50 protein-coding genes, 5 tRNA genes and 2 pseudogenes (2 of these 57 cut by a window edge) are annotated in these 56,638 nt (G+C 65.3%); 40 read left to right on the forward strand and 17 right to left on the reverse strand.

The features are described from left to right. Positions 1 to 1,021, reverse strand: partial view of an AAA family ATPase gene (locus AC56LK_RS16925; RefSeq protein WP_497185654.1) — the start only. 2,753 nt of this gene lie to the left of the window's left edge; the window shows 1,021 of its 3,774 coding nt (coding positions 1-1,021); its start codon is at positions 1,019 to 1,021; its stop codon lies beyond the left edge, outside the window. Then, positions 1,018 to 2,301, reverse strand: a complete 1,284-nt coding sequence (locus AC56LK_RS16930) for an exonuclease SbcCD subunit D C-terminal domain-containing protein (protein WP_497185655.1) — start codon at positions 2,299 to 2,301, stop codon at positions 1,018 to 1,020. Before AC56LK_RS16930 ends, AC56LK_RS16925 begins: the two co-directional genes overlap by 4 nt. A 111-nt stretch (positions 2,302 to 2,412) precedes the next feature. Between AC56LK_RS16930 and AC56LK_RS16935 the strand changes: the two genes are divergently transcribed. The 6 genes from AC56LK_RS16935 (at position 2,413) to clpB (ending at position 10,829) form a co-directional block, all read left to right on the forward strand. Continuing rightward, positions 2,413 to 3,675 carry a winged helix-turn-helix domain-containing protein gene (locus AC56LK_RS16935; RefSeq protein WP_497185656.1) on the forward strand — a complete coding sequence of 421 codons (1,263 nt, stop codon included), beginning with the start codon at positions 2,413 to 2,415 and terminating at the stop codon, positions 3,673 to 3,675. Positions 3,676 to 3,893: 218 nt separating this feature from the next. Beyond that, entirely contained in the window at positions 3,894 to 4,463 is a 570-nt protein-coding gene (locus tag AC56LK_RS16940) for a hypothetical protein (RefSeq protein ID WP_497185657.1), read from the forward strand. A 101-nt stretch (positions 4,464 to 4,564) separates the two neighbouring features. Continuing rightward, a complete protein-coding gene (locus tag AC56LK_RS16945; protein ID WP_497185658.1) occupies positions 4,565 to 7,219 on the forward strand; it encodes a DUF349 domain-containing protein in 2,655 nt (884 codons plus the stop codon). Next, positions 7,216 to 7,698: a molybdopterin synthase catalytic subunit MoaE gene (gene moaE, locus AC56LK_RS16950; protein ID WP_497185659.1), complete on the forward strand. Its 483-nt coding sequence runs from the start codon at positions 7,216 to 7,218 to the stop codon at positions 7,696 to 7,698. The genes AC56LK_RS16945 and moaE overlap by 4 nt, the downstream gene beginning before the upstream one ends. Then, a complete protein-coding gene (gene crcB, locus AC56LK_RS16955) occupies positions 7,695 to 8,069 on the forward strand; it encodes a fluoride efflux transporter CrcB (RefSeq protein WP_497185660.1) in 375 nt (124 codons plus the stop codon). The genes moaE and crcB overlap by 4 nt, the downstream gene beginning before the upstream one ends. 153 nt (positions 8,070 to 8,222) lie before the next feature. Beyond that, positions 8,223 to 10,829: an ATP-dependent chaperone ClpB gene (gene clpB, locus AC56LK_RS16960; protein WP_497185661.1), complete on the forward strand. Its 2,607-nt coding sequence runs from the start codon at positions 8,223 to 8,225 to the stop codon at positions 10,827 to 10,829. A 71-nt stretch (positions 10,830 to 10,900) separates the two neighbouring features. Here the strand turns inward: clpB and AC56LK_RS16965 are convergent, their stop codons facing one another. Then, complete coding sequence (locus tag AC56LK_RS16965) at positions 10,901 to 11,476, reverse strand: PEP-CTERM sorting domain-containing protein (protein WP_497185662.1); 576 nt, start codon at positions 11,474 to 11,476, stop codon at positions 10,901 to 10,903. Between the two features lie 174 nt (positions 11,477 to 11,650). Further along, entirely contained in the window at positions 11,651 to 12,298 is a 648-nt protein-coding gene (locus AC56LK_RS16970; protein WP_497185663.1) for a PEP-CTERM sorting domain-containing protein, read from the reverse strand. Positions 12,299 to 12,653: 355 nt separating this feature from the next. Here AC56LK_RS16970 and aceA point away from each other — a divergent pair, with 355 nt between their 5' ends. From aceA to AC56LK_RS16985, 3 genes are all read left to right on the forward strand, one after another. Continuing rightward, positions 12,654 to 13,952 carry an isocitrate lyase gene (gene aceA / locus AC56LK_RS16975; protein ID WP_497185664.1) on the forward strand — a complete coding sequence of 433 codons (1,299 nt, stop codon included), beginning with the start codon at positions 12,654 to 12,656 and terminating at the stop codon, positions 13,950 to 13,952. A 152-nt stretch (positions 13,953 to 14,104) separates the two neighbouring features. Further along, entirely contained in the window at positions 14,105 to 15,343 is a 1,239-nt protein-coding gene (locus tag AC56LK_RS16980; protein WP_497185665.1) for a 23S rRNA (adenine(2030)-N(6))-methyltransferase RlmJ, read from the forward strand. Between the two features lie 121 nt (positions 15,344 to 15,464). Continuing rightward, complete coding sequence (locus AC56LK_RS16985) at positions 15,465 to 16,730, forward strand: EAL and HDOD domain-containing protein (RefSeq protein ID WP_497185666.1); 1,266 nt, start codon at positions 15,465 to 15,467, stop codon at positions 16,728 to 16,730. Between the two features lie 13 nt (positions 16,731 to 16,743). Here the strand turns inward: AC56LK_RS16985 and AC56LK_RS16990 are convergent, their stop codons facing one another. Both AC56LK_RS16990 and AC56LK_RS16995 read right to left on the reverse strand, forming a co-directional pair. Further along, a complete protein-coding gene (locus AC56LK_RS16990; protein WP_497185667.1) occupies positions 16,744 to 17,493 on the reverse strand; it encodes an SAM-dependent methyltransferase in 750 nt (249 codons plus the stop codon). Between the two features lie 18 nt (positions 17,494 to 17,511). After that, the gene (locus tag AC56LK_RS16995) at positions 17,512 to 18,126 is read right to left on the reverse strand and encodes a Maf-like protein (protein WP_497185668.1); all 615 of its coding nucleotides are present in this window, start codon (positions 18,124 to 18,126) and stop codon (positions 17,512 to 17,514) included. Positions 18,127 to 18,312: 186 nt separating this feature from the next. Between AC56LK_RS16995 and AC56LK_RS17000 the strand changes: the two genes are divergently transcribed. The 30 genes and pseudogenes from AC56LK_RS17000 to AC56LK_RS17145 all read left to right on the forward strand — a co-directional run. Next, the gene (locus AC56LK_RS17000; protein ID WP_497185669.1) at positions 18,313 to 18,810 is read left to right on the forward strand and encodes a YceD family protein; all 498 of its coding nucleotides are present in this window, start codon (positions 18,313 to 18,315) and stop codon (positions 18,808 to 18,810) included. 218 nt (positions 18,811 to 19,028) lie between these two features. Beyond that, a complete protein-coding gene (rpmF, locus tag AC56LK_RS17005) occupies positions 19,029 to 19,211 on the forward strand; it encodes a 50S ribosomal protein L32 (RefSeq protein ID WP_005666806.1) in 183 nt (60 codons plus the stop codon). 215 nt (positions 19,212 to 19,426) lie between these two features. Beyond that, entirely contained in the window at positions 19,427 to 20,452 is a 1,026-nt protein-coding gene (gene plsX / locus AC56LK_RS17010; protein WP_497185670.1) for a phosphate acyltransferase PlsX, read from the forward strand. Between the two features lie 24 nt (positions 20,453 to 20,476). Beyond that, entirely contained in the window at positions 20,477 to 21,463 is a 987-nt protein-coding gene (locus AC56LK_RS17015; protein ID WP_497185671.1) for a beta-ketoacyl-ACP synthase III, read from the forward strand. Between the two features lie 91 nt (positions 21,464 to 21,554). Then, a complete protein-coding gene (fabD, locus tag AC56LK_RS17020) occupies positions 21,555 to 22,493 on the forward strand; it encodes an ACP S-malonyltransferase (protein WP_497185672.1) in 939 nt (312 codons plus the stop codon). A 27-nt stretch (positions 22,494 to 22,520) separates the two neighbouring features. Continuing rightward, positions 22,521 to 23,258, forward strand: coding sequence for a 3-oxoacyl-ACP reductase FabG (gene fabG / locus AC56LK_RS17025; protein WP_497185673.1), 738 nt, complete (start codon positions 22,521 to 22,523; stop codon positions 23,256 to 23,258). A gap of 127 nt (positions 23,259 to 23,385) precedes the next feature. Continuing rightward, positions 23,386 to 23,625 (forward strand): acyl carrier protein, encoded by a 240-nt coding sequence (acpP, locus tag AC56LK_RS17030; RefSeq protein WP_020653257.1) that lies wholly within the window; start codon positions 23,386 to 23,388, stop codon positions 23,623 to 23,625. Positions 23,626 to 23,663: 38 nt separating this feature from the next. Continuing rightward, entirely contained in the window at positions 23,664 to 24,914 is a 1,251-nt protein-coding gene (gene fabF, locus AC56LK_RS17035) for a beta-ketoacyl-ACP synthase II (RefSeq protein WP_497185674.1), read from the forward strand. A 155-nt stretch (positions 24,915 to 25,069) separates the two neighbouring features. Then, complete coding sequence (locus AC56LK_RS17040; RefSeq protein WP_497185675.1) at positions 25,070 to 25,603, forward strand: protein YgfX; 534 nt, start codon at positions 25,070 to 25,072, stop codon at positions 25,601 to 25,603. Between the two features lie 61 nt (positions 25,604 to 25,664). Further along, positions 25,665 to 26,267, forward strand: a complete 603-nt coding sequence (gene rpoE, locus AC56LK_RS17045; RefSeq protein WP_497185676.1) for an RNA polymerase sigma factor RpoE — start codon at positions 25,665 to 25,667, stop codon at positions 26,265 to 26,267. Positions 26,268 to 26,296: 29 nt separating this feature from the next. After that, positions 26,297 to 26,749, forward strand: a complete 453-nt coding sequence (locus AC56LK_RS17050; protein WP_497185677.1) for a sigma-E factor negative regulatory protein — start codon at positions 26,297 to 26,299, stop codon at positions 26,747 to 26,749. A gap of 89 nt (positions 26,750 to 26,838) precedes the next feature. Further along, a complete protein-coding gene (locus AC56LK_RS17055) occupies positions 26,839 to 28,311 on the forward strand; it encodes a Do family serine endopeptidase (RefSeq protein ID WP_497185678.1) in 1,473 nt (490 codons plus the stop codon). Continuing rightward, positions 28,311 to 28,577 carry a glutaredoxin family protein gene (locus tag AC56LK_RS17060; protein WP_497185679.1) on the forward strand — a complete coding sequence of 89 codons (267 nt, stop codon included), beginning with the start codon at positions 28,311 to 28,313 and terminating at the stop codon, positions 28,575 to 28,577. Before AC56LK_RS17055 ends, AC56LK_RS17060 begins: the two co-directional genes overlap by 1 nt. A gap of 293 nt (positions 28,578 to 28,870) precedes the next feature. Next, on the forward strand, positions 28,871 to 30,664 hold the full coding sequence (lepA, locus tag AC56LK_RS17065) for a translation elongation factor 4 (protein WP_497185680.1): 1,794 nt from the start codon (positions 28,871 to 28,873) through the stop codon (positions 30,662 to 30,664). Next, positions 30,665 to 31,582 (forward strand): signal peptidase I, encoded by a 918-nt coding sequence (gene lepB / locus AC56LK_RS17070; protein ID WP_497185681.1) that lies wholly within the window; start codon positions 30,665 to 30,667, stop codon positions 31,580 to 31,582. A 13-nt stretch (positions 31,583 to 31,595) separates the two neighbouring features. Then, positions 31,596 to 32,012: a DUF4845 domain-containing protein gene (locus AC56LK_RS17075; RefSeq protein WP_497185682.1), complete on the forward strand. Its 417-nt coding sequence runs from the start codon at positions 31,596 to 31,598 to the stop codon at positions 32,010 to 32,012. A 53-nt stretch (positions 32,013 to 32,065) separates the two neighbouring features. Next, complete coding sequence (gene rnc, locus AC56LK_RS17080; protein ID WP_497185683.1) at positions 32,066 to 32,848, forward strand: ribonuclease III; 783 nt, start codon at positions 32,066 to 32,068, stop codon at positions 32,846 to 32,848. Next, the gene (gene era, locus AC56LK_RS17085; protein ID WP_497185684.1) at positions 32,845 to 33,765 is read left to right on the forward strand and encodes a GTPase Era; all 921 of its coding nucleotides are present in this window, start codon (positions 32,845 to 32,847) and stop codon (positions 33,763 to 33,765) included. The genes rnc and era overlap by 4 nt, the downstream gene beginning before the upstream one ends. 24 nt (positions 33,766 to 33,789) lie before the next feature. Then, the gene (gene recO / locus AC56LK_RS17090; RefSeq protein WP_497185685.1) at positions 33,790 to 34,593 is read left to right on the forward strand and encodes a DNA repair protein RecO; all 804 of its coding nucleotides are present in this window, start codon (positions 33,790 to 33,792) and stop codon (positions 34,591 to 34,593) included. Between the two features lie 11 nt (positions 34,594 to 34,604). Then, complete coding sequence (locus tag AC56LK_RS17095; protein ID WP_497185686.1) at positions 34,605 to 35,372, forward strand: pyridoxine 5'-phosphate synthase; 768 nt, start codon at positions 34,605 to 34,607, stop codon at positions 35,370 to 35,372. Positions 35,373 to 35,388: 16 nt separating this feature from the next. Then, positions 35,389 to 35,802 carry a holo-ACP synthase gene (gene acpS / locus AC56LK_RS17100; RefSeq protein ID WP_497185687.1) on the forward strand — a complete coding sequence of 138 codons (414 nt, stop codon included), beginning with the start codon at positions 35,389 to 35,391 and terminating at the stop codon, positions 35,800 to 35,802. Between the two features lie 83 nt (positions 35,803 to 35,885). Further along, a complete protein-coding gene (gene uvrC / locus AC56LK_RS17105; RefSeq protein WP_497185737.1) occupies positions 35,886 to 37,877 on the forward strand; it encodes an excinuclease ABC subunit UvrC in 1,992 nt (663 codons plus the stop codon). Positions 37,878 to 38,009: 132 nt separating this feature from the next. Continuing rightward, positions 38,010 to 38,588: a CDP-diacylglycerol--glycerol-3-phosphate 3-phosphatidyltransferase gene (gene pgsA, locus AC56LK_RS17110; RefSeq protein WP_497185688.1), complete on the forward strand. Its 579-nt coding sequence runs from the start codon at positions 38,010 to 38,012 to the stop codon at positions 38,586 to 38,588. 89 nt (positions 38,589 to 38,677) lie between these two features. After that, a tRNA-Gly gene (locus tag AC56LK_RS17115) sits at positions 38,678 to 38,753 on the forward strand. Between the two features lie 71 nt (positions 38,754 to 38,824). After that, positions 38,825 to 38,900 (forward strand) — tRNA-Gly (locus AC56LK_RS17120). A 43-nt stretch (positions 38,901 to 38,943) separates the two neighbouring features. Further along, positions 38,944 to 39,019 (forward strand) — tRNA-Gly (locus tag AC56LK_RS17125). A 27-nt stretch (positions 39,020 to 39,046) separates the two neighbouring features. Continuing rightward, positions 39,047 to 39,122 (forward strand) — tRNA-Gly (locus AC56LK_RS17130). 75 nt (positions 39,123 to 39,197) lie between these two features. After that, positions 39,198 to 39,271, forward strand: a tRNA-Cys gene (locus AC56LK_RS17135). A 136-nt stretch (positions 39,272 to 39,407) separates the two neighbouring features. Then, positions 39,408 to 39,587, forward strand: a complete 180-nt coding sequence (locus tag AC56LK_RS17140; protein ID WP_497185689.1) for a hypothetical protein — start codon at positions 39,408 to 39,410, stop codon at positions 39,585 to 39,587. Positions 39,588 to 39,649: 62 nt separating this feature from the next. Next, a pseudogene (locus AC56LK_RS17145) lies at positions 39,650 to 40,116 on the forward strand (transposase); the annotation flags it as partial. 1 nt (position 40,117) lies between these two features. On the opposite strand, the pseudogene AC56LK_RS17150 reads toward AC56LK_RS17145, so the two are convergent. The 8 genes and pseudogenes from AC56LK_RS17150 to AC56LK_RS17185 all read right to left on the reverse strand — a co-directional run. After that, positions 40,118 to 40,822: pseudogene (locus tag AC56LK_RS17150) on the reverse strand (IS256 family transposase); the annotation flags it as partial. A gap of 97 nt (positions 40,823 to 40,919) precedes the next feature. Continuing rightward, complete coding sequence (locus AC56LK_RS17155) at positions 40,920 to 43,751, reverse strand: hybrid sensor histidine kinase/response regulator (protein WP_497185690.1); 2,832 nt, start codon at positions 43,749 to 43,751, stop codon at positions 40,920 to 40,922. Between the two features lie 12 nt (positions 43,752 to 43,763). Then, positions 43,764 to 46,337 (reverse strand): ATP-binding protein, encoded by a 2,574-nt coding sequence (locus AC56LK_RS17160; protein ID WP_497185691.1) that lies wholly within the window; start codon positions 46,335 to 46,337, stop codon positions 43,764 to 43,766. Further along, complete coding sequence (locus AC56LK_RS17165) at positions 46,334 to 47,596, reverse strand: hybrid sensor histidine kinase/response regulator (RefSeq protein ID WP_497185692.1); 1,263 nt, start codon at positions 47,594 to 47,596, stop codon at positions 46,334 to 46,336. The genes AC56LK_RS17160 and AC56LK_RS17165 overlap by 4 nt, the downstream gene beginning before the upstream one ends. Before the next feature lie 73 nt (positions 47,597 to 47,669). Beyond that, complete coding sequence (locus AC56LK_RS17170; RefSeq protein ID WP_497185693.1) at positions 47,670 to 49,274, reverse strand: methyl-accepting chemotaxis protein; 1,605 nt, start codon at positions 49,272 to 49,274, stop codon at positions 47,670 to 47,672. A 30-nt stretch (positions 49,275 to 49,304) separates the two neighbouring features. Continuing rightward, positions 49,305 to 49,679 (reverse strand): response regulator transcription factor, encoded by a 375-nt coding sequence (locus AC56LK_RS17175; RefSeq protein WP_497185694.1) that lies wholly within the window; start codon positions 49,677 to 49,679, stop codon positions 49,305 to 49,307. 101 nt (positions 49,680 to 49,780) lie between these two features. Beyond that, positions 49,781 to 50,419, reverse strand: a complete 639-nt coding sequence (locus tag AC56LK_RS17180) for a response regulator transcription factor (RefSeq protein WP_497185695.1) — start codon at positions 50,417 to 50,419, stop codon at positions 49,781 to 49,783. A gap of 21 nt (positions 50,420 to 50,440) precedes the next feature. Continuing rightward, positions 50,441 to 52,291, reverse strand: coding sequence for a putative bifunctional diguanylate cyclase/phosphodiesterase (locus AC56LK_RS17185; RefSeq protein ID WP_497185738.1), 1,851 nt, complete (start codon positions 52,289 to 52,291; stop codon positions 50,441 to 50,443). Between the two features lie 425 nt (positions 52,292 to 52,716). On the opposite strand from AC56LK_RS17185, the gene AC56LK_RS17190 reads away from it, so the two are divergent. Next, the gene (locus AC56LK_RS17190) at positions 52,717 to 54,153 is read left to right on the forward strand and encodes a DUF3370 family protein (RefSeq protein WP_497185696.1); all 1,437 of its coding nucleotides are present in this window, start codon (positions 52,717 to 52,719) and stop codon (positions 54,151 to 54,153) included. Here AC56LK_RS17190 and AC56LK_RS17195 read toward each other — a convergent pair. The 3 genes in view from AC56LK_RS17195 to AC56LK_RS17205 are tightly spaced (at most 10 nt apart) and all read right to left on the reverse strand, a layout consistent with a single transcriptional unit that may run on beyond the window. Further along, positions 54,150 to 55,022, reverse strand: coding sequence for an aldose 1-epimerase family protein (locus tag AC56LK_RS17195; RefSeq protein WP_497185697.1), 873 nt, complete (start codon positions 55,020 to 55,022; stop codon positions 54,150 to 54,152). The genes AC56LK_RS17190 and AC56LK_RS17195 overlap by 4 nt on opposite strands. Next, a complete protein-coding gene (locus AC56LK_RS17200; RefSeq protein ID WP_497185698.1) occupies positions 55,019 to 56,116 on the reverse strand; it encodes an ABC transporter ATP-binding protein in 1,098 nt (365 codons plus the stop codon). Before AC56LK_RS17200 ends, AC56LK_RS17195 begins: the two co-directional genes overlap by 4 nt. A 10-nt stretch (positions 56,117 to 56,126) precedes the next feature. After that, positions 56,127 to 56,638, reverse strand: partial view of an FAD-dependent oxidoreductase gene (locus AC56LK_RS17205; RefSeq protein ID WP_497185699.1) — the 3' end only. The gene runs 1,072 nt beyond the window's last position; 512 of the gene's 1,584 nt are visible here — the last part of the coding sequence; the start codon falls outside the window, past its right edge — the gene reads right to left on this strand; it ends in the stop codon at positions 56,127 to 56,129.

Raw genomic sequence — 56,638 nt, forward strand, 5'->3', positions numbered from 1 at the left:
CATCGAGCGCGGTAGTGAGCGCGGCTTCGAGCCTGGCGGTGGTGTCGACTGCCGCCTTGTGCTCTTCCTGCAGGCGCAGGACCTCGGTCGCCAGCGCGCGGGCCGGCTGCACGGCTTCGAGGGTGGCCAGGCGCTGGCGGCGGCCGGCCGCCTCCTGCTGCGCGGCCTCGGCCGCCGCCAGCGCATCGCGGGACTGGGCTTCGCTGCGCTCCAGCTTGGCGGCTTCCTGGTGCCAGCGCAGCTCGCCTTCGAGGGCGGCGCGGCGCGCGTCCACGGCTTCCAGCGCCAGCTCGGCATTCACGCGCCCGGCTTCCAGCTTTTCGCGTTCTTCTGCGGGCAGCGGCGTCTGGTTGGCCAGTTTCGCCGCCAGCGCCCGGGTGCGTTCCTGCTCGGCGCGGTAGCGCTCGAAGGCGCGCCGCGAGATGTCGCTGTAGATCGTGGTGCCGGTGAGGGTTTCCAGCAGCTCGCCGCGCTCGTTCTCGTCGGTCTTCAGGAAGGCCGAGAACTCGTTCTGGGCCAGCAGCACGGCGCGCGTGAACTGTTCGAACGACAGGCCGATGCGCTGCACGATCTCGAGCGCCACTTCGGTCTTGGTGCCGCCCAGTGGATCGAGCTCCGGCAGGCGGTGCAGGGTCATTTTCGAGGGCTGCAGGGCGCCGCCCGGCTTGCCGTAGGCACGGCGCACGCTCCAGCGGGCGCGGTAGCGGATGTCGTCGTTGCCGGCGAAGTCGACCTCGGCCCAGGCTTCGGCGGCGCCGCGCCGCAGCAGGGTGCGCGGGTCGAGCGCCGAGATGGTATCGCCGCCGACGTCCGGCAGCTGGCTGCCGGCGCGCTTGAGCAGGCGCGGGGTGGCGTCGTACAGGGCCAGGCAAAGGGCGTCGAGCAGGGTGCTCTTGCCGGCCCCGGTCGGTCCGCTGATGGCGAACAGGCCGCTCGAGGCGAGCGGTTCGGTTTCGAAGTCGACCAGGAATTCGCCGGCCAGCGAGGCCAGGTTCTTGCCGCTGATGCGCAGGATCTTCATGCCGCGTCTCCCCCCAGGGCCGTGCTGAGCTCGGCAAAGGCGGCGAGCTGGTCGGGCGGGGCCTCGTCGCCGTAGCGCTGCGCCCACAGGCGGCGGAAGATGTCGTCGGGCTGGAGCTGGGCCAGCTGGTCGAGGCTCAGCGCTTCTCCGGCGTTGTCGGGCGCCGCATGGCGGCGTGTCGGCTCGATCTTGGCGAGGCGTACCGGCTTGTCTCCCAGCGCCGCCTCGACGCGCGAGCGCAGGCCCGGCTCGGGACCTTCGAGCAGCACGCGCACCTCGAGGTAGGGCTGCTGCTGCGGCGGCGCGGCGGGCAGGTCCAGCGCGTCGAGCGCCGCCAGCACTTCTTCCAGTGGCGCCGGCTGGGCCGGCACGCGCAGCAGCTGCACGGCGCGCGGCACGTGCAGCGGCGTCACCGACGCCACCGCCGGGCCGTCGAGTTCAATGCGCAGCACCTGGTGCTGGTAGCCGACCTCGGAGAAGGACAGCGGCAGCGGACTGCCGCAGTAGCGCCGGTGCTCGTGGCCGCCGACGCGCTGGGCCAGGTGCAGGTGCCCCAGCGCGACATAGGCCACGGCGGGATCGAACATCGAGGCCGGCAGGGCCTCGGTGCCGCCGATGACGATGCGGCGCTCGGAATCCTGGGACGATTGGCCGTCCACCATGTGGCAATGTCCCATGGCGACGATGGCCTCGCCCCCCGTGCAGCGTGATTGCGCCAGCGCGAAGGCCTGCCGGTAGAGCAGGGCGGTGCCGTGCAAATAGGGATCGAGCCCCGGTGCCTCACCGGACCCGGCCGCGGCCGCTTCGGCAACTTGTTCGGCCACTGCGCGCGGCACGTCGCCCGGGCGCAGGAAGGGGACCGCCAGGCACCATGCGGCTACTTTGCCGTCGCGTCCGCGCAGGGGCACCAGCAGGCGCTCGAGGTCGACGCCGCCGTCCGCCATGCGCCCGACATTGCCGACCACGATGGTGCCGTGCGCTTCCAGCAGCGGGGTGGGCGCTTCCAGCCGCCCCGGCGAATCGTGGTTGCCGGCAATGACCACCACCTGCAGATGCGGCACCCTGGCCCGGGCCTGCTGCAGGAAGCGGTACAGCTGGCGGTGGGCGGCGGCCGACGGGTTGGCGTTGTCGAAGATGTCGCCGGCGATCAGGAGCACGTCGATCTCTTCCTGCACGAGCGTTTCCACGAGCCACTCGAGGAAACACGCGTGCTCGTAGGTCCGGTCGAAATTGTGCAGGGTCTGGCCCAGGTGCCAGTCGGAAGTATGGAGCAGCCGCATGGTTGGAATGGAAAGTCGGGTCGGCGCTCACTATAGCGCAGACTTGCCGTGTCGCCCAGAAAATGACTGTGTTTTTTTACAGTAGTATTGGTTTGCTATTAGAATAAAGACATGAGCCAGATCAATCGTGAACCAGACTTCGAACTGAGCCTGGGCGCCGCCCGGGCCCTGCACCTGGCCGCCCAGGACATGCTGGTGCCGCGCCGCCGGCGCGCCACCAAGGCCGATGTGCTGGCCGCGATCCGGCGCATGGGCATGTTGCAGATCGATACCATCAGCGTGGTCGCGCGCAGTCCCTACCTGGTGCTGTGGAGCCGCCTGGGCCATTACGAGCCGGGCTGGCTCGACGAGCTGCTGGCCGAGGGCGCCCTGTTCGAGTACTGGGCGCACGAGGCCTGCTTCCTGCCGATCGAGGACTACGGCCTGTACCGCCACCGCATGCTCGACCCGGAAGCCATGGGCTGGAAGTATTCGGCCAACTGGATGCGCGAACGCGCCGCCGAGGTGGCGGCCCTGCTCGCGCACGTGCGCGCCAAGGGGCCGGTGCGCTCGTCCGACTTCGAGCGCAGCGATGGCAAGGCCGGCGGCTGGTGGGAGTGGAAGCCCGAGAAGCGCTCGCTGGAAGTGCTGTTCACGGCGGGCGAGCTGATGATCGCCCGCCGTCACAATTTCCAGCGCATCTACGACCTGGCCGAGCGCGTGCATCCGGAATGGCACGACGGCCGCATGCCGCCGCTCGAGGAGGTGCGCCGCAGCTTCGTGCTGCACACGGTGCGCGCGCTCGGGCTGGCCAAGGCGGGGTGGATACCCGACTACCACCGCACCCGGCGCCCGCATCCCGATCCGGGGCGGATGGCCGACGAGGGCCTGCTGTTGCGTGGCCGGGTCGCCGGCTGGAGCGAGCCGGTCTACATCCACCCGGAGCACGCGGCGCTGGCGCGCCAGGCCATGGAAGGGAAGCTGGCGCCGCGCCTGACGACCCTGCTGTCGCCCTTCGATCCCATCGTCTGGGACCGGCGGCGCGCGCTCGAGCTGTTCGGCTTCGACTACCGGCTCGAATGCTATACCCCGGCGCAGAAGCGGCGCTACGGCTACTTCACGCTGCCGATCCTGCGCCGCGGCGCGCTGGTCGGGCGCGTCGACGCCAAGGCCCACCGCAAGGCCGGCGACTTCGAGTTGCGCAGCATCCACCTGGAGCCGGGTGTGCGCGCCAGCGAGCGCCTGGTGGACGACGTGGCGGTCGCCGTGCAGCGCTGCGCCGACTGGCACGGATGCCCCAGGGTAAGCCTGGCCCGGGCCGTGCCGGAGGACTTCGGCGGGCGGCTTGCGGCAGCGCTTGACGCGACCGGAGCGGCCGCGTCCGGACAATCGTGATTGGACATCGCGACCACTAAAAAGTCTCCAATGTCCACAGGGCGTGTTTGCGCCACCTCAAACCCGAGCGGGGGCATCTCTCTACACTACGAGTTCCCAACGGCTGGCTACAACAACAAAAGCTGCCCGCCCGACCCCGACAAAGAAGCTTCCCCAGCCAAGGACTCGCGGCCCGCGCCAGGCCGCGCCTTGGCGAAGCCATCCTGAGAGGAGACACGATGCTGACATCAACCTATACGCTGGTCACCCTATCCATCGAGCAGGCCAGCGCAAGGATCGGCCTGCAGTCCCTGCTGGAGCGCTGGCAGCCAGGTTCCTGGCGGCATGCCATGCCGACGCCGCGCGAGATCGGCCTCGCCTGCGACGCCTTGCGGGTTGCCTTCGACAACTGTTATTGGCGCAAACTCGACAAGTTCGTGGTGCCGGCCTTGCGCCGGGCCGGCGCGGGCACCGGACTGCTGGCCGAACTCGACGCGCTGACCATGGCGGCGATCGAGGCGCGCGCCGACGCCCATGCGGCGGCGGCCGTCTGCGACCCCGGTTTCGGCGCCGCGCTCGAACGCTGCTGCAACCTGCTGCTCGAGCGGCTGGAACGCGAAGAACGCGAGCTGTTCCCGCTGGCGCGCACCCATGTGCCGAGCGAAGTCTGGTTCGCGATCGCCAACCAGATGCTGGCCCACGACGCCTGGCAGAACGAGAACCGCAGCTATCCCGCGGCGGGCAGCGTGGCCAGGAATTCTTTCAGGCAAAGCGCGCCTTCGGACACGCCTCACTTTGCCACCCACTGAGCATACATTCAGCGCATACTGGACACACGCCGGGCATCGCAGCCGGCGGGCGCCGCCATGGTTCTTTGCTATGATGGGGGTTTTGGAAGTGCGATTTCATCATGTTCGAATTCCTTTTCAAGCGGCAGGGCGGCGACAAGCCGGCCGGCGCTCCGGGTGACCAGTCCGGAAGCCGGCCAGCCGGAGGCCAGCAGACAGGCGCGGACCAGTCCGCAGCCGGCGCGGCCGGCGCACCCAGCCCGCGCGAGCAGCAGGCCGAACAGCTCAAGCACCTGAACGGCGACGAAGACGCCGCCGTCGCCTTCATCCTTTCCTCCGAATTTTCCGAACTGCGCCTGGCCGCGGCCGAGCTGGTCCACAGCCGGCCCCAGCTCGAGCGCGTGCACGCGGCGATGCGCAACCTGGATCGCCGCGTCGCCAAGCTGATGCAGTCACGCCTGGACGCGATCCGCCACCATGAAGCCGAGTTGCGCCGTGGCCAGGACGCCCTGGCGCACGCGAAAGCCCTGCTCGGCGACGACTTGCTGACGCCGAACCACGTCGCCGAACTCGACCGCAAATGGTCGATCATCGCCGCGCCCGAGCTGGCGCCGGAATTCGATGCCGTCCGCGCCGAACTCGGCAAGCGCCTGGAAGACCAGGTGCAGCTGCAGCGCGCCATGATCGACCGCCTCGCGGCCCTGCGCCAGCTCGAATCCGCCAGGCTCGACGGCGCCGCCTTCGGCGAGCGCCTCGAGGCCCTGGCGCGCGAGCAGGCCGCCGCCCTGGTCGCGCCCGGCCATGCCTCGCTGCCGCGCGCGCTGGTAGCCGACTTCGCCACCGAACAGGCACGCCTTGGCGCCAGCCTGGCCACCATCGAGCAGGACCGGGCAGCCGTGGCTGCGCGCGAGGCTGCGCTCGCCCAGTGGCAGGCCCAGCCGGTAGCGGAACTGAAGGCGGAGCAGCTGCGCCAGGAATGGCGGCAACTGCCGGCATTGCCGTCCAACGGACCCGGCGCGCAACTGCAGCAGCGTTTCGACGAACTGCTGGCCAGCCTGCCGCAAGCGCCCCGTCCCGAGGCCCGCAAGCCGAAGCAGGAACAGCATGCAGCCGCAGCCGCGGCCCCGTCCGCCGAGACGCCGGCAGCCAGGCCGCAGAAGGGCCAGAACAAGGGTGCCGACCAGCACTTCCTCGACCGCCTCGACGCCATGGAAGCGGCGCTGCAGCAGGGGTCCCTCGGCACCGCCGCCGAGCTCGACAAGTCGCTGAAGGAAAGCAAGGACAAGGGCATGCGCCTGACGCCGGCCCAGGCCGACCGCCTCAACCACGTGCGCGCCGAACTCAAGCGCCTGTCCGACTGGGCGCGCTGGGGCGGCAACGTCTCGCGCGAAGAACTGATCAAGTCGGTGGAAGCGCTGCCGACCCAGAACCTGGCGATGGGCGAACTGGCCAAGAAGGTGGGCAGCATGCGCGAACGCTGGAAGGCGCTCGACAGCCTGTCCGGCGCCGCGCCGCGCTCGCTGTGGGAGCGTTTCGACGCCGCCTGCACCGCCGCCTACGCGCCGGCCGCCGCCCACTTCCGCCACCTGGCCGACGAGCGCCATGCCAATGCCGCGCGCGGCCAGGCCCTGGTCGAGGAAGCGCAGGCCGAGATCGCCCGCCTGGAATCGGGCGAGGCCGACTGGAAGCACGTGTCCGGCACGGTGCAGCGCCTGCGCACGGCCTGGAGCCACCTGGGCGCGATCGACCGCAAGGACAAGAAGCGCCTCGATCAATTGTTCACCGATGCGCTGAACACCCTCCAGCGTCCGCTGGAAGAACAGCGCAAGGGCGAAATGTCCGTGCGCGAGCAATTGATTGAAGAAGCGCTGGGGCTCGACCCGCACGACCGCCATGCCGTCGATGCCTTGCGCAACCTGCAGGCACGCTGGCAGGAACATGCGCGCGCGCTGCCGCTCGAACGCAAGGCCGAGCAGGCGCTGTGGCAGCGCTTCCGCGCCGCCTGCGATGCGCTGTTCGCCCGGCGCAAGGAACACGCCCACGCGGCGGACGCCGAGCGCCGCGCCCACGAAGCGGCCAAAGAGGCCGTGTCGGCCCGCCTGGAAGCGGCCGCCCCGGACGTCACGCCCGCCACCGTCGGCAAGCTGTTGCGCGAGGCCGCGGCCGAGTGGGCGGCGATCGGACCGGTGCCGCGCGCCCACGAGGCGCGCGTCGAGAAGCGCTACCACGCCGCGGTGGCGGCGGTGCAGCACCATGCCGACGTCGCGCGCCGCGCCGCCGGGCTGGCGCTGGCCGGCGCCGTGCGCGACAAGCTGCGCCTGATCCAGGCCCTCGAAAACGCCGTCGTCAATCCCGACGCCCACACCAATCCGTCCGACTGGCGCGGACGCTGGGACGCGCTGCTGCCGCTCGAGGGCGGCTACGAGCCGGTGCTGCATGCCCGCTTCGAGGCCGCGCTGCGGGCGCTGGAAGGCGAGCGCACAAGTTACGCGCGCCAGCTGGAAGCGAACCGGGAGCGCATGCTGCACGCGCTGCTGCGGCTCGAGATCGCGGCCGGCATCGACAGCGGTGCCGAGTTCGCGCGCGAGCGCCTCAAGCTGCAGGTCGAGGTGTTGCAAAGCTCGCTCAAGTCGGGCCAGAAGTCGGGCCAGAAAGGCGGCGGGCAGGGCAGCGCCAACGGCCTGCTCGACTTGCTGGCCCTGCCGGCGCTGGCCGATGCGCGCACCGAAACCCGCATCGAGCAACTGCTGGCCCGTTACGCCAAGGACGGCCGATGAATTTGCCGGCTGCTACCGAGCTCACGGACATCCGCGTCCAGCACGAGGACTTCGACCTGTCGCGCGACATCGCCCGCCTGCGCGACGGCGACGGCCGGGTCGGCGCCGTGGTCAGCTTCGTGGGCACCGTGCGTGACCTGAACGAGGGCGCCCAGGTGTCCGAGATGGAGCTGGAACACTATCCCGGCATGACGGAAAAAGCGCTCGAAGATATCGTGGCCCAGGCGCGGGCGCGCTGGGCGCTGTTCGGCGTGCTCGTCATCCACCGCGTCGGCCCCCTGAAGCCGCTCGACCAGATCGTGCTGGTGGCCTGCAGCTCGGCGCACCGCGGCGAGGCCTTCGCCGCCTGCGAATTCATCATGGACTACCTGAAGACCGACGCGCCGTTCTGGAAGAAGGAGCAGACGCCGGAAGGAGCGCGCTGGGTCGACGCTCGCGCCAGTGACGATTCCGCCAAGCGCAAGTGGCTCCAGTCTTGAGCTGGCTGGCAGTCGGTACCGGGGCGGCGATCGGCGCCTGGCTGCGCTGGGGCCTGGGTATCTGGCTGGGCAGCCTGCATGCCTACGTGCAGTTCGGCACGCTTGCGGCCAACCTCATCGGCGGCTACCTGGTCGGGCTGGCGATGGGATTCTTCAGCGCGCATCCCGAGCTGTCGCCCGAGTGGCGGCTGTTCGCCATCACCGGTTTCCTTGGCGGGCTGACTACCTTCTCGAGCTTTTCCGGCGAATCGGTCGTGCTGCTCCAGCGCGGCGAATACGGCTGGGCGCTGGCCCATACCCTGGTGCACCTGCTGGGTTCGATCCTGTTGTGCGTTGCCGGATTCGCCACATGGCGCGCCCTGCGCGGCTAGCGGTATTGCCGGCTGACGCCAATGCCTCGTTTTGCTGCCATACGCGACGGCGGCATCGTGTCGGTGTAAAGGACTGTTCATTGCACATCTTGAAAAGCAGACAGTCAGCCTTACTTTGCTCCTTAGTCAAGAACACCACTAGGGAGCAATACCATGCGGCAAGACAAACTGACGACCAAGCTCCAGGAAGCGCTGGCGGATGCCCAGAGCCTGGCGGTCGGAAACTATAACCAATACATCGATCCGGTCCACCTGCTCGTCGCCCTGCTGAACCAGGACGACGGCGGCGCCCGCTCGCTGCTGCAGCGCGCCGGCGTGAACGTCGGCGGCCTGTCCAACGCGCTGAAATCGGCGCTGGAGCGCCTGCCGAAGGTGTCGGGCACCGGCGGCGACGTGCAGGTCTCGCGCGAGCTGGTGGCGCTGCTGAACCTGGCCGACCGCGAATCGCAGAAGCGCGGCGACCAGTTCCTGGCCTCCGAGATGATCCTGCTGGCGCTCACCGAAGACAAGTCGGACGCCGGCCGCCTGGCGCGCGAGCACGGCCTGGCGAGGAAAGCCCTCGAATCGGCGATTCAAGCGGTACGCGGCGGCGAGTCGGTGAACTCGCAGGACGCCGAAGGCCAGCGCGAGGCCCTGAAAAAATACACCCTCGACCTCACCGAGCGCGCTCGCCAGGGCAAGCTCGATCCCGTGATCGGCCGCGACGACGAGATCCGCCGCGCGATCCAGGTGCTGCAGCGCCGTTCCAAGAACAACCCGGTGCTGATCGGCGAGCCGGGCGTGGGCAAGACCGCCATCGTCGAGGGCCTGGCGCAGCGCATCGTCAACGGCGAAGTGCCCGATTCGCTCAAGGGCAAGCGCGTGCTCTCGCTCGACATGGCGGCCCTGCTGGCGGGCGCCAAGTACCGCGGCGAGTTCGAGGAGCGCCTGAAAACCGTTCTGAAGGAGCTGGCCCAGGACGAAGGCCAGACCATCGTCTTCATCGACGAGATCCACACCATGGTCGGCGCCGGCAAGGCGGAAGGCGCGATGGACGCCGGTAACATGCTCAAGCCGGCGCTGGCGCGCGGCGAGTTGCACTGCGTCGGCGCGACCACCCTCGACGAGTACCGCAAGTACGTCGAGAAGGACGCCGCACTGGAGCGCCGCTTCCAGAAGATCATGGTCGACGAGCCGAGCGTGGAGGCGACCATCGCCATCCTGCGCGGCCTGCAGGAAAAGTACGAGCTGCACCACAAGGTCGAGATCACCGACCCGGCCATCATCGCCGCGGCCGAGCTGTCGCACCGCTACATCAGCGACCGCTTCCTGCCGGACAAGGCGATCGACCTGATCGACGAGGCGGCCTCGAAGATCAAGATCGAGATCGACTCCAAGCCGGAAGTGATGGACAAGCTCGAACGCCGCCTGATCCAGCTGAAGATCGAGCGCGAAGCCGTGCGCAAGGAAACCGACGAAGCCTCGATGCGCCGCATGGAACTGATCGGCGAAGAGATCGCGCGCCTGGAGCGCGAGTACAACGACTTTGAGGAGATCCTCAAGTCCGAGAAAGCGGCGGTGCAGGGCACGACCCACATCAAGGAAGAGATCGAGCGCATCCGCCACCAGATGGAGGAGGCCAAGCGCGAGAGCAACTGGCAGCGCGTCTCCGAGCTGCAGTACGGCCAGCTGCCCCAGCTTGAAGCCCAGCTCAAGAAGGCCGAGGAAGCGGCCGAAAGCGCCGACGGCGACATGGCGAAGCCGAAGCTGCTGCGCACCCAGGTCGGCGCCGAAGAGATCGCGGAAGTCGTTTCGCGCGCCACCGGCATTCCGGTGTCCCGCATGATGCAGGGCGAGCGCGACAAGCTGCTGCACATCGAGGAAAAGCTGCACGAGCGCGTGGTCGGGCAGGACGAGGCGATCGAGGCGGTGTCGGATGCGATCCGCCGCTCGCGCGCCGGCCTGTCGGACCCGAACAAGCCCTACGGCTCCTTCATGTTCCTGGGGCCGACCGGCGTCGGCAAAACCGAGTTGTGCAAGGCACTGGCCGGCTTCCTGTTCGACACCGAGGACTCGATGATCCGCATCGACATGAGCGAGTTCATGGAGAAGCATTCGGTCGCCCGCCTGATCGGCGCGCCGCCGGGCTACGTCGGCTACGAGGAAGGCGGTTATCTGACCGAAGCCGTGCGCCGCAAGCCCTACAGCGTGATCCTGCTGGACGAGATCGAGAAGGCCCATCCGGACGTGTTCAACGTGCTGCTGCAGGCGCTCGACGACGGCCGCATGACCGACGGCCAGGGCCGCACCGTGGATTTCAAGAACACGGTAATCGTGATGACCTCGAACCTAGGGTCGCACAAGATCCAGTCGATGGACACGGACGAACCGGGCGTGGTGAAGCTGGCTGTGATGGCCGAGGTGCGCGGTCATTTCCGCCCCGAGTTCATCAACCGCATCGACGAGATCGTGGTGTTCCATGCGCTCGACGAGAAGAACATCGGCGCGATCGCCCGGATCCAGCTGCAGCACCTGGAACAGCGCCTGGCCAAGATGGACATGGCGCTCGACATCGACGAGGAGGCGCTGCAGAAGATTGCCGAAGCGGGCTACGACCCGGTGTATGGCGCCCGCCCGCTCAAGCGCGCGATCCAGCAGCAGATCGAGAATCCGCTGTCGAAGGCTATCCTGGCCGGCAAGTTCGGACCGAAGGATACGATTCCGGTGCGGGTGCGCGGGGGCAATCTCGTGTTCGGCGAACAGGTGGAGCTGGCGAAGTAAGCCTGGTCTTCTCGACAAACGACAACGGCGCGTCCCGCAAGGGGCGCGCCGTGTTTACATGGGCTGCCTGCTCATCCCTGCTTGCGCTTCCTGCGCGCCGTGAAGCCCATCAGCCCCAGTCCGCCGAGCAGCAGCGCATAAGTCTGCGGTTCCGGCACCGGCGCGATGGTCTGCGACAGCAGGCTGCCCACCTTGCGTTCGCCGTCACCGAAGAAATTCACCTTCAGGTGGGGCGCCTCGAGGTCCGGCGCGCCGCCGCTGAAGCTGAACTGGAACACCATGTTGTCCGTCAGTGCCACGCGGTCGCCCGAGAAGCACAGGCTGCGGCCCGCATGCCCGCCGCCGGCACAGCCGTTCGCGTTCAGTTCGTTCGACGACAGCGTCCAGTTGGTCGCGACACCGGGCGCCGAGACCAGGGTGACGTCCGAGAAGCTGCCCAGGTCCTTGAGCTGGAGGGCGCCGATGCTGCTCGCCTCGAGCCAGTCGCCGGTCCGGTTGGCGGCGTCGATTTCCAGGGTCAGCAGATTGCCGCTCCAGGTCGAGGTGAAGGTCACGCCCTGGTAGGTGAGGGAACCGGCCTGGGCGGCGGCGGCGACGCCGGCGGCCAGCGCCAGGCCCAGGGCTGCTTTGCGTAGGGTGGTCTTCAATTCATGCTCCTCCGATGATATTGAATGACCGGGCATTCGCGTCGGCGAACGGCCCGGACCTGCGTACGGATGAGTACGCGGGCCCAGACTATTCCATACCTATAACACTTTCTGTTAGGCGACTAACCAATGGCTGAGGGAGAGTTTCGGTATGGCAAGGGCATTCTGCCTGGCTTATTTGCGGCGGCGCGCCATGGCCAGCATGACCAGGCCGGCGGTCAGCAGGGCCATGGTGCGCGGCTCCGGGATCGCTGCGTCCGTCTCCACGGACGGCGGAATCAGGCCGGTCGAGTCGCCGCTCGATCCACCGGAAGCGCCGGTGCTGCCCGGCGCCTGGTAAGGGAAGTCCATCGACAGCAGGCTGCCGGTCTTGCTGCCCCGGGCGTTGACGAAGTGGACCTTCAGGTGCGGCGCGCTCAGGTTCGGGCTGCCGTCGAAGGTGAAGGTGAACACCATGTTGTCGGTGAGCGCCACCGGGGTGCCGGCAAAGCACAGGCGGCTGAAGGAAGTGCCGGCCGCGGCAGTGGACGCAGCGCCGCAGCCGCTTGCCTTGAGTTCGGTATTCGAGAGCGACCAGTTGCCGCCGTTCGAACTGGTCATGGTGACGCCGGTGAAGCCGCCGATGGTCTTGATGGCGAGCGAGTCGATCGCGGTCGCGGCGGCCCATCCGCCGCTGCGCTTGGCCGCATCGATCTCGAGGGTCAGCACATTGCCGGTATAGGTCGAGCCGAACACGACGCCGTCCTGGGTGATGATGCTGGCGGAAGCCGGCATGGCAAGGGCGAGGAGGGCAGAGGAGAAGGCGGTGCGCAGCGTGGACATGGCGGGTCCCGTTTATTTGATGAAATCGATGATATGGCTAGGCTGTCAGCAATATTGATCGAAGTCAATCATTTTCGTTAATTTCCAACAACTCTCCACCGCGTATTTCACAATGCGGAACCAGACTTCCGCAATACGGGAAAACGCAGCAATTGCTGCCGCCACTAGATTCCCATCGTAAGAAATTTCATTCCGCATCATGGAAGTACATTAGCAAGCCATTGAATATAAAAGATTAAAAAATCTTTTGATGTCTTATATAAGAGTTGTTGTGCTCTGCAAAAACTGATCTATGATGTACCCAATGGATTCCTCTCGCTTTTGATCTCTCAACTTATCAATCAGGAGAAACAGCATGGCAACTCGTGAACAGCAGATCAGTGAACTCCAGCAAGACTGGGAAACCAACCCGCGTTGGAAGGGTGTGACGCGCAACTACACGGCGGCCGATGTGGTGCGCCTGCGCGGTTCGGTCCAGATCGAACACACCCTGGCCAAGCGTGGCGCCGAAAAGCTGTGGGATCTGGTCAACAACGAGCCCTATGTGAATGCTCTTGGCGCCCTGACCGGCAACCAGGCCATGCAGCAGGTGAAGGCGGGCCTGAAAGCCATCTACCTGTCGGGCTGGCAGGTGGCGGGCGACGCCAACGTTGCCGGCGAGATGTATCCGGACCAATCGCTGTACCCGGCCAACTCGGTGCCGCAGGTGGTGCGCCGCATTAATAACACCTTCCAGCGCGCCGACCAGATTCAGTGGTCCGAAGGCAAGGACGACATCGATTACTTCGCCCCGATCGTGGCCGATGCCGAAGCCGGCTTCGGCGGCGTGCTGAACGCCTTCGAGCTGATGAAGGCGATGATCGATGCCGGCGCCGCCGGCGTGCACTTCGAAGACCAGCTGGCCTCGGTCAAGAAATGCGGCCACATGGGCGGCAAGGTGCTGGTGCCGACCCGCGAAGCCGTCGAGAAACTGAACGCCGCGCGCCTGGCCGCCGACGTCATGGGCACCTCCACCCTGGTCATCGCCCGTACCGATGCCGAAGCGGCCGACCTGCTCACCTCGGACGTGGACGACAACGACAAGCCCTTCTGCAGCGGCGAACGCACCGTGGAAGGCTTCTTCAAGGTCAAGCCGGGCGTCGAGCAGGCCATTTCGCGCGGCCTGGCCTATGCGCCTTTCGCCGACCTGGTGTGGTGCGAGACCGGCAAGCCCGACCTGGCGTTCGCCAAGCGTTTCGCCGAAGCCATCCATGCGAAATTCCCGGGCAAGATGCTGGCCTATAACTGCTCGCCTTCGTTCAACTGGAAGAAGAACCTGGACGACGCCACCATCGCCAAGTTCCAGAAAGAACTGGGCGCGATGGGCTACAAATTCCAGTTCATTACCCTGGCCGGCTTCCACTCCCTGAACTACGGCATGTTCAATCTTGCCCACGGCTATGCGCGCCGCGGCATGTCGGCCTTCGTCGAGCTCCAGGAAGCGGAATTCGCCGCCGCCGAGAAGGGCTTCACCGCAGTCAAGCACCAGCGCGAAGTCGGCACCGGTTACTTCGACGCCGTGACCCAAACCATCCAGCAGAACCAGAGCTCGACCACCGCCCTGCACGGTTCGACCGAGGACGAGCAGTTCTTCGACGAGAAGAAGGTCGCGTAAGCCCGTCCAGCAGACCTCCAGGGATTTGCCGCAGCGCCCGCAGGGCCTGCGGCTTTTTATTTGTGGCGTGGGAATGAGCGATGTAGTGGATAATGGCGCCCATTGCGCCGTTGAAAACACGGCATTGAATCTTTTCTCAGGAATTCCAGCTTATGTTGAGCTACCGCCACGCCTTCCACGCGGGTAACCACGCCGATGTCCTCAAACACTTCGTCCAGGTGCAGCTGCACCTGTACATGAACCAGAAGGATGCCGCCTACACCTATATCGACACCCACTCGGGCGCCGGCGTCTATGCGCTGGACAGCTTCCAGGCGACCAAGACCGGAGAGTTCGACACGGGTATCGGTCCCCTGTGGAATGCGGCGAACGTGCCCGAGGCATTGAAGCCCTACCTCGACCTGGTCAAGGCGATGAACCCGAGCGGCAAGATGCGCTATTACCCAGGCTCGCCGTATGTGGCCGACCAGATGGCGCGCGCGGACGACCGCCTGCGCCTGTTCGAGCTGCATCCGGCCGACGTCAAGATCCTGCACGAGAACGTGCGCAAGGCCGAGGCGCACAAGGCCGAGCAGGGCGAGCGTTCGCGCGGCAAGCGCGTGCTCATCGAGCATGGCGACGGCTTCCAGAGCCTCAAGAAACTGCTGCCGCCGCCCTCGCGCCGCGCGCTGGTGCTGGTCGACCCGCCCTACGAGGTCAAGGACGATTACAAGAAGGTGCGCGATGCGCTGGAAGAAGCCCTGGGCCGCTTCCCGAGCGGCATGTACGCGGTCTGGTATCCGGTCCTGCAGCGCATGGAGTCACGCCAGTTCCCGGACAAGCTCAAGCGCCTGCCGGCCAAGGAATGGCTCAACGTGACCCTGACCGTGTCGACCCCGGGACCGGACGGTCTCGGCCTGCACAGCAGCGGCATGTTCATCCTGAACCCGCCCTATACGCTGGAGGCGATGCTGCGCGACACCATGCCCTGGCTGGTGCAGGTGCTGGGCAAGGATGCCGGCGCGCGCTTTACCATCGAAACCGGCACCCAGGTGACCGGTGCCGTCTCCGCGCGCCTGGCCGGAGAGGGGCCGCGCGTGCCTGTCGGCAATGCGCGCCGCGCCAGCCCGCTGTCGGGCAAGGGCAGCCTGCGCCTGCCGGGCCAGAGCATGGTGCGCGAAGGCGAGGAAGAGGCGCGCGGCGCCGCCAAGCCGGCGGCACCGGCAGCCAAGACCGGCGCGCGCCGCGTCTGGCGTCCGGATGGCAGTGCCCGGGCCAAGCCGCAGGCGCCGGCCGAGGGGCGCGCTCCGGGTAAGCGTCCGGCGGCTGCTACGGGCGCCGGTGGCGCCAGGCCGGCTGCGCCTCGCTCGGGCGGTCCACGCTCGGGCGGCAAGGGCGGCGGCAATCGCTGAGCACCCGGTTCGATATAAAAATGCTAATAGTGTCGGATTTGTAGTATAGTCACCGAGGCAGGTGCGTGCGCCTGCCCGGCTGGCTTGTCTACGCCGCAACAGTTTCCCAGGAGTTTTTTTGATGCATGCCGAAGCAACGGCAGCGGCATCCGTGCCGTCCAACGATTTTTTCCTCGCACGTCAGCCCATCCTCGGCCGTGACCAGCATCTCGTGGCATTCGAGCTGCTGTTCCGGGCCGCCGGTGAGGACGACGATGCGAAGCTGACCGACAACGCCGCAGCGACGGCGGCGGTGATTTCGCACGCGTCGCAGCTCGGCATGGAGCAGGTGGTCGGCGAGCAGCTCGCCTTCGTCAACGTCGATGAAGTCGTGCTGATGAGCGACTTCGTGCGTTTCCTGCCTCCGCATAAGGTTATCCTCGAAATCCTGGAAACCGTCAAGCCGACTCGGGCGTTGGTGGCGCGGGTCGCTGAACTGAAGGAACTCGGTTTCAAGTTCGCGGTCGACGACGTGACCGAACATTCTCCCGAGCTCGACCGGTTGATCGGCCTGGTGGATGTGATCAAGGTCGACGTCAAGCTGGTGCGCCCGGGCGAGCTGGCGAGCCTCGTGTCCTCATTGAAGTCTACCGGCAAGAAACTGCTGGCCGAAAAAGTCGAGACCCTCGACGAGTTCAGGCTGTGCATGGACCTCGGCTTCGAATACTTCCAGGGCTATTACTTTGCCCGTCCCGTGATTTTGTCGGGCAAGAAGATCACCCCGTCCGAGATGGCGATCCTGCATCTGCTGGAGCTGGTGAGTTCCGATGCCGACGCCCAGGTGATCGAAACCGCGGTCAAGCGCGACGCCTTGATCAGCCTGAACCTGCTGCGCCTGGTGAACAGCCGGGCTGCGCCGGGTCCGCAGATCGAATCGCTGTCGCAGGCCCTGAGCCAGCTCGGGCGGCGCCAGCTGCAGCGCTGGCTGCAGATCCTGCTGTACACCACGGCCGGCGGCGTGGAGCTGGCCTCGCCGCTGCTGCAGCTGGCCACCACGCGCGGCAAGCTGCTGGAGCTGATGACCCAGGCGCGCTACCCGAACGACGCCGGGCGCGCCGACCGTGCCTTCACGGTCGGGATCATGTCGCTGGCCGATGCGCTGTTCTCGATTCCGATGCGCGATATCCTCGACAATGTCGAAGTGGCGGACGACGTCCGTACCGCGCTGCTGGACCGCGAAGGCGATTTCGGGACCATGCTCAGGGTGGCCGAGCTGCTCGAAGCGGCCGAGGGCGGCTGCAAGCTGTACAACGCGCTGCGCAAGCTGGGTTTGTCGGTGGCGCAGATCCGCGAGATCGAACTGAAGGCTTTCGATTGGGTGAGGGAGTTGACGCACGAGGTGCATTGACTCCCCGGATGGCTTACTGCGCCAGGAACAGGAAGACGGTCGGCTTCTTGTGGAAATCCGGCGCCTTGCCGGCGGCCAGTGCCGCCTTCCACTTGGCCGCCGTCATCGTCCTGACCGACTCGCTCGCCAGCGACAGATCGGTCGCCACGCAAATCAGGGTCCCCGGCTGGCAGGCAGCCACCAGCGCCTCCAGCATCTGCCCGTTCCGGTAGGGCGTCTCGATCAGCAACTGGGTCTGCTTCTCGCTGCGCGAACGCTGTTCCAGCTGCTGGATGCGCTTGCCGCGCTGCGCCGCATCGGTCGGCAGGTAGCCGTTGAAGGCGAAGCTCTGTCCATTCAATCCGCTCGCCATCACGGCCAGCAGCAGCGAGGACGGCCCCACCAGCGGCCGCACCGCGATCCCGTGCTGGTGCGCCAGCCGGACCAGGTCGGCGCCCGGGTCGGCCACCGCCGGCACGCCGGCTTCCGACACCAGGCCCGCATCGCGCCCGGCCAGCAAGGGCGCCAGCAATTGCGCGAGGGCGGCCGGCGGCGTGTTCACGTTCAGTTCGGCAATCTCGATTTCCTGCAGGGGCTTGGCCAGCGGGTGGTCGATGGCGACCAGTTTCAGGAAGGCGCGCGCCGTCTTGGCGTTCTCGGCGACGAAATAGTCGAGCCTGGCGGTCAGCGCCTGCACCTGCGTCGGCAGCAGGGCGGACAGGGCGCCGGGAGCGGGATCGACAGGGCCAAGGGTGTTCGGAATCAGGTAAAGGGTGCCGGGCATCGTCAAGAAGTAAAAGGCTTACACGCCGAAGAAGGAAACGCCGGCGCGGCGCAGCATGCCGGTCAGGGCGATCAGGGGCAGGCCGGTGAGGGCGGTCGGGTCGCTCGATTCGATCCGATCGAGCAGGGCGATGCCCAGGCCCTCGTTCTTGGCGCTGCCGGCGCAGTCATAGGGTTGCTCGATGCGCAGGTAGGCGTCCAGCTCGGCATCCGGCAAGTCGCGGAAGTCGACGAAGACCTGCACGTTCTCGAGCTGCGCCGCACGGGAAGGATCGGCCACGCGGCTGTCCCACAGGCACAGGGCCGTATGGAAGACCACCCGGCGTCCCCGCATCAGCTGCAATTGCTCCAGCGCCCGGGCATGGTTGCCGGGTTTGCCGATCTGCATGCCGTCCAGGGTCGCCACCTGGTCCGAGCCGATCACCAGCGCGCCGGGGAAGCGGGCCGCCACTGCGGACGCCTTCTCGCGCGCCAGGCGCAGGGCGGTATCCTGCGGCGCTTCGCCTGCCTGCGGGCTCTCGTCGATGTCCGGGGCGATCGCTTCGAAAGGAAGGTGGAGGCGCGACAGCAGCTCCCGGCGATAGGCGGAACTGGAAGCGAGAATGAGGCGCGGCGGCGCGGAACTTGGTATCATTGCGGTCTGGCGAGTAAGTCAAACTATAAGCCGAGCTTATAGATCATATAGGTCTATCAAGCAAACGCGATAAATGCCACAGATTGGCAATCGCGTGCAACGCAGGCCGGTCAAAAACGGCGTAAGTCTTTGACTCTGCGGGGAGAAGCCTGTTATTATCGCAGGTTTTCCGGGGAAGTTTTCCAAATGAGCGCTTTTGTCATTGACGCTTTCGAGTTTTGCCGGAATGGCGGACACCGCGAAGGCGTGACCCCTGTGGCGGAGATGACCCGCCTGGCAGCCGATTGCGCCGATAAATCCGGCGAGCTGCACTGGTCCATCGACGGCAGCCTGACCAAGCAAGGCTATCCGGCAATGACCCTGGCGGTCGCCGGTCCCGTGAAGCTGGTTTGCCAGCGTTGCCTGACCGCGATGGACTACGAGATCGACTCGTCCACCATGCTGGTGCTCGGCAAGGACGACGAGGACGCCGACGGGATCGAGGAAGTCCTCGACGACGAGAGCATCGACGTGATCGTCGGCAGCCGCGAGTGCGACATCCGCCAGCTGCTGGAAGACGAAGCCCTGCTGGCCCTGCCGCAGGCACCGAAACACGAGGTATGTCCGGACACTAAGCTCCTGGGCGCCCTGAGGACCGAAAAGGTCTCGCCGTTCGCGGCACTGAAAAATCTCAAGTCCGAATAAGCATTACCGAATTAGTAGTACCGCAGCACCCCGCAGTACGACTGGAAGAACGTGTCAAACGCGTGCAGTAGTCGAGTATGGCAGTAGGCAGTTGATGTAGGCAGCGTTAAAACATGTCGGCAATGGATTAATAAGAAATTGCCGCTGGGATACTCGATCTGCAAGTATTTGCAAGTCGAATGTGTTAGAATTTTAGAACTTATGTATTAGGAGTCATCATGGCAGTTCAGCAGAATAAGAAGTCCCCGTCGAAGCGCGGCATGCACCGTTCGCACGATTTCCTGACCGCACCGAACCTGGCAGTCGAGCCGACCACCGGCGAAACCCACCTGCGTCACCACATCAGCCCGAACGGCTTCTACCGTGGTCGCAAAGTCCTGAAGACCAAGAACGACGAGTAATCGACGTCTTGTCCTTTAGTACCATGAAAGCGGTGCAACGTATGTTTTCTGCGTGGCACCGCTTTTTCTTTCGCATTTCCGTTTTCAGCGGCTGCAACAAGCTTGCACTCCGTCATTTTGAATTGCGCGGACCAAGGCTGGCCACGAGCCAGGCCCGATCCCAACTTGCCGCCCGCACGCCTCTTCGTCGTGCATGAGCCGGCATCACCTAACAAATGACAATCACAATTTCCATTGACTGCATGGGCGGCGATCACGGCCCCTCAGTTACTATTCCGGCAGCCATCTCGTTTCTAAAAAAGCAAGCTGACGTCCACCTCATCCTGGTTGGTATCGAGGACGTCGTGCGCGCCGAGCTCAGGAAGCATGGCGCCGACACGCATTCCCGCATCACCGTCAAGAACGCCACCGAGGTCGTCACCATGGACGACCCGCTCGAAATCGCCCTGCGCAAGAAGAAGGATTCGTCCATGCGCGTGGCGGTCGAGCTGGTCAAGGACGGCACGGCCAACGCCAGCGTCTCGGCCGGCAATACCGGCGCCCTGATGGCCGTCTCGCGCTACGTGCTCAAGACCATGGCCGGCGTCGACCGTCCGGCGATCTGCTCGATCATGCCGAACCAGAAAGGCGGCCCGACCTACATGCTCGACCTGGGCGCCAACGTGGACTGCGAACCGCACCACCTGCACCAGTTCGCGATCATGGGCTCGGTCCTGTGCTCGGCGATGGAGAATATCCCGCGCCCGACCATCGGCCTGCTGAACGTCGGCACCGAGGAAATCAAGGGCAACGAGGCGGTCAAGGCCACCGGCCAGCTGCTCAAGGCCGACCACGAGCGCGGCAAACTGAATTTCTTCGGCAACGTTGAAGGCAACGATATCTTCAAGGGCACGGTGGACGTGGTCGTGTGCGACGGTTTCGTCGGCAACGTCACGCTCAAGGCCGTCGAAGGCCTGTCGCGCTTCGTCAAGTCCGTGTTCACCGAAAATATCTTCTCGATGGCCGGCGCCTTGCTGGCCCGTAAGTCGCTGAAGAAGCTGAACCCGGAACGCTACAACGGCGCCAGCCTGCTCGGCCTGAAAGGCCTGGTCTTCAAGAGCCACGGCGGCGCCAATGCCTTCGCGTTCGAATGGGCGATCAAGCGCGCCTACGACGCGGCCAAATACGATGTACTCGAGCAGCTGTCGGCCCTGATCGCCGAACTGATGCCGACCTCGCCCGACGCCGAGCGCCAGGCGTAACCCAACCAGCAGGATGGTGGACAGATGACTGTTTACAGCAAGATCACCGGAACCGGCAGCTACCTGCCGGCCAAGCGCGTCACCAATGAGCAACTCGCGGCCCAGCTGGCCGAGCAGGGGATCGAAACCTCCGACGAATGGATCGTGACCCGCAGCGGCATCCAGAGCCGCCACTACGCGGCGGCGGATGAGAACGCCTCCGACCTGGCCGTGCAGGCCGCCAGCCGCGCGCTCGAAGCCGCCGGCAAGGCGCCCGGCGACATCGACCTGGTGATCGTCGCCAGCTCCACGCCCGACTTCCACGGCAGCTTCCCGAGCACCGCCTGCATCGTGCAGCAGAAGCTCGGCATGGCGAACAACAGCGCCGCCTTCGACGTGCAGGCCGTGTGCAGCGGCTTCGTGTACGCGGTCTCGACCGCCGACGCCTTCATCCGCGCCGGCGTCTACAAGCGCGTGCTGGTGATCGGCGCCGAAGTGTTCTCGCGCATCCTCGACTTCACCGACCGCACCACCTGCGTGCTGTTCGGGGACGGCGCCGGCGCCGTGGTGCTGGAAGCCTCCGACGAGCCGGGCGTGCTGGCCACCAAGCTGCACGCCGACGGCAGCCAGTCGCACATCCTGTCGATCCCGGGCAACCTGGCCGGCGGCGCGGTGGCCGGCAGCGGCTTCCTCTACATGGATGGCCCGGCGGTCTTCAAGCTGGCCGTCACGGTGCTGGAAGAAGTCGCGCGCGAGGCGCTCGAGCACGCCAAGATGCAGCCGTCCGACATCGACTGGCTGATCCCGCACCAGGCCAACCTGCGCATCATGAAGGGCACCGCCAAGAAGCTCGAGCTGCCGATGGACAAGATGGTCGTCACCGTCGACCAGCACGGCAACACCTCGGCCGCCTCGATCCCGCTGGCGCTCGACGCTGCCGTGCGCGATGGTCGCATCAAGAAGGGCGACAATGTGCTGATGGAAGGCGTCGGCGGCGGCTTCACCTGGGGCGCGATTCTCGCCCGCATGTAATCCATTGACGTAAACTGCTGTTCGCCGCCCGCGCGGCGAATGCGGGCCGCCCGCGCCCGTCCTCATTAAAAATAAGAGAAGAGAGAACACGATGAGCAAATTCGCATTCCTGTTTACGGGCCAGGGCGCCCAGGCCGTCGGCATGCTGAACGGCTTCGCCGGCAACCCGGTCGTCGACCAGACCGTCGCCGAAGCGTCCGAGGCACTCGGCTTCGACATCGGCAGGCTGATCGCCGAAGGTCCGAAGGAAGACCTCGACCTCACCACCAATACCCAACCGGTGATGCTGACCGCCGCGGTCGCCGTGTACCGCGCCTGGATCGCCGCCAGCGGTCCGGTGCCAAGCATGGTCGCCGGCCACAGCCTGGGCGAATACTCGGCCCTGGTGGCCGCGGGCGTGATCCAGTTCAAGGACGCGGTGCCGCTGGTGCGCTTCCGCGCCCAGTCGATGCAGGAAGCGGTGCCGGTCGGGCAGGGCGGCATGGCCGTCGTGCTGGGCCTGCAGGCCGACGACGTGCGCGCAGTCTGCGCCGAGGCCGCCCAGGGTGAAGTCGTGGAAGCCGTGAACTTCAACGAGCCGACCCAGATCGTCATCGCCGGCCACGCCGCCGCCATCGACCGCGCCTGCGAGATCGCCAAGGCCAAGGGCGCCAAGCGCGCCATGAAGCTGGCCGTGTCGGCCCCGTTCCACTCGTCGCTGCTCAAGCCGGCCTCGGACCGTTTGCGCGACTACATGGAAAACATCGCTTTCTCGGCGCCGCAGATCGACTTGATCAACAACGTGGACGTCGCTATCCTGCACGATCCGGCTGCCATCAAGGACGCCCTGGTACGCCAGGCCGCGGGTCCGGTGCGCTGGGTCGAGACCATGCAGAAGATGGCTGCGAGCGGCGTCACCCAGGTCATCGAATGCGCACCGAGCAAGACCCTGATCGGCATGGCCAAGCGCATCGATCCGGCCCTGGCCGGCGAAGCCCTGGTCGACCAGGCAGCGCTGGAGCGCGTGCTGGCGGCACTCAAGGCGGCTTGAAACAAACACGACAAGAAAAGGAATAGCATGAATCTGGAGAACCAAGTCGCGCTCGTCACCGGCGCATCGCGCGGCATCGGCAAGGCCATCGCGCTCGAACTGGCGCGCCAGGGCGCCAAGGTCGTCGGCACCGCCACCAGCGAGAGCGGCGCCCAGGCCATTACCGACTACCTGAAGGAATTCGGCGGCAAGGGCCTGGTGCTGAACGTGACCGACGCCGCCAACTGCGGCGCCGTCGTCGACGAGGTGCAGAAGAGCTTCGGCAGCCTGGCCATCCTGGTCAACAATGCCGGCATCACCCAGGACAACCTGGCCATGCGCATGAAGGACGAGGAGTGGGACAGCGTCATCGCGACCAACCTCACGGCCGTCGGCCGCCTGTCGCGCCTGGTACTGCGCGGCATGATGAAAGCCAAGCACGGCCGCATCATCAACATCACCTCGGTGGTGGGCGCCTCGGGCAACCCGGGCCAGATGAACTACGCCGCCGCCAAGGCCGGCGTGGCCGGCATGACCCGCGCCCTGGCGCGCGAGATCGGCAGCCGCAACATCACCGTCAACTGCGTCGCACCGGGCTTCATCGACACCGACATGACCAAGGCGCTGGGCGACGACCAGCACGCCGCGCTGCTGGGCCAGATCCCGCTGGGCCGCCTGGGCCAGCCGGAAGACATCGCCCATGCGGTGGCCTTCCTGGCCGGTCCGACCGCTGCCTATATCACGGGCACCGAGCTGCACGTGAATGGCGGCATGTATATGAATTAAGCGGATTCGCTTCTTTTAGCTGTAATTTCGGTGGAAATAGCGGTAATCGCCGAAAGTAGTTTTTCATCGCGCAAACCTGATAAAATGCGCGCACTTTCCGCAACACATACCTTAATGGAGCCATAACATGTCGGATATCGAACAACGCGTTAAAAAAATCGTCGCTGAGCAACTGGGCGTTGCAGAAGCAGACATCAAAATCGAATCCTCGTTCGTTGACGACCTCGGCGCTGACTCGCTGGACACCGTGGAACTGGTGATGGCACTGGAAGACGAGTTCGAAATGGAAATCCCTGACGAGCAGGCTGAGAAGATCACCACCGTCAAGCAAGCCATCGACTACGCAACCGCGCACGTCAAGGCCTAAGTAGTAGCTAGCGCTTTAAAAGTTTCTGGGAGAATCGCTTGAGCCGTTCACGCAACCGCCGTGTCGTCGTTACCGGCCTGGGCTGCATCTCACCAATCGGCAACACCATTGCCGAGGCGTGGGACGCGGCGCTGGCCGGTAAGTCGGGCATTGCCAACATTACCAAGTTCGACGCGACGCCGTTCACGACGCATTTCGCCGGTGAAGTGAAGAACTTCAAGGTGGAAGACTACCTGCCGGGCAAGGAAGGCCGTAACATGGATAGCTTTATCCATTACGGCATGGCCGCCGGCATCCAGGCCCTGCAGGATTCGGGCCTGGTCGTGACCGAGGAAAACGCGGACCGCATCGGTGTGACCATCGGTTCGGGCATCGGCGGCCTGCCGATGATCGAAGCCACCAAGGAAGAGTACATGAATCGCGGCCCGCGCCGCATCTCGCCCTTCTTCGTGCCGGCATCGATCATCAACATGATCTCGGGCGATCTCTCGATCAAATTCGGCCTGCGCGGCCCGAACCTGGCGATCGTCACCGCCTGCACCACCGGCCTGCACTGCATCGGCGCCGCCGCTCGCCTGATCGAGTACGGCGATGCCGACGTGATGGTCGCCGGCGGCGCGGAATCGACCGTGTCGCCACTGGGCCTGGGCGGCTTCGCCTCGGCGCGCGCGCTGTCCACCCGCAACGACGATCCGGCTACCGCCTCGCGTCCGTGGGACAAGGACCGCGACGGCTTCGTGCTGGGCGAGGGCGCCGGCGTGATGGTGCTCGAAGAGTACGAACACGCGGTCGCACGCGGCGCCAAGATCTACGCCGAAGTCATCGGCTTCGGCATGAGCGCGGACGCCAACCACATCACCTCGCCGGTCGAGGATGGCAGTGGCGCGGCACGCTGCATGGTCGCGGCGCTGAAGAACGCCGGCCTGAACGCCGGCGAAGTCCAGTACGTCAATGCGCACGGCACCTCGACGCCGCTGGGCGACGTGGCGGAAGTGCGCGGCATCAAGCGCGTCTTCGGCGACCACGCCAAGAGCGGCCTCGTCGTGAACTCGACCAAGTCGATGACCGGCCACCTGCTGGGTGGCGCGGGCGGCCTGGAATCGGTGTTCACCGTGCTGGCGATCCACAACCAGGTGTCGCCGCCGACGATCAACATCTTCAACCAGGATCCGGAATGCGACCTGGACTTCGTGGCCAACACGGCGCGGGACATGAAGATCGATTACGCGGTCAAGAACTCCTTCGGCTTCGGCGGTACCAACGGTACCCTCGTCTTCGCAAAAGTCTGACCGTCGGCCTGAACCAGACTACGCCCATCCTGGTCTAACCAGGATGGGCGCCTGACAGCCTGGACCGTTCGGTCCCGCGCATCAAGCCAATCCCTCCCTTGGCACCTCCGCGCGGCCCCGGCCTGCGGCGCCCCATTCTTTTCCCTGTCCGACCCATGTCGATCGCGATGAGCGTCCTCATTGCGCCGTCGCGCCGCCTGCGTGTTCTGCTCGGCGGCTTCGGCGCCTCCCTGTGCGCGGCCGCCTGCGCCGTGGGCCTGGACGCGTCTTCCCGCTTCGCTGCCGGGTCCGTTGTGGCGGCTGTGCTGCTGTTCGCGGGCGTATGCGTGATGCATGCGGCGCTGGCTTGCGCAACGGTGCAGCGCATTGATATTTCTGGACCCGGCCAGCTACGCCTGACGGTACAACAGGGTGTGCGGATGGACAAAAGCGGGGCGCTGCCGGCGCGGCTTTTGCCCGGTTCCACGCTGTGGCCGCGGCTGATGCTGCTGCGCCTGGAGACGGCGGACGATAGCGCCACGGGCACTGCGGCGGCGTGTGGCTGGCGCGCCTGCCGCGGGGGGGCCCGCCACAGCGTCGTGATCCTGCCCGACAGCCTGCCGCCGGAGGCCTTTCGCGCCCTGGCGGTGGCGCTCGGTGCCGGCAGTGGGGCGCCCTGCGGCGCAGGGACGGGGCACAAAATAGGTTGAACTTATTGCAGCGGGCCAACTCTTATGCAGGAGGGCCGTTGCAGCCGATGGGGCAAGGTCCGTGACGACAGAACGCGAGGGTGATCAGGTGTTGGTGGAGCGCGTCCAGGCCGGAGACCGGGGCGCGTTCGACCTGCTCGTGGCCAAATACCAGCGTCGCCTGATGCGCCTGGTGTCGCGCCTCGTGCATGATCCGGCCGAGGCCGAGGACGTGGTGCAGGAGACCTTCATCAAGGCCTTCCGCGCCCTGCGGCACTTCCGCGGCGATTCCGCCTTCTATACCTGGCTGTATCGCATCGGAATCAACACGGCAAAGAATTTTTTGGTCACACAGGGCCGCCGGGCGCCGACCTCCACCGAGACGGATGCCGAGCGGGCAGAAGGATTCGACGACGCGGACAGCTTGCGCGACATAAACACACCGGAATCGGTGTTGGCGAGCAAGCAGATTGCCCATACGGTCAATGCAGCGATGGAAGCATTGCCACTGGAATTGCGAACGGCAATTGTCCTGCGAGAAATAGAAGGATTGAGCTACGAAGAAATCTCCGAGGTGATGGCGTGTCCGATAGGAACCGTACGCAGCCGGATTTTCCGTGCACGCGAAGTCATCGCCGAGAAATTGCGCCCATTGCTCGATTTCCCGGTTGACAAACGTCGGTAGGTAGCAGGATCGTACACAGGCGGGATAATTTGAACATACCGACGGCGACGGGCAAGCAGATGGACACCAACAAGAAGATGCGCGAATACATATCGGCCTTTGCGGACGGCGAGTTGCCGGATGCCGACCTCGAGCTCGCGCTGGCTGCGCTGCGCGAAGCGGATGGACGGCAGGCATGGGCGCTTTACCACCGGATCGGCGACGTCCTGCGCGGCGAGCCGGGGCAGGCCGAGCTGACACCAGGCTTCGCGGCGCGCCTGGCGGACAAGCTCGCCGCCGAGCCGGCACCGCTGCGGCGCCCGCCGGCACGCCCGCCCACGCCGGCGGATGCGCTGGCGGCGATCGCCCCGGCCGTCGCCGCGGGTGCCGAGGCGCTCAAAGGAAGCAAGCTGGGCGGACCTCCGCTGGCGCCGCGCGAGGCGTCGGTGGCCGATCCCGCCCCCGCGGCCGATCCTGCGCCGGCCACCGTGAAGCGCCTGTAGCGCGGCTGGCGCGCCGTCCGCGCTGCGCGCGACAAAGCGCGTATTTTGGCTTACCATAAAGTCAATCTCAGCCTTCCCACGCCAAGCTTATGACCCGCAACTTTTCGCGTCCTTCCACCAGCCTGATCCTGTCGGCCCTGCTGCTCACCGGCGCCGGCGCCTTCCTTCCCGCCACCGCGACGGCCGCGGCGCCGGTGCAGACCCCGGTGGTCACCGGACTGCCCGATTTCTCCGACCTGATCGACAAGGTCGGGCCCGCCGTCGTCAACATCCGCACCACCGAGCGCGTCACCCGCGGCCAGGGCATGCCGGGTGAAGAGGAAATGCAGGAATTCCTGCGCCGCTTCTTCGGCGGCCAGATCCCGCGCGGCGGCGGCCGTGGACAGGGCCGGCCGGGCGGCCAGGGCGGTCCGGAAGAACAGGTCACGCGCGGCGTCGGTTCCGGCTTCATCATTTCGAACGACGGTTTCGTGCTGACCAATGCCCACGTGGTCGAGGGCGCCGACGAAGTCACCGTGACGCTCACCGACCGCCGCGAATTCAAGGCCAAGGTCCTGGGCGCCGACCGCCGTTCGGACGTTGCCCTGCTCAAGCTGTCGGCGAATAACCTGCCTTACCTGCGCACCGGCGACTCCAGCAAGATCCGGGTCGGCGAGTGGGTCGTGGCGATCGGCTCGCCCTTCAACCTCGACAACACCGTCACCGCCGGCATCATCTCGGCCAAGTCGCGCGACACCGGCGAATACCTGCCGCTGATCCAGTCCGACGTGGCGGTCAATCCGGGCAACTCGGGCGGTCCCCTGATCAATATGCGTGGCGAGGTCATCGGCATCAACTCGCAGATCGCCACCCTGTCCGGCGCCTACAACGGGATTTCCTTCGCGGTGCCGATCGACGAAGTGATGCGCGTCGCCGATCAGCTGAAAACCACCGGCAAGGTCACGCGCGGCCGCCTCGGCGTGCAGATCAGCGAGGTCACCCGCGACGTGGCCGAATCGCTCGGCCTGGGCAAGGCGCGCGGCGCCGAAGTCTCGATGGTGGAGGCCGGCGGCCCGGCGGAGAAGGGCGGCATCAAGGTCGGCGACATCATCCTCAAGTTCAACAACCAGCCGATCGAGACCACCCGCGACCTGCCGCGCCTGGTCGGCGCCACCAAGGTGGGCAGCCGCGCCGTCGTCACCGTCTGGCGCCGCGGCACCCAGATCGAGGTGCCGGTGACGGTCGTCGAGCTGCAGGAAGAGCGCTCGCCGACCGCCCGCCCGGCGCCGAAGAAACAGGCTCCGGGCGCCGCGCCGAACGCGCTCGGCCTGGTGGTGTCCGACGTCCCCGCGGCCCAGCGCGCCGAGGCGGGCGAGGGCGTGCTCGTCGAGAATGCCGAGGGCAGCGCCGCCACGGCCGGCATCCGCGCCGGCGACATGATTTCGCAGGTCGGCAACACGCCGGTGGCCACCGCGGCCCAGTTCAACGCGCTGGTCGCCAAGCTGGATCCGAAAAAGCCGGTGGCCCTGCTGGTGCGGCGCGAGAACGTCACCCAGTACGTCGTCGTCAAGCCGCGTCAGTGATGCGCGCGGTTCCGTTCACGCTGTACTCGCGCAGCTACTGCCACCTGTGCGAGGACATGCTGCAGGCCCTGCTGGCCCTGCAGCAGCCGGGCGAACGCTTCGAGGTCGCCGTGGTCGACGTCGATGCCGACCCGGCCCTGGTGGCGCGTTTCGACGAGCTGGTGCCGGTGCTGTTCGGCGATCCGGCTGCTGCCGAGCTCTGTCATTACTTCCTCGAGCCGGCCGCGGCGCGCGGCTGGGCCGACACCTTCGCCAAGGCCGCGTAAGCCCCCCATCGACCTCGCGTTAGCCGGAAATCGGGGTTTCTACCCTGCGGCCCTCCCAAAACCGGGCTTTCCGACGCGGAATCCGGTAAAATGCCGGGGTCGGAAAAGCGTCTGCCCTTCGCACACGCGCTTTCTCTCGCTTTAACAAGCGCTTCGGCCGGGGACCGGCATGCCCCCCACGGAGCGCTTTTTTGCATGACGTTCACGTTTCGCACGGATGACGCTGAATGCTTGCCCCTTTTGCTGTCGTAGCGCCGCGCTGCCCGCGGCCTTTTTGGTTTTGAGCTTTGTTAATGAACAACATACGTAACTTCTCCATCATCGCCCACATCGACCACGGCAAATCGACCCTGGCCGACCGCATCATCCAGCTGTGCGGCGGCCTGTCGGAGCGCGAGATGGACGCGCAGGTGCTCGATTCGATGGACCTGGAACGCGAGCGCGGCATCACCATCAAGGCCCAGACCGCGGCGCTGCAGTACAAGGCGCGCGACGGCCAGACCTACAACCTGAACCTGATCGACACCCCGGGCCACGTCGACTTCAGCTACGAAGTCTCGCGTTCGCTGTCGGCCTGCGAAGGCGCGCTGCTGGTCGTCGATGCGAGCCAGGGCGTGGAAGCGCAAACGGTCGCCAACTGCTACACCGCGCTCGACCTGGGCGTGGAAGTGGTGCCGATCCTGAACAAGATCGACCTGCCGCACGCCGACCCGGACAACGCCAAGAAGGAAATCGAGGACGTCATCGGCATCGACGCCTCCGACGCCACCACCTGCTCGGCCAAGACCGGCCTGGGCGTGGAAGACGTGCTGGAAACCCTGATCGCCAAGGTCCCGCCGCCGAAGGGCGACCCGGAGGCGCCGCTGCAGGCCCTGATCGTCGACTCCTGGTATGACCCGTATGTGGGCGTCGTGATGCTGGTGCGCGTGGTCAACGGCACCCTGCGCCCGAAAGAAAAGATCCTGCTGATGGCGACCGGTTCGGTGAACCTGGTCGAGAGCGTCGGCGTGTTCACCCCGCGTTCGGTCTCGCTGCCGGAACTGTCGGCAGGGCAGGTGGGCTTCATCATCGCCGGCATCAAGGAACTGACCGCCGCGAAAGTGGGCGACACCGTCACCGCGGCCGCCAAGCCGGCGCTCGCGCCGCTGCCGGGCTTCAAGGAAGTCCAGCCCCAGGTCTTCGCCGGCCTGTTCCCGGTCGAAGCCAACCAGTACGACGCCCTGCGCGACTCGTTGGAGAAGCTGAAGCTGAACGACGCCGCCCTGATGTACGAGCCGGAAGTCTCGCAGGCGCTGGGCTTCGGCTTCCGCTGCGGCTTCCTGGGCCTGCTGCACATGGAGATCGTGCAGGAACGCCTCGAGCGCGAATTCGACATGGACCTGATCACCACCGCGCCGACCGTGGTGTACGAGGTCGAGATGCGCGACGGCAGCATGCTCCGCGTCGACAACCCGTCGAAGATGCCGGAGCCGTCCAAGATCAACGAAGTGCGCGAGCCGATCGTCGACGTCAACCTGTACATGCCACAAGAGTATGTCGGTGCGGTCATGACCCTGTGTAACGGCAAGCGCGGCGTCCAGATGGACATGGCCTACCACGGCCGCCAGGTCAAGCTGCACTACGAGATCCCGATGGCGGAAATCGTGCTGGACTTCTTCGACCGCCTGAAGTCGACCTCGCGCGGCTATGCCTCGATGGACTACGAGTTCAAGGAATACCGCGCCGCCGACGTGGTGAAGGTCGACATGCTGATCAACAGCGAGAAGGTCGATGCGCTGGCGATCATCGTGCACCGCGCCAATGCCCCTTACCGCGGACGCCAGGTGGCGGCCAAGATGCGCGAACTGATCCCGCGCCAGATGTTCGACGTGGCGATCCAGGCCGCGATCGGCGCCACCATCATCTCGCGCGAGAACGTCAAGGCGCTGCGCAAGAACGTGCTGGCCAAGTGCTATGGCGGCGACATTTCGCGTAAGAAGAAGCTGTTGGAAAAGCAGAAGGCCGGCAAGAAGCGCATGAAGCAGGTCGGTTCGGTGGAGATCCCGCAGGAGGCCTTCCTGGCCATCCTCCAGGTGGAAGAAAAATAAATGGATATGCAACCCATCCTGAGCAATTTTGCTCTGATCCTGTTCGTCCTGATGGTGGTGACAGGCGTCATCTGGTGCCTGGACGTGTTCGTCTTCGCCAAGCAGCGCCGCCGCGCCGCCGACGCCGCCCTGGCCGAGTACGACAAGCGCACCGGCAAGCTGACCGCGGACGGCATCAAGGTCGACAGCGGCAACCAGCGCGCGGCGATCGAGCAGGCCCACCTGCGCCAGCCGACCTGGATCGAGTATTCGGGCAGCTTCTTCCCGGTGATCGCCCTGGTCTTCGTCCTGCGCTCCTTCCTGTGGGAGCCGTTCAAGATCCCGTCCTCGTCGATGGTGCCGACCCTGCTGGTGGGTGACTTCATCCTCGTGAACAAGTACGCCTACGGCATCCGCCTGCCGATCATCAACAAGAAGGTGATCGAGATCGGCGACCCGCAGCGCGGCGACGTGATGGTGTTTAAGTATCCGAAGGACATGAGCCAGGATTACATCAAGCGCGTCATCGGCGTGCCCGGCGATACCATCACCTACGAGAACAAGCGCCTGAGCGTGAACGGCAAGCCGGTCGCCTACACCCCGATGGACGACTACCTGGACGACCAGCACCCGGTCTACCACAAGCAGTTCGTCGAAGGCTTGACGGGCGTGACGCACCGCATCCTGAACACCGAGGGCAAGCGCACCCTGGACCTCGGCGCTGTGGAGAATTTCCCGAATCGTGAAGCCTGTGACTATTCCTACGATAAATTTACCTGTATCGTACCTCCAGGCAACTATTTCATGATGGGCGATAACCGCGACAACAGTGCCGATAGCCGCTACTGGGGCTTCGTACCGGACAAGAACATTGTTGGCAAGGCGATCGTCGTCTGGATGAACTTCGGCAATCCGAAACGGATTGGCGGCATCCAGTAACCGGAGATCCACGATGCGTCAAAAGCAATCTGATTATCAGAAACCAGCCCTTCAGGCCGGCATTTCCCTGACCGGCCTGATCCTCGTCCTGGCCGTGCTCGGCACGATCGCCGTGTTCGCGCTCAAGCTGCTGCCGACCTACTTCGAGTACGGCGCGGTGAAGGATGCGATCGTGCGCGCCAAGGAAGCTGGCGGCACGCCGCGCGAAATGCAGGTAGCCTTCGACAAGAATGCCGAAATCAATAATGTCACCGCAATCAAGGGCAGTGACCTGACCATCACCCGTGAAGACAGCGGCGTGGAAATCAGCTTCGCCTACGAGAAGCGGGTGCCGCTGATGGGCAATGTCAGCCTGCTCATCGACTATGCAGGTACCACCGACCCGAGCGGTGTGGTGGCGGCAAAAGAGGATCCGGCGCCAGCCAAGTAACAGGCAACAAGCACCATGACAGCACAATGAATCTACAGTTATTGCAAACACGCTTGGGTTATACGTTCCGGGACACCGGCCTGCTCCAGCAAGCCCTGACCCACCGTAGCCATAGCGCGCTGCATAACGAACGCCTGGAATTCCTCGGCGACTCGATCCTGAACTGCGTCGTGGCCTCGATCCTGTACGAGCGCTTCAACAACCTCGACGAAGGCGACCTGTCGCGCCTGCGCGCCAACCTGGTCAAGCAGCAGTCGCTGTTCGAGATTGCCCAGAAGCTCGAGCTGTCGCAATTCCTGCGCCTGGGGGAGGGAGAGCTCAAATCCGGAGGCTTCCGCCGTCCCTCGATCCTGGCCGACACCCTCGAGGCCCTGCTGGGGGCGATTTTCCTCGACACCGGCTTCGATGCCGCGCGCGACGTGATCCGCGCCTTTTACATTCCGCTGCTCGATACGGTCGATCCTGCTACCCTGGGCAAGGATGCCAAGACCCTGCTGCAGGAGTTCCTGCAAAGCAAGAAGATCCCGCTGCCGACCTATAACGTGGTGGCCACCCACGGCGCCGCCCACAGCCAGGAATTCGAGGTCGAGTGCCTGGTGCCGAAGCTGAACGTGCAGGTGTTCGGCCGCGGCGGAAGCCGCCGCGCCGGCGAGCAGGCAGCGGCCCGCCTGGCGCTGGAAGCGGCGCAGGCTGCGCTGACCAAATCGCCGTCGGCCCGCAAGAGCAAGCCGCGCGCCGCCCAGCTCAAGCTGGGCATCGCCACCATCCAGTCGGATACGGCCAGTCAAGGCGCCCCTGTGGCGCAGGCTGAACAACCAGGAACGAAGTTAGCATGAACACCGAAAGCACCACCCCAGAGAGCAACACCCCCAGCGATTTCCGCTGCGGCTACATCGCCATCGTCGGCCGTCCGAACGTCGGCAAGTCGACCCTGATGAACGTCCTGATCGGCGCGAAAGTGTCGATCACCTCGCGCAAGGCCCAGACCACGCGCCACCGCATCACCGGCATCCAGACCCGCGACGACGCCCAGTTCATCTACGTCGACACCCCGGGCTTCCAGACCCGCCATGCGAACGCGCTCAACAAGACGCTGAACAAGACTGTCTCGAACACCCTGACGTCCTCGGACGTGATCCTGTTCCTGGTCGAGGCCGGTACCTTCGGTCCGGCCGACCAGCAGGTGCTCGACCTGCTGCCGAAGAACGTTCCGGTGGTGCTGGTCATCAACAAGTCGGACCGCGTCAAGGACAAGGCGGTCCTGATGCCCTTTGCCCAGAAGATCGCCGCGCTGCGCGACTTCACCGCCATCGTGCCGGTGTCGGCCAAGATGCGCTTCCAGGTCGACGCCCTGGAAACCGAGATCAAGCGCCACCTGCCGGAAAATGCCCCGATCTTCGGGCCGGACGACATCACCGACCGCAGCGAGAAATTCCTGGCCGCCGAGATCGTGCGCGAAAAGGTGTTCCGCCTGCTGGGCGACGAGCTGCCTTATACCAGCACCGTGATCATCGAGCAGTTCCAGCAGGAAGGGAACTTGCGCCGCATCTTCTGCGCCATCCTGGTCGAGCGCGACACCCACAAATCCATGATCATCGGCAACAAGGGCGCGCGCCTGAAAGAGATTTCGACCCAGTCGCGCCTGGACATGGAAAAGCTGTTCGGCGGCCCCGTGTACCTGGAGATCTGGGTCAAGGTGAAGTCCGGCTGGGCCGACAACGAAGCGGGCCTGCGCGCCTACGGTTACGAGTAAGCGCGCGGAGGCCGTCCCCAGCACATGCCCGCCCACGACGACCTCATCGACACGCCGGAGCAGCAGTCCGACAAGACTGCGCCGGTAGCGCCCAAGCGCAGCCGTCCGCCGCTGCGCGACACCCGTGTGACGGGCCAGCCCGGCTTCGTCCTGCACAGCTATCCCTACAAGGAAACCAGCCTGATCGTGGACATGTTCACGCGCGACTACGGCCGCGTGGGCGTGGTCGCGAAGGGCGCCAAGCGTCCGCTGTCGAAGCTGCGCGGGGTGCTGCAGACCTTCCAGCCGCTGTCGGTGTCCTTCAGCGGCAAGCTCGAGCTGCGCACCCTGATCGATGCCGAATGGGTCGGCGGCATGCTGCCCCTGGAAAAAACCGCGCTGCTGTGCGGCTTCTACCTGAACGAGTTGCTGGTGAAGCTCATCGCGCGCGACGACAGGCATCCGGCATTGTTCGACCACTACGTCTCCACCCTGAACCAGCTGGCCCACGGCGAGCCGCCGCCCATCGTCTTGCGAAAGTTCGAACGGGCCTTACTGAAGGAAACAGGGGTCGCGGCCGACCTGGGCCGCAGCACGACGACGCGCGGCCCGGTCGACCCGGCGCGCGACTACGTGGTGGACCCCGAGAAGGGCGCACGCGAAGCCGTGCCGGCCGACGCCTGGCCGGTCGTCGCCGGGAAGACCCTGCTCGACATGGAACGCGAGGATTACGGCGACCCCGTCACGCAGGCCCAGAGCAAGCAGCTGATGCGCTTCCTGCTGGCGCACCACCTGGGCGGCGCGCCGTTGAACACGCGCCAGATTCTGATCGACCTGATGCAGCTATAAAGAGAATACAGATGAGCTATTTGCAACCTACCGGCTTAGGTCCAGACCTGGGCGTCAACATCGACCATGTCGCCACCGTGCGCAATGCCCGCGGCACGACGTATCCGGACCCGATCCGTGCCGCGCTGCTGGCCGAACAGGCCGGCGCCGACCTGATCACCCTGCACCTGCGCGAAGACCGCCGCCACATCAAGGACGCCGACGTGGTCGCCCTGCGCCCGCAGCTGGCCACGCGCATGAACCTGGAAGCGGCCGTCACGCGCGAGATGATCGACTTCGCCTGCCAGGTAAAACCCCAGGACGTCTGCCTGGTGCCGGAACGGCGCGAGGAAGTCACCACCGAGGGCGGCCTCGACGTGATCCGCTACTACAATGAAGTGGAGGCCGCGGTGAAACAACTGAAGGACGAGGGCATCCACGTGTCCCTGTTCATCGACGCCGACGAGCGCCAGATCGAAGCCGCGGCGGCCGTCGGCGCCACCGTGATCGAACTGCACACCGGCCGCTATGCCGAAGCCGAAGGCGACGAGGCCCTGCGCGAGATCGAGCGCATCAAGCTCGGCGTGCATGCGGGCGCCTCGCGCGGCCTGCGCGTGAACGCGGGCCACGGCCTGCACTACACCAATGTGCAGCCGATCGCCGCGATCGCCGACATCCACGAGCTGAACATCGGCCACGCGATCGTCGCCCACGCCCTGTTCGTGGGCTGGGAGAACGCGGTGCGCGAGATGAAGGCCATCATGGTGGCGGCCCGACTGGGTACCACTTACACCTCATGAAAACCCGGGAGCAGGCATGATCTACGGCATCGGCACCGACATCGTCCAGATTTCCCGTGTCGAGGCCGCCCTCGCACGCAGCGGCCAGCGTTTCGCCGAGAAGATCCTCGGTCCGCAGGAACTGGAAAAATACCACGCCCGCAGCGCGAAGAACGCGGTGCGCGGCCTGCGCTTCCTGGCCACCCGGTTCTCGGCCAAGGAAGCGTTCTCGAAGGCGATCGGACTGGGCATGCGCATGCCCATGACCTGGCGCTCGATGCAGCTGCTGAACGCGCCGAGCGGCAAGCCGATCATCGTCTGCAGCGGCGCCCTCGAACAATTCATGCAAGATTACCGGCTCAGCGCCCAGGTGACGATCAGCGATGAAGCCGACTACGGGGTCGCCTTCGTCATCGTGACCCAGGCGCTGGGCGACACCATGGCAGAGTGATGTCCGAAGCAAAACCCGAAGACAAGCAGCCTCCCGAAGTTGCGGAGGCCCCCGTGGCATATGTCGCGGCGGGCGGTGCGGCCATGCCGGCCCCGGCCCCGGTCGCGAAGAAGCCCGCGCGTACCCGCAAGGCACAGGCCGAGGCGCCCGCGCCGCGTTCCCGCCCCGACGGCTGGCAGGCCATGAAGGAAGAACTCAAGGCGACCCTGGAAGGCGATGCGCGCGAGCCGGTCGAGCCGGACGGCGCCGCGCGCGAGCAGGTGCTGGCCACGGTGGCGAAGCTGCCCCTGCTGCCGGGCGTGTACCGCTATTTCGACGCCAACGGCAACGTGCTCTACGTCGGCAAGGCGCGCAACCTCAAGAACCGCGTCTCCAGCTACTTCCAGAAGACCCTGTCGAGCCCGCGCATCGCGATGATGGTGTCGCAGATCGCGAAACTGGAAACGACGGTGACCAACAGCGAGGCCGAAGCACTGATCCTGGAAAACAACCTGATCAAGTCGCTCAAGCCCCGCTACAACATCCTGTTCCGCGACGACAAGTCCTACCCCTACATCAAGATCTCGGGCGGCGAGGCGCCGCGCCTGGGCTACTACCGCGGCGCGCTGGACAAGAAGAACCAGTACTTCGGGCCTTTCCCAAGCGCCTGGGCGGCCAAGGAATCGATCCAGCTGCTGCAGCGGGTCTTTCTGCTGCGTACCTGCGAGGACAGCGTGTACAGCAATCGCACGCGTCCCTGCCTGCTGCACCAGATCGGCCGCTGCAGCGCGCCCTGCGTCGACCTGATCACGGCGGAAGACTACCAGCGCGACGTCGACAACGCGGCGCGCTTCCTGCGCGGACGCCAGAGCGAAGTGCTGGAGGATCTCGAGCAGAAGATGCAGTCCTATGCGATGGAGCTGAAGTTCGAGCAGGCCGCCGCGGTGCGCAACCAGATCCAGGCCCTGTCGAAGGTGCTGCACGCGCAGAGCATGGAAACCACGGGCGACGCCGACGTCGACGTGATCGCCGTGGTGGTGCAGGGCGGGCGCGCCTGCGTCAACCTGGCGATGGTGCGCGGCGGCCGCCACCTGGGCGACCGCGCCTACTTCCCGACCCACGTCGGCGAGTCGCTCGGCGAGTGCCCGATCGAAGTGGAGGTGCTGTGCGCCTTCCTGGCCCAGCACTATGCCGGCCAGTTCATCCCGGGCACACTGATCCTGAACATCGAGTTCGACCAGCCGGACCTGATCGTGGCGCTGTCCGAGCAGTGCGGCCACCGCATCAACCTGATCTTCCAGCCGCAGGGGCAGCGCCGCCAGTGGCTGGAGCTGGCCTGCAAGAACGCCGAGATCTCGCTGGCGCGCCTGCTGTCGGAGCAGGGCTCGCAGCAGGCCCGTACGCGCGCCCTGGCCGAGGTCCTGGCGCTGGATGCGGAAACGCTCGACGAGCTGCGCATCGAATGCTTCGACATCAGCCACACGGGCGGCGAGGCGACCCAGGCTTCCTGCGTGGTGTTCCACCACCACCAGATGCAGAACGGCGAGTACCGCCGCTTCAACATCAACGGCATCACGCCGGGCGACGACTACGCCGCGATGCGCCAGGTGCTGCAGCGCCGCTACGAAAAGGTGGCAAACGGCGACGGCATCATGCCGGACATCGTGCTGGTCGACGGCGGCAAGGGCCAGGTCGAGATGGCGCGCCAGGTGTTCGTGGAGCTGGGCCTCCCCATCTCGATGATCGTCGGGGTGGCCAAGGGGGAGGGGCGCCGCGTCGGCCTCGAGACCCTGATCTTCGCCGACGGCCGCGCGCCCCAGGAGCTGGGCAAGGAATCGGCCGCGCTGATGCTGGTCGCCATGATCCGCGACGAGGCCCACCGCTTCGCCATCACCGGCATGCGCGCCAAGCGCGCCAAGGCCCGCCAGGCCTCCAGGCTGGAAGAGATCGAGGGCATCGGCGCCAAGCGCCGCCAGCGCCTCCTGGCCCGCTTCGGCGGCCTGCGCGGGGTGATCGACGCCAGCGTGGAAGACCTGATGTCGGTGGAGGGCATCTCGAGTACGCTGGCGGAGGAGATTTACCGGCAGCTGCACTAAGTGAACCGGGGCGCATGCCCCGGTTTTCTTTTGCGGCCGCGCCGCGCATACAGACGAGTAACCTAGTCCATTTCGCAATACCCATGTAGACTGTCGCCCAAACTTTTCATTCCCGTAATCAGCGTTTTCCCTATGCCTTTCAACATCCCGATTCTCCTGACCTGGTTACGCGTAGCACTGATTCCCCTGGTTGTAGGCGTCTTCTATCTCCCCACCCACTGGCTCCCGCTGGCTGACCGCAACCTGGCGGCGACGCTGGTGTTCATTGTGGCCGCCATCACCGACTGGCTGGACGGCTACCTGGCGCGGCGCTGGAACCAGACCTCGGCCTTCGGTGCCTTCCTCGACCCGGTCGCCGACAAGCTGATGGTGGCCGGCGCGCTGCTGGTGCTGGTGCAGCTGGACCGCGTGAACGCCATCATCGCCTTCATCATCATCGGCCGCGAGATCACCATCTCCGCGCTGCGCGAATGGATGGCCCAGATCGGCGCCACCAAGTCGGTGGCCGTGAGCTCGCTCGGCAAGATCAAGACCGCCGCCCAGATGACGGCGATCCCGATGCTGCTCTTCCATGACGTGATCCTCGGCATCGACACCCACTACTGGGGCGAGTACTTTCTGTGGCTGGCCGGCGTGCTGACGGTCTGGTCGATGTTCTACTACCTGCGCCGCGCCTGGCCGCTGATTAAAGAGAAAGCCGTAAGCTTGTAAGAAATGTTCGGCGTCATCCTTGACGTACGGAATAGAATCTCTATAATGCCTGCCTGTTGCGACGACAACGCAGCAGAATGAAAGACAAAGCGGGAGTAGCTCAGTTGGTAGAGCGCAACCTTGCCAAGGTTGAGGTCGAGAGTTCGAGACTCTTCTCCCGCTCCAGTTTTTCAAGAGTGCACGATTGAGCAATCTTGAAAAAATGTCAAAGTTCTGCGATAATCGTTGCTCTGAATGCGGGAGTAGCTCAGTTGGTAGAGCGCAACCTTGCCAAGGTTGAGGTCGAGAGTTCGAGACTCTTCTCCCGCTCCAGTTTAACTGGGGCAGCATGCAGTAGAGATAGTAAAACTCCATTGCGGGAGTAGCTCAGTTGGTAGAGCGCAACCTTGCCAAGGTTGAGGTCGAGAGTTCGAGACTCTTCTCCCGCTCCAAAAGTTTTACGCAGGTAACACTCCTAAGCGGGAGTAGCTCAGTTGGTAGAGCGCAACCTTGCCAAGGTTGAGGTCGAGAGTTCGAGACTCTTCTCCCGCTCCAAATTCAGAGAAGACCTTGTCTTCTCGGTTGATACGGCACATAACCGGCCGGGTCAGCTCAGCTAAGATAAAATCTGGCGAGGTAGCAAAGCGGTTATGCAGCGGCCTGCAAAGCCGTCTAGACGGGTTCGACTCCCGTCCTCGCCTCCAGAACTCCATAGTACGGGCCCGTTTCGGGCCCGTTCGTTTTGGGTTCAACACCGCATGAACTTTGTGGTGCACCACACCCTCCAACGGCTAACTGGCCGTTTACTCCCTAAGCGCTGTTCTCTGTGATTGCGACATCATGGCGACCATCATCAAGCGTCCGTATGGGTATCAACTTCGCGTCACCCACAAGCTGCTGCCTAAGCCGTTGTGGGCGACGTTTGACGACTACGAAACAGCAGAGCGCTACGGCAAGCAGCTTGAAGGGCTGCTTGCCCAAGGCATAGTGCCAGCAGCACTCTTGGAGAAGCTGAGATAGCCCCTTGATTCACCAGACACAGTCAATGTTGTATCCTTATGTATAGGAATAAGACTGTGAGTATGACTAGGAACAACCAAACTATTGAAATCGTGACGGTGTCCGAAGAGCGCCGCCGCCGCTGGTCAGTGCAGGAAAAGGCTGCGCTGGTCAAGGAAACGTACGAGCCGGGGATGAGCGTATCGCTGGTGGCCCGCAAGCACGGCATCAGTGCCAGCCAGCTGTTTAACTGGCGCAAGCTCGAGCGAGAAGGCGCCTTGGTCGCAGTGCATTCAGGTGAATCGGTCGTGCCGGCGAGCGAGCTGGCAGCGGCACGTGCCCAGATCGCGCAACTGCAGCGCATGCTGGGCAAGAAGACGATGGAGGCGGAGATCCTGCGCGAAGCGGTCGAGCTAGCTCGCGAAAAAAAGTGGATTGCGCGCTCACCCTTATTGGACAAGGACGGGCAGTAAAGCCTGTCTGCGTTATCCTCGGTGTAGCGCGCTCGCACGTGATTGACCTTCTTGCCCGACCTGCGGACTGGGTCGACAGAGGCCACGGTTCTTGAGTTCGTTGAAAACCTTCAGCCAGAACTTGGCACCTTCGGTCTGTTCGATCCACAGGCCCAGCACTTCCTTGCGCCCATCTGCACGAATGCCGAGGGCCAGATACACGGCCTTGTTCTTGACGCTGCCTTCGTCGCGGATTTTCAGGCGCAATGCGTCGAAATACACGATCGGGTACATCGCTTCGAGCGGCCGTTGCTGCCACTGCGCGACCTCTTCGGGCACCTCGCCGGTGATGGTCGAAATCAGGTCCGGCGACACCTCGGTGCCGTACAACTCCAGCAGATGCGCTTGAATCTCGGGCACGCTCATGCCGCGCGCGTACATGCTGATCACGTGATCGTCGAAGCCGGACATCCGGCGCTGATGTTTGGCGACCAGCTTGGGCTCGAAGCTCGACAGACGATCGCGCGGAATGTCCATGTTGTGCTCGCCACCCGGAGTCAACACCTTCTTTGGGCTGCTGCCGTTGCGATGGTTTTTGCTGCCGTCTTCCTCGTTGGCCAGGTGGTGGTTCAGTTCAGCCGACAGCATGCGCTCGGCCAGCATCTTCTTGAGTTGCCCGGCCAAGCCGGATTCGCCAAGGATCGACTCGGCGTCCTTGTTCTCAACCTGGGCCAGCAACTGGTCGATCAGCTCGACTGGGAACGGGTACGCTGCTTTCTGTTTTTTGGGCTTCTTGGTGGTCATCACTTCGGTCATGGAACAATCCTTTCGGTATTATTTCATGACCCCGTTCCACATAGAAAATCGGACAGGCTTAGACGACGTGAAGCTTCCCGTCCAGTCAATCAGGCCGCTGGCTGCGCTTGGGAGCAGACGTCGCTACCTTGTTTGCCATACCAACCCAGCGCGCGAGCGTTGAAGCCAGCAGTTCGAAATCGATCGGCTTCGAAATATGCTCGTTCATCCCTGCCTCGAGACACAGTTGTTCATCGCCACTCATCGCATTGGCGGTCATTGCCAGCACCGGCAGCGACGTGTGGCGTGGATCAGCGCGGATCCGGCGTGTGGCCTCGTAACCGTCCATCACCGGCATCTGGCAGTCCATCAGCACCGCATCGAAATCGTGCATGGCGAGCAGATCCAGCGCCTCGCGCCCATTGCGTGCCAAGGTGGTGTGCACGCCAAGTATGGCGAGCATGTCACGCGCTACCTCCTGATTGATCTCGTTGTCCTCGACAAGCAGCACTCTGGCCCCATGCAAGCCGGCACTCGGGCCTTGTCCGGAGGCGGGCCCGTCCAAGGTCGTCTTCACGGCGCACGCGGTGTCGCGCACGCTGCTGGCGATGGCGTCGAATACGCTAGAGGGCGTGACCGGCTTTTCCAGCACGCCGAGGTCGGCCAGATCGCCTGCGTCGGCAAGCAACTCGTCGCGGCTGTAGGCTGTCACCATAATGATCGACAGGGTGGAGGAAATCGCAGGATTGGAACGGATCATACGGATCGCGTCCAGGCCATTCATGCCGGGCATGACCCAGTCCATTAGAACCAGCTGGTACGGATTGCCGCGTTCTTCAGCCCCCTCGAGTTCCGTGATCGCTTCGGCGGCGGAGGCCACCGCCACCGCTGACATCCGCATCGATGCCAGGATGCCGACGATGATTTCCCGTGCGGCGGCATTGTCGTCTACTACCAGCACCCGCATTCGGCCTGGAAGCGGGGGCGGCAAAGCATGGGCGCTGCTGCCCGGTGTGCACTCCAGTCGAGCGGTAAAGATGAAGCTGCTACCACTGCCGGGTTCGCTCTCAACCCAGATACGCCCGCCCATCAGCTCCACCAGGCTGCGAGAGATCGAGAGACCGAGACCGGTGCCGCCGTGGGTGCGGGTCGTGGAGGCGTCGGCCTGGGCGAAGGGGGCGAAAAGGGCACCCATTTGTTCCCTAGTGATACCGATGCCGGTATCACGCACCTCGAAGCACAGCAGCACGTCGCTCGCGCTACGCTCGAGCACGCGCAGACCGACGATGATGTTACCGTGCTCGGTGAACTTGATCGCGTTGTTGACAAGGTTGAGCAGTACCTGGCCGAGGCGCAGTGCGTCGCCGCTCAGTTCGAGCGGCACATCGGGCGCCACTTCGAACAGCAGTTCCAGCCCCTTTTCCTGGGCGCGCAGGACGGTCAGCGCGGCCAGGTGGTCGAGCACCGCACGCACCAACAGCGGTCGTTTCTCGAAGCGCAGCTTGCCCGCCTCTATCTTGGAGAAATCGAGAATGTCATTGATGATGGCGAGCAGGCCGTGGGCTGCACGGTCAACCTTTTCCAGGTAGTTACGTTGGCGCTCGTCCAGCCTGGTCATCAGCGCCAAGCGGGTCATGCCGATCACCGCGTTCATCGGGGTGCGGATCTCGTGGCTCATGTTGGCCAGGAACTCGCTCTTGCTGCGTGTCGCCGCCTCAGCCGCTTCCTGGGCGCGCCGCGTTGCTTCCAGCGCCGCGCGCTGCTCGGTCACATCAATTCCGAAGCTGATCAATGCCACGTCGCCGCCCTCGTCACCCAGCACCGTACTCTGCCAGGCGATGCAGCGTTCGGCTCCGGCAGAGGTGCGTATCGCATGCTCTAGGGCAGCCGGCACAGCGTCCCAACCGTCGTCCGCTGGCCACTGCGCCGCCGCGTCCGGCCCGAACAGCGGTGTGTCGCGCCATACCTGCCCCAGCATCTGGACCGCCGCGTAGCCGGTGACCCTGCTGGCGGTATCGTTGAAGACGCGCACGCGGCCTTCGTGATCGAGGCCGACGATCACCACATTGGCGCTCGCGATCAGGCGCTCGGTCAGTTCCTTGGCATGGCGCAGCGACTGCTCGGCCGTGGTACGCTCCTCCAGCATGCGCGCCAGGCTGGCGCGCATTGCGTCGAGCGCGTCCAGAAGGCGGCCCGGCTCGTCCGGATGGCGCACCAAGGGGCGTGGCGCCATGTCTCCCCGGGAAACGCGTTCGGCCAGGTGCAAGGCCTCAGCCAGCGGCGCGGTGATGCTGCGCCTGACGACTACTGCGGCTCCAATCGCCACCAGAACTGCGGCCAGAAGGATCGCCAGCTGGAAGCGCCATTCGGTACCGATCGTTTCCTGGGCATGCACTTCGCTGGCAGCAGCGTGCGCGGCGGCGCGTCCAACGAGGCTGTCGATCGCCTTGCGGTGCAGTGCGAAGGCGTCATCCATGCGCGCCAGCGCGGCGCGCGCTGCGTCGGCGTCGCCGCGCTCGACGGCTGGAGCCAGCGCGTCGCGCGCGAGGTCGTAAAAGGCGGCTCCGGACGAAGCCACCGCTGCCAGCGGCGCGGCTAGTTCTGCGTCGCCATTGGCGCGCCACTGTGCCAGGCGCGCCTCATGTGCGTCGCGTAACACCTGCAGGCGCGCGAGGTAGTCGCGGGCCTGGGCGGCGTTGCCTGGCTCGTGACCCCGCTGGAGCGACAGCAGGTAGGCTTCGGACACATACAACGACGGTGGCAAGGCGTCGGCAACGATGTCCTTGGAGGTGGCGATCCTATCGTAAAGCGGGCCGTTGACCTTTAAGTAGTCGAGGGTGCGGAAGGACCAAGCGCCATAGGCGGCGAAACCGGCCGCAAATACGCCGGTCAGCAGCAGCAGGCGCAGGGAGAGGGACAGCTTGCGCAGGAAATCCATGAATGCGAATTGTCAGTGAAGTTTATGTGGAGGCAGCTGTTCCAGCAGGGCGCACAGCTCGCGGTATCGGTGTCCGTCGAGCATGGCGTGGAGTGCGGCGCCCAGACGCGCGCCATGGGCCGCGCGTATCTCGTCCACATGTGCGCGTGCCAGCCGCAGGTCCAGCTGGAGCACGGCTGTGCTCAACGCTTGGCGCTGGTGTGCCGGCAGAGCCTCCAATTCGGCGTGGGCCGGAAGCGCGGCCGCAGCGCCTGGATCCGGAGCCGGCGGGGTTGCCGCGGCTGCGGCGCAGGTCTGGCCGGCATCCGGCAGCTGCAAGGAAAAGGCGAAGCAAGAGCCCTGGCCCGGGGCCGAGCGCAAGTCCAGCGATCCGCCCATCAGGCGCACGTATTCACGTGCGATGGTGAGCCCAAGACCCGCGCCCGGATGCTGTCCAGCGGGGGCGGCCTGCACGAAAGCGTCGAACACACGTTTCTGGTCGCCTGGGGCGATGCCGACCCCGCTGTCCTCCACGCTGAAGCGCAGTACCGCAGGCGTGCGCTCCTGCGCGGCCACTTTCACCCGCACCGCACCGGCTTCGGTGAAGGCGATCGCATTGCTGACCAGGTTGTGAAGTACCTGACGCAGCTTGGCGCCGTCCGCCAGACGTGGCGCCAGCGTGGGACAGGACATGACCAGACTTAAGCCCTTTCGCTCGGCCTGCTGTCGTAGGCGGTCCAGCACCTCACGCATTAGACCTTCGATCGCAACCGGTCCCGGGACCAGGCACACCTGGGCGGATTCAAGTTTGGCCAGCTCCAGGATCTCGTTGATCATGCCGAGCAACTGAACCCCGGCGCCATGGATCAGGCGCAGGTTCTGCTTCTCGTCCTCGAACATGGTAGTGGAGACGGACATCATTTGCGAGAAGCCGATGATGGCGTTCAGCGGAGTGCGCAGCTCGTGGCTCATATTAGCAAGGAAGGCGCTGCGCGCCCGCCGCGCGGCCTCCGCCTCACCGAGCGCGCGCGACAGGTCGGCGGTACGCTTGGCAACGGTGTCTTCCAGGCAATCGCGGTAGCGGCGCAATTCTTCCTCGACACGCGCCCGCTCGGTGATGTCGACGTAGCCGCCGCGCAGCAGCGTGCCGGACGCGGAAGGCAGGGCGACTACGCTCACCTCGCAGGGGAAGCAACGGCCGTCGAGCGCGCGCACGGTGCGCAGCACGCTGAATTCCTCGCCCGACAGTCCACGCCCGGCATTGCGCGCGATCGTCTCGGGCAGCGGCAGGCCGTCGGGCTGGATGTCGGCATAAAAGCGTTCCGGCCCGCTCTTCAGGAGCTCTGCGCGGCTGGCGCCGAACAGGCGCTCCGCCTTGGTGTTTGCGTCGACGAAGCGGCCCAGGGTCGGGTCGTAGACGACGATCGCTTCCGGTGCGTGCTCGACGAGTACCCGGTAGCGGCGCTCGGCCACGCGCAGGCGGCGCTGCTGGAACAGGAGGACTGTGACAAGAAGCGACAGCAGGACGATGGTGGCGAGGGCCGCGCCGGCGGCGGCGGGATGCTCGCGCCACAAGGGCACGGGCTTGTTGACGAACAAGGTGTCCGGCGGCAGCAGGTCGGGATCCGCGCCCCACCGCTGCAGCTGCTGCCAGTCGTATAAGCTGGTCGGCTGCACCGGCAGTTCGGCGGCGCCGGGGGCAATCGTGCGGCGGCCGTCTAAAATCTCGACCGTAGCGCGCGCCGTTATGGCCGCAGTGTGTTCGACGTGCTGAACCGCGCCGCCCAGGCTGCCCTCCCCGACTGTAGGGCTGAACAGGACGAAGGTGGGCACCTTCGCGGCGCGCACGATCCGCATCCATATGTCGTAGTTCGCGACGCTGGCGCCTTGCGCGTCGCGGTTGATCAGCCCTGCCAAGATGACGGTCCCGGGGCCGGCTTGTGCCGCGCGCGCAACCATGCCGTCGAAACTCAAGCCGTCCGTGTACTCGAGCTGCGTGCGCAGTCCCAGCTCGGCGGCCGCGGCGCCGATCTCGCGCTTGGTTTCCAGGTCGGCAGGGGCCGCCCCCACCGCCACCAGGATGCGCTCGGTGGTTGGGAACAGTGTCATCGCTTGCCGCAGTGTGCTACGCACGTGCGGCCGAGCCGGGATCAGCAGTATGCGGTAGCGCTGGTCTGCAGTCCGCCGATCGACGTGGGTACTGGACGAGATGATGGTCGCGCGCTCGGCCAGCTCGGGCAGCTCGCGCAACAGGAAGGCGGTGGCGGGCTGCTGAAGCGCGACGATCAGATCCGGCGGCGCGGCGCGGTAGCGCTCCAGCAGGAGTGCACGCAGGGGGGGATGCCGTTCCAGCCCGGGATCGGCGTCGAGATTCAGGTATTCGACCGCGATGCGGTCGCGCCCCATGCCACCCGCGAGCAAGGTATTCGTATAAGCCTGGATGAAGCTCTGCACGCCGGGCCGCCCGTAAGCATATGAAACCAGCAGCAGGACGCGCTTGTCTGATGGCGGCGCTTGAGCCCATGCAGCGGGTTCTGCAAGCAGCAGGGCCGGCAGAAGCAGGGCCGGCAGGCAGCGGCGCCAGAGGCTGGCGATGGCATGCATCATACGGGGCAGGCTTGCCGACCCGCGGCCGCCGGCAGGCGGAATCCTACTGTGGCGCCGCGTTCCGTGTTGTTGGCAGCGTTGAGCCTGCCGCCATGGGCCTGGACGATCGCGTTCGAGATCGACAAGCCGAGCCCCATACCCTGCGGCTTGGTGCTGGCGAAAGAAGTAAAGCCGGAGGGTGGTTCGCCGATGAAGCCGCAGCCCTGGTCGGACACCAGGACTTCGACCTCGCTGCCTGAGCGCGCTGCGCGGATTGCGATGCACGCGTCGCCGGTGGTCTCCTGCATCGCGTCCATGCCGTTCAGGACCAGGTTGACCAGCACCTGCTCCAGCTGGACAGTATCGCCGATAACGGTCAGGCCATGTGTTGGTGCATCCACCTCGATATGAATGCGGCGCTTGCGTGCCTCGGCCGCGAGCAAGGCCGCGACGTCGCGAACCAGTTTGGCCAGGTCGAGTTCGGCATGCACGGCTTCGCCCTTGCTCAGCATGGTGCGCATACGCTGGATGAGGTCGCTTGCACGAAGGTTGTCGCGCCGGATGTCGCCGACGATGTCGGCGATTTCGTCGAGATTGGGATCGGGGCGAGCCAAGAGCAGTTCGGCCGCCTCGGCATTGCTGAGGATCGCAGTGAGCGGCTGGTTCAGCTCGTGCACCAGCGAGGCGCACAGAAAGGTGGCGCTGGCATTCCGGTTGAGGTGGGCAATCTCGGCCAGGCGGAGGCGCGATTCGCGTTCGGCTGCGTCACGCTGCTGCTTTTCGGCGGCCAGTGCCAGCTGGCTGTTTAGCAGCTGTTGCGCTTTGGACTCGACCAGCTGCTGCAGATGTGCGTTCTGGTAAGCCAGAAGACGGCGCAGCTGACGTAGCTGCAGATGAGCGGCTACGCGCGCCCTCACTTCCAGGAAATCATAAGGCTTGGCGATGTAGTCGACCCCGCCGGCTTCAAAGCCGCGCAGCTTATCGTCGGTGTCGTTGAAGGCAGACAGGAAGATCACTGGCACGTCACGCAGCATCGGGCTGCGCTGCATCTGGCGGCACACCTCGTAGCCGTCCATGCCGGGCATACGCACGTCGAGCAGGACCAGGTCGGGCGGCTGGGCCTGGGCGCTCCACAGGGCCAGCTCGCCGTCGGGCGCTTCGCGCACACGGTATCCGGCCCTGGCAAGCAGGGACGCGAGCAGCCGCAGCGAGGCCGGGGTGTCCTCGACCACGAGGATGTCGCCGGCATCGGCGTGAAGCAGGGCGTCGTCGGGTGTCATGAAATGTTCCTTGCCGGCGCGCTGCGCCGGTTTATGCGGGAATCATAACCGTATTGACGCCCGCCCTCAACATTTATTGCGGAAGCGCAAATGGTGCCGTGGGCGCTGGGGCGCGGTGGCGCCGCGCAGGAGCCGCAGCCGTGGTCTTGAAGACGCTCACTGCCTGCGCGAGCTGAGCGGCCTGTTCCTCCAGGCTGGCCGCGGCGGCGGCCGATTCTTCGACCAGGGCGGCATTCTGTTGGGTCACGGTGTCCATTTGGGCGACTGCTTCATTGACCTGCTGGATCCCGGTGCTCTGCTCGTCGCTTGCGGCATTGATCTCCGCCATCAGGTCGGAAACCTCACGTACCGCCAGCAGCAAACCGCCGATGGTGGCTCCTGCGTGGTTGACCAGGGCCCCCCCCTGGCCGATGCGCTCGACCGAATCGTTGATCAGGTCGCGGATCTGCTTGGCCGCGCTCGCCGAGCGGTGGGCCAAGTTGCGAACTTCGTTGGCCACGACCGCGAAACCTGCCCCTTGGGCGCCGGCCCGCGCCGCTTCGACCGCCGCGTTGAGCGAAAGGATATTGGTCTGGAAGGCGATGCCGTCGATGACGCCGATGATCTCGTTCATCCTGCCGGCACTGTCCTTGATCAGGCCCATGGTGGCAACCACCTGGCCGACCACACGTTCCCCATCGGCAGCCTGCTCCGAAGCTCTCAGCACGACCTGGCGCGCATGGCGCGCATTGTCTGCGTTCTGCTGCACGGTCGAGGTCAACTCTTCCATCGAGGACGCGGTCTCTTCCAGGTTGGCAGCCTGCTGCTCGGTTCGCGCCGACAGGTCGAGATTGCCGGCCGCGATCTCGCGCGAGGCCACCGCAATGGTGTCGCTGCTCAGGCGTACCGCCCCCACGGTACGCGCCAGCGATTCGCTCATGTCCTTCAAGGCACTCAGCATGCGGCCCATCTCATTGGTGGAGTCGATGTGGAATTCCTGGGCCAGCTCGCCGGCGGCGATGCCGCGCGCGGCACGGATCGCTTGGTCGAGCGGGACGCCGATACTGCGCACCAGCCACCAGCCGGCTACGGAACCGACGAGGGCAGCCAGCAGCATGGCGCCGCCGACCAGCAGCCTGAACTCCTCGTAGTGCTGCTGCGACAATTCGTACTCTTCTCTGCCGACATCCTGCTGCAGTTCGATCAGCTTGGTCAGGCTGGGTCGGGCTTTTCCGTAGAGCGCGTGCACGGCGCCATGCACCAGCGCAGTGGCAGTGCCGCGGTCGCCGCTACGCAGGGCGGCGACGGCCGGCAGCACGCCGTCGCGAATAAACACGCTGCGCCGTTCTTCGAACTCGTCCGCGAGCACACGCTCGTCCGCCGTCATTTGGGTGTCGTTGTATGACTTCCATATTTTGTGGCCCTCGGCGATTTCGGTCTCGATCGCATCCATCTGGCGAGCGATGTTTTGCTCCTGATCCGTCAGGGCTTTGGCAAGCATCAACTGGTGACGGTTAACAAGGCGCACGACGCCGTCGAGCTGGCCGAGCGCAATCAGGCGATCTTCATAGACCGTCTTGAGCGAGGCGTTGACCGAATGCAGGGCGAACAGTCCGCCTGCGCCAAGCGCGACGCAGGCGAACAGAAGCAGGCCGATGACGACGGTCAGCCGGGTCTTGATCAGAATGTTGTTGAGCATGGTGTTCCTCGAACGATATGGGGTGAACGATTAGGTGACACGGCGGCCGGCCAGCGCCAGTACGATCGCGTCGAGCAGGATGCGGGCCGCGATGGGCTTGTGCAGGAAGCTGCTGCAGCCAAGCGCCTCGGCTCTGGCCTGCGCCTCGGGATCGCAGCGGCCGGTGATGACGATGACAGGGAGCCGAGGACGGCGTTCGCGGAGGATCGATTGCAGTTCGATTCCCGACATCCCGTCCAGATCGACGTCGGCGATCAGGCAGTCATGCAGCTCCGGCGCCGGTGACGCCAGGAAGTCCTCGGCGGAAACGTACGGAGTAATCGTGTAGCCGCTGATGCGCAGCAGGCGCGCGATGGCGCGGTTAGTGGGAAGGTCGTTCTCCACCAGGGCGATATGAGATTCCATGGGGCAGTAAAAGCCATCTTTGTCGATGCTTTACTGTAGGCCCTAGCGCTGCGTCTGACATTTGTACCTTAGTACAATGCGCTACGGTCGGCGCGGCCGGTTCAGCCGGCGTGGACAATCCCCAGGCGCGCGGCGGCGACCACCAGCTCGGCCAGAGAGCCAGCGCCCATCTTTTCCATGACGCTGCGGCGTTGTTCCTTGACGGTGCGCTCGGTATTGCCGAGTTCATACGCTATCTGCTTGTTAAGCAGGCCCTGGACCACCAGGCCGAAGACTTCGCGTTCCCGTGGGGTCAGGCTGGCAAAACGGGCGCCGAGCGCCTCGCGTTCAGCGCGCTCGCGCCGCTTGCTGTCGTACTGCGCGAGGGCGCGCTCGATCGCGGCGAACAGCTGCTCGCCGCGGACTGGCTTGGGAAGGAAATCCTCTGCTCCGCCTTTGATGGCGCGCACGCTGCTGGCGATGTCGCCGGCGCCAGTAAGGAAGACAATGGGAAGCGGATTGCCGCTGCGTGCCAGCAGATCTTGCAGGCCGAGGCCGTCGAGGCCGGGCATGTTCAGGTCGAGGACGATGCATCCCGGTGCGTCGCAGGGCGGCGCCAGCGCGAAGCATTCGGCGCTGTCGTAACTGCGCACCGTGAAGCCGCGTGCGCCCAGCAGGCGCTCGAGCGCGCGGCGGACTGCCGCGTCATCGTCGACGACATGAATGGTCGCGCGGCTCGTTTCCTGGTCATGTGTATTCATGCGGCATCGCATCTCCCCCGCTCACGATAGCGCATCTTCCCTGGCCACTGCAACCATTGTTTCGGCATGTTGCTGTGCGCGCACGAGTTCCTCGAAGCCCGGCAGCGGCAGCGGTCGCGAGAAGAGGTCGCCCTGAAACGCGCCGCATCCGAGCTGGGTGAGCAAGGCCCGCTGAGCCTCGGTTTCCACGCCTTCCGCGACAACCTCGAGGCCGAAGCTGCATCCGAGCGCCACCACGGTGCGCACGATCGCCAAGTCACCGGGGTGGCTCAGGACATCGGCGACAAAGGTGCGGTCGATCTTCAGCTGGTCGATTGGCAGTCGCTTGAGGTAGGCGAGCGAGGAGTAGCCGGTGCCGAAATCGTCCAGCGCAATTTCGACGCCGGCCGCCTTCAGCGCGCGGATGGTGGCTATCACGCCGTCGGTATTCGCCAGCAGCAGGCCTTCGGTCAGCTCCAGCTTCAGACGACGCGGCTCGGCGCCGCTGTTGCGCAGCGCCGCCATGACCTGTTCAACGAAGCCGGGCTCGCTGAACTGGCAGGCGCTGACATTGACGGACAGTGTCAGGCTGCCCAGGATCGGATCGTGTGACCAGGCGGCCAGGCGCGCGCAGGCAGTTTCCAGAACCCAGCGCCCGAGCGGCAGGATCAGGCCGGTGGCTTCGCACAGGGGAATGAAACTGGCGGGCGGCACCAGTCCACGTTGCGGATGGTGCCAGCGCACCAGAACCTCGGCGCCCAGAACATGTCCGTTGCGGTCGACCTGGGCCTGGTAGTACAGCTCGAACTGGCCGTTGGCAACTCCCAGCCGCAAGTCGTTCTCGAGGGCCCGACGCGCCGCTTCCACGGCCGCTATCGCCGGGTCGTACAGGCGAACCATGTCGCGGCCGCCGGCCTTGGCCTGGGCCAGTGCACTCTCGGCGCGCCGCATCAGCTCCCGGACCGCGGGGGCGTCCGGTCCGCCCAGCGCGATCCCGACACTGGCAGTGCAGGCGTGGCGCACGCCGTCGAGCGCGAAGGTTTCGGCCAACGCGGCGCGCAGGCTGTCGGCGCTGCCGAGTGCGGCGTCAAGGGAAGCAGCTGGCGACCAGGGCAGGTCGGTCAGAAGTACGGCGAACCGGTCGGCCCGCACCCGTGTCACCAGGCCGCCATGCCCGAGCTGATTCTGGAGTCGCGCAGCGACTGCACGAAGGAGCTGGTTGCCGAGATCGCTGCCCTGAGAGGTGTTGAACAGGTTGAAATGGTCGAGGTCGAGCATGAGCAGGGCGGTACGCTGGCGCGCCGCGCGCTGGAGTACGGCCAGCCGGGCTGCCAGTGTGCCCTGCCCGGGCAGCCCGGTGAGCGCGTCGCGTGCACCCGGATCGCCGGCCGCGTCCCTGTCCTGGCAGCGGCGGCTAATGTCCTGGATCGTGCACAGCAGGACGGTCGCGCGCGAGTCACGGTCGCTCACCTTGGCGCGCAGGTGCACCCAGCGTGTTTCGCCATTGGACAGCTGCAGGCGCAGCATGTCGCAGTCGAACATGTCGCCGTCAATCCAGGCCGCGCTGAGTGCACGCCGAAGCCGAACCTGGTCGCGTCTGCTCAGCAGGCCGAAAAATGCGTTGGGGCCGCGCCCGCTGCAGGCAGCAAGGCCGGCGAGGCCGGCAAAGGTCGGCGATGCACGCCAGGTACCGTCATCCAGACGGTAACGTAGACTGCCGATGCCGGCGAGCTGCTGGAATTCACTCCATACCGAGCGGCTGGCTTCGAGCGACCATCGGCCGCGCGCATGCCGGCACCAGGCCAACAACGCCAGCAGCGAGACCAGGCAAGCGCCCGCAAGGACGGCGTACGTCGCAGGCGTGCGCCATGTGGTGTCACGGGCCGCCGCCACAGCGGACAAGCCCGCAGCTCCCAGCAACAGGGCGCAGATCCAAAATCGCAGCACGCGGGAAGGGACACGCGGGGCTGCTGCCCCGGATTGTTTATGGTGCCTATAGTGCGACAACATGACGTTCTCTCCAGACCTGGGGACGGCAGCTGATGCTTGGCCGATACTCTCGTCAGTACTGTAAGTGCGTTGTCATCTTGTCGATATTGTCCTTTGGTGCGGTATAGGCCGGTATGCAATGCGAAGCCGCTTGCACGTAGAGAAAAGCGCTGCCGCCGCCACAGGCGGCGTTATGGAAGGCGCCCGCAGATCGCGGAATTCCTCCGGATCGCGTCATTCGTTTTCATTATGTTCGAGGTGAAGTATTTCATGACTGGCAGGAGAAAAAGGCATCCTACACTGGCACGCCAAGTACAACAGGAGACGTCATGAAATTCTCTGGTCAAGTGAAAACAGTGTTGGGCTCGATGATGCTTTGCGCGAGCATGGACGCCCTGGCCGATACGCTGCGCGTCGACACCGCCACCTGGTTCAAACGTAGTACGGCCGACTCAACCACCTTGCCCTCGGCTGACAAATGCTGGGTCGGCAATGGAATCTCGCTCGGGGCCGGGAGTGCTTCGACTTCAGTCGCCGGCCATTACCGTGCAGTGCTCGACAATCCCTTACCCGGATGCGCTTTCTCCGATGGCTATTTCTTTTCTTCACATGTGGCTTGGATCGCCGACCCGGTGGCGTCCGCACCGGATCCCGCGCAGGTCTGGTATTTCGGGAACCTTGGCGAGAACGAGAAGGTCGCGGATGACCGTCTTGCACCCCTGAGCCTGACATTGGGAGGCAGTAAATTCTGGAAAAGTAATAATCCAGAAATCTACAACGGCCCCGGGTGGCTCATGCAGAACAGCCGCAGCGACCTCAGTCGCGGCGGCTCGGCCAATGCCCTGAGCGGCTGTTTCCCAGCCTACTTCTTCCACATCAACCAGTCGGGCGGCACGGCATACCTGCACCTGCTGGCCAGTAATCCGCAAACGGCGAGCGTGAATGTCTCCGCCAAGGGGTCGGCCTACACCAACTCCACCAAGCCCTTGACGGGTAAGGCGACAGGGCAGAGCTACTTCGTGTCCAAGGATTGGCGCGACGCCACCTTTCTGACCAATTTCAGCAACCGTAGCGTGGGCGCAGGCCAGGTCACCGAGATCGCCAGGCTGAATATGGCACCGAGCAATATGGGCGATGGACGCTTCGAAGTGTGTGCCAGCGCTAGTGTATTCCTGTACACCGTGGTAACCACCACCGGCAACATCACCGACGCGATCAACAAGAGCCAGGGACTGCCGGCCGAGGGCGATATCCGTTCGACCAGCCCCACGGCTTTCGGGCGCGAAGCCGGTGTATATGGCTCGTCGGAAGCGACCGGCCTCACCAATGTGGTGCTGCCGGCGGGAGGCGGCCAGGTTCTCGGGCTGGCATTCAACACGACGGCCAAGTACAACAGCCGGCTTCAGGAGCAGACCAGCCCCTTCGACACCCGTCTCGCCGATTCCGCCGATCGCAGCTATGGCAATTACGGACATCGCTACGATGCCGCGCTGCGCCTGTTCAACGGCAGTGCGTCGGCACGCAATGTACGGCTATCGTTCGCATCGAGCTTCACGGCCGCGACCAACTCACCTTCATTCACCTTCAATTCCGCAGCCGGCCTGAATGGTGCCAAGCTCGACCTCTTCACTACGCCGACCCAGCCGCGACAAGTGCTCGGCACCTGGCGCATCGCGGCCGGCAGCCACCAGGATGTGCGCCTGCTGGTGTATGTCGCAGGCCTCGGCGTCACCAACCAGCAGCTCGTCGTCGAGACGCTTGATTAGGTTGCAGGTGGAATGCAGATCGCATATTCGGTCTGGAAGTCCTGGCCCGGCGCCAGGACGACGATGCCGGGCTTGTTGACCAGCTCCCCGCTGACGTCCGGATCGTCGTCGTAGCCGAACCAGGGTTCGATGCAGACGTAAGGCGCCCCCGGCTTTGCCCACAGGCCGAGGCTGGGAGCGCCGCCGGTGTAAACGCTCAGGCGCACACGTCCATTGCGCTGCTGCAGGCGCACATGCTGCGAGCGGATATTCTTGAAGATCAGGGCGTCGCGAGCGAACAAGTCCGGCGTCAACGCAAGTTCGCGCCCGCCCGCCAGGGGAAGTGCTTCGGGCAAACGCGCCAGCAGGTCGCCATCGAGGCGATAGCAGAGCGCGTCTTCTTTTTCCGAAAACGTCAGCTTCCAGCCGCCGGGGTGGGGCGGCAGACGCAGGCCTGGATGCGCGCCGAGCGAGAACGGCAGCGCTACCTGTCCCGGGTTGTGCACGCGAAGCCGCACATGCAGGCAATACGTGTCGAGGACGAACCCGACCTGCAGCATGAAACGGAATGGGTAGACTGCGAGCGTGGCCGGTGACTCGCACAACGCGAGCGTCGCGCCACGCGGGTGCGCTTCCTGCACTGCGAACTCGGCGTCGCGGGCGAAACCGTGGATCGGCAGCTGGTAGCGCCGGCCCTGGTGCAGGTAGCTGCCGCCCTTCAAACGGCCAACCACCGGAAACAGGATCGGCGCGCTGTCGTTCCACACCTCCGGATCGCGCTGCCACAGGTATTCTTCGCGCGCCTTGGGGTTTTGAAGGCTACGCAGCTCGGCGCCGCGAGTAGCCACAACACAGCGCAGCGCACCGTTGGAGAAGACCAGTTCGCTCATCCCGCCAGGTCCAGTGGCTTGGCGGCGGAGATGGTGCGGCCGTCGCTGTCAAATACGTAGGCAGTGCCGGGTGCCGGCATCAGCCGGATATGCGCGCCGGCGCGCGGAGCGCGGCCGGAGCGGTCTTCGATGCAGAGCTTGGCGCCGCCTGCCTCGGCCAGCGCATGGACATAGGTAATGGGGCCCAGGCGTTCGAGCGCGATAACCTCGGCCTTGACCGCTCCGTCCGAAACCACCCGCCAATGCTCGGGACGCACGCCCAGCGAGCAAGGGCCGCTGCCACGCGGGGTCGCCAGCGCGCAGGGCAGGGTCGCTCCGTCGGCCAGCCGCAGCACGGGCTGGCCGTCTTCGGTGCCTAATGTGCAGTCCAGCATGTTCATCGCCGGCGAGCCGATGAAGCCGGCCACGAAGGCGTTGCACGGGTTGGCGTACAGGGCGAGCGGATGGCCGACCTGCTCGACGCGGCCGTCGCGCAACACCACCATCTTGTCGGCCAAGGTCATGGCCTCGACCTGGTCGTGGGTCACGTAGATCATGGTTTTGCCGACCTCCCGGTGCAGGGCGGCGATCTCGATACGCATACGCAGGCGCAGCTCGGCGTCAAGATTGGACAGCGGCTCGTCGAACAGGAAGATCGATGGTTCCTGTACCAGGGCGCGCCCGATCGCCACGCGCTGACACTGGCCTCCCGAGAGCTCGCCGGGCTTGCGGGCCAAGTAGGCTTCCAGGCGCAGCATCGAGGCCACGCGCTTCAGCTTTTGCGCGATCACGGCCTTGTCGACCTTGCGCATGCGCATGCCGAAACTGAGGTTGTCGCGCACGCTCATGTGCGGGTACAGTGCATACGATTGGAACACCATCGCCACCTTGCGCGCGCTGGGCGCGGCCGCGGTGAGGTCGGCGCCGTCGACCAGGATGCGGCCGTCCGAGGCATCTTCCAGGCCGGCGATGATGCGGAGCAGGGTCGACTTGCCGCAGCCCGATGGGCCGACGAACACCACAAACTCTCCGGCCGCAATGTCCAGGTCCACGCCGTGGATGGTCTGGATCTGGCCAAAGCTCTTCTTGATACCTTGCAGGGAAAGGGATGCCATGCTTGTCGCTTCAGTGAGATGTAGGGGACAGACGCGCCAGCGCGGCGCGGTCCCAGGAAGTCGGGATGCCTGCCGCTTCCAGGCGCCGGCGCAGGGCCGCGCCCAGTTCCGGGTCGCCATGGATGCGCTCCAGGGACTGGCCGCTGGCGGCCGCGAAATCGACCAGCAACGCGGCCACTTCGCCGGCCAGCCACTCGACAGGGTGAACACGGGTGCAGGCGTTGACCAGGTGGCTCACGCCGATGTTCTTGCTGGCAGGGACCAGGTTGTCGGCATCGCGCGGGATGAAGCTTCCCAGCGGCAGGCAGAACGGCCTGACCCTGCCGTTGACGCCATGGCCCGATTCCACCGTCGGATGGATGTCCATGTTGTACCAGGCCACTCCCACACTGTCGGTCCGCTCTACCGGATCCAGCGGGTTCGTACCGGCCGCGATGTCGGTCTGCGTCAGGCAGTCGAGGCCGACGATACGGCGAGATTCGCGAACGTACACCTGCTGGGCCAGGCCATCGGACGTGCCCA

This window comes from Telluria sp. ZB4P36 (genome assembly GCF_059685865.1).

What these genes read in the sequence shown, in the direction of transcription:
- moaE (WP_497185659.1), top strand. Translation starts at nt 7,216, where the DNA reads ATGAATTTGCCGGCTGCTACCGAGCTCACGGACATCCGCGTCCAGCAC.
- AC56LK_RS17155 (WP_497185690.1), bottom strand. Translation starts at nt 43,751, where the DNA reads ATGGATTTCCTGCGCAAGCTGTCCCTCTCCCTGCGCCTGCTGCTGCTG.
- AC56LK_RS17190 (WP_497185696.1), top strand. Translation starts at nt 52,717, where the DNA reads ATGAAATTCTCTGGTCAAGTGAAAACAGTGTTGGGCTCGATGATGCTT.
- era (WP_497185684.1), top strand. Translation starts at nt 32,845, where the DNA reads ATGAACACCGAAAGCACCACCCCAGAGAGCAACACCCCCAGCGATTTC.
- AC56LK_RS17040 (WP_497185675.1), top strand. Translation starts at nt 25,070, where the DNA reads ATGTCGATCGCGATGAGCGTCCTCATTGCGCCGTCGCGCCGCCTGCGT.
- fabG (WP_497185673.1), top strand. Translation starts at nt 22,521, where the DNA reads ATGAATCTGGAGAACCAAGTCGCGCTCGTCACCGGCGCATCGCGCGGC.
- AC56LK_RS16970 (WP_497185663.1), bottom strand. Translation starts at nt 12,298, where the DNA reads ATGTCCACGCTGCGCACCGCCTTCTCCTCTGCCCTCCTCGCCCTTGCC.
- pgsA (WP_497185688.1), top strand. Translation starts at nt 38,010, where the DNA reads ATGCCTTTCAACATCCCGATTCTCCTGACCTGGTTACGCGTAGCACTG.
- rpmF (WP_005666806.1), top strand. Translation starts at nt 19,029, where the DNA reads ATGGCAGTTCAGCAGAATAAGAAGTCCCCGTCGAAGCGCGGCATGCAC.
- AC56LK_RS17160 (WP_497185691.1), bottom strand. Translation starts at nt 46,337, where the DNA reads ATGATGCATGCCATCGCCAGCCTCTGGCGCCGCTGCCTGCCGGCCCTG.
- fabD (WP_497185672.1), top strand. Translation starts at nt 21,555, where the DNA reads ATGAGCAAATTCGCATTCCTGTTTACGGGCCAGGGCGCCCAGGCCGTC.
- AC56LK_RS16940 (WP_497185657.1), top strand. Translation starts at nt 3,894, where the DNA reads ATGCTGACATCAACCTATACGCTGGTCACCCTATCCATCGAGCAGGCC.
- clpB (WP_497185661.1), top strand. Translation starts at nt 8,223, where the DNA reads ATGCGGCAAGACAAACTGACGACCAAGCTCCAGGAAGCGCTGGCGGAT.
- AC56LK_RS17075 (WP_497185682.1), top strand. Translation starts at nt 31,596, where the DNA reads ATGCGTCAAAAGCAATCTGATTATCAGAAACCAGCCCTTCAGGCCGGC.
- lepB (WP_497185681.1), top strand. Translation starts at nt 30,665, where the DNA reads ATGGATATGCAACCCATCCTGAGCAATTTTGCTCTGATCCTGTTCGTC.
- lepA (WP_497185680.1), top strand. Translation starts at nt 28,871, where the DNA reads ATGAACAACATACGTAACTTCTCCATCATCGCCCACATCGACCACGGC.
- AC56LK_RS17170 (WP_497185693.1), bottom strand. Translation starts at nt 49,274, where the DNA reads ATGCTCAACAACATTCTGATCAAGACCCGGCTGACCGTCGTCATCGGC.
- recO (WP_497185685.1), top strand. Translation starts at nt 33,790, where the DNA reads ATGCCCGCCCACGACGACCTCATCGACACGCCGGAGCAGCAGTCCGAC.
- acpS (WP_497185687.1), top strand. Translation starts at nt 35,389, where the DNA reads ATGATCTACGGCATCGGCACCGACATCGTCCAGATTTCCCGTGTCGAG.
- AC56LK_RS16980 (WP_497185665.1), top strand. Translation starts at nt 14,105, where the DNA reads ATGTTGAGCTACCGCCACGCCTTCCACGCGGGTAACCACGCCGATGTC.
- AC56LK_RS17180 (WP_497185695.1), bottom strand. Translation starts at nt 50,419, where the DNA reads ATGAATACACATGACCAGGAAACGAGCCGCGCGACCATTCATGTCGTC.
- AC56LK_RS16930 (WP_497185655.1), bottom strand. Translation starts at nt 2,301, where the DNA reads ATGCGGCTGCTCCATACTTCCGACTGGCACCTGGGCCAGACCCTGCAC.
- AC56LK_RS17060 (WP_497185679.1), top strand. Translation starts at nt 28,311, where the DNA reads ATGCGCGCGGTTCCGTTCACGCTGTACTCGCGCAGCTACTGCCACCTG.
- AC56LK_RS17175 (WP_497185694.1), bottom strand. Translation starts at nt 49,679, where the DNA reads ATGGAATCTCATATCGCCCTGGTGGAGAACGACCTTCCCACTAACCGC.
- acpP (WP_020653257.1), top strand. Translation starts at nt 23,386, where the DNA reads ATGTCGGATATCGAACAACGCGTTAAAAAAATCGTCGCTGAGCAACTG.
- AC56LK_RS17195 (WP_497185697.1), bottom strand. Translation starts at nt 55,022, where the DNA reads ATGAGCGAACTGGTCTTCTCCAACGGTGCGCTGCGCTGTGTTGTGGCT.
- AC56LK_RS17000 (WP_497185669.1), top strand. Translation starts at nt 18,313, where the DNA reads ATGAGCGCTTTTGTCATTGACGCTTTCGAGTTTTGCCGGAATGGCGGA.
- AC56LK_RS17015 (WP_497185671.1), top strand. Translation starts at nt 20,477, where the DNA reads ATGACTGTTTACAGCAAGATCACCGGAACCGGCAGCTACCTGCCGGCC.
- AC56LK_RS16990 (WP_497185667.1), bottom strand. Translation starts at nt 17,493, where the DNA reads ATGCCCGGCACCCTTTACCTGATTCCGAACACCCTTGGCCCTGTCGAT.
- AC56LK_RS16945 (WP_497185658.1), top strand. Translation starts at nt 4,565, where the DNA reads ATGTTCGAATTCCTTTTCAAGCGGCAGGGCGGCGACAAGCCGGCCGGC.
- aceA (WP_497185664.1), top strand. Translation starts at nt 12,654, where the DNA reads ATGGCAACTCGTGAACAGCAGATCAGTGAACTCCAGCAAGACTGGGAA.
- AC56LK_RS17140 (WP_497185689.1), top strand. Translation starts at nt 39,408, where the DNA reads ATGGCGACCATCATCAAGCGTCCGTATGGGTATCAACTTCGCGTCACC.
- uvrC (WP_497185737.1), top strand. Translation starts at nt 35,886, where the DNA reads ATGCCGGCCCCGGCCCCGGTCGCGAAGAAGCCCGCGCGTACCCGCAAG.
- AC56LK_RS17055 (WP_497185678.1), top strand. Translation starts at nt 26,839, where the DNA reads ATGACCCGCAACTTTTCGCGTCCTTCCACCAGCCTGATCCTGTCGGCC.
- plsX (WP_497185670.1), top strand. Translation starts at nt 19,427, where the DNA reads ATGACAATCACAATTTCCATTGACTGCATGGGCGGCGATCACGGCCCC.
- AC56LK_RS17165 (WP_497185692.1), bottom strand. Translation starts at nt 47,596, where the DNA reads ATGACACCCGACGACGCCCTGCTTCACGCCGATGCCGGCGACATCCTC.
- AC56LK_RS17200 (WP_497185698.1), bottom strand. Translation starts at nt 56,116, where the DNA reads ATGGCATCCCTTTCCCTGCAAGGTATCAAGAAGAGCTTTGGCCAGATC.
- AC56LK_RS16995 (WP_497185668.1), bottom strand. Translation starts at nt 18,126, where the DNA reads ATGATACCAAGTTCCGCGCCGCCGCGCCTCATTCTCGCTTCCAGTTCC.
- AC56LK_RS16935 (WP_497185656.1), top strand. Translation starts at nt 2,413, where the DNA reads ATGAGCCAGATCAATCGTGAACCAGACTTCGAACTGAGCCTGGGCGCC.
- AC56LK_RS17095 (WP_497185686.1), top strand. Translation starts at nt 34,605, where the DNA reads ATGAGCTATTTGCAACCTACCGGCTTAGGTCCAGACCTGGGCGTCAAC.
- AC56LK_RS16985 (WP_497185666.1), top strand. Translation starts at nt 15,465, where the DNA reads ATGCATGCCGAAGCAACGGCAGCGGCATCCGTGCCGTCCAACGATTTT.